A 56,294-nucleotide genomic window follows, 5' to 3' on the forward strand; every position below is an offset into this window, starting at 1 on the left:
TCCGCCGCCACCGCCGCGAACCGCCCCGGCGACCAGCGCTTGGCCGCGATCTTCGCGCCGGGGTGGACCACCGTCACCCCGACCGGCACCCGGTGCGGGCTGGGCCGGCTCAGGGCCAGGTCGGTCGGGTCGGCGGGGATGTCGTACCAGTCGAGCAGCCGGCACCAGCGGTCCACCTCGTGCTCGTCGGCCGACCACGGCGGACCGTCGGTGTGGTGCGCCTCCGGGTTGTGGAACGCGCACAGCCGCTCCGGCCCGGCGGCCTGGAGGACCCGGTGCGACCGGGGCCCGCGCCCGTGCAGGTTCACCGCCCAGTGCGGCGCCGGTCCCGGCCAGTCGACCCCGTCCAGACCGTCGGTGGGCACCAGCCGGTCGACCCCGCCGACCAGGTCGACCAGGGGCGCCAGCCAGGCCGGCGCGGCCAGGGCGAGGGTCCGGTCCGGGAACGCGGCGCGCAGGCCGCGCAGCGCCGGGACCGCGGTCGCGAGGTCACCCACGCCGAGCGCCCGCAGGACCAGGATCACGGGTACGACGTCTCTTGCTCGGCGCAGACCACGAGTTCACGGATCGCGCAGCCGGCCGGCTGGCTGAGCGCGAACAGGACGGCGGAGGCCACACTCGCCGGATCGTTGAGCACCGCGTCGGCACCCGGCCGGTACTGCTCCGTACGCTCGTCGAAGAAGGCCGTACGCATCCCGCCCGGCACCAGCAGGGTGACCCCGACCGAGCCCGCCAGCTCGGCGGCGAGCGCCCGGGTGAAGCCGACCACCCCGAACTTGGCCGCGCAGTACGCGGTCGCGTCGCTGACCGCCTTCACGCCCAGCGTCGAGGCGACGGTGACCACCGTCCCGTGCGTACGTTCCAGGTACGGCAACGCCGCCCGGACCACCGCCACGGTGGCCAGCAGGTCGACCGTGACCACCTTCTCCCAGGTTTCGGCGGGCAGGTCGACCAGCCGGCCGGGCACGTCCATGCCGGCGGCGGTGACCAGCCCGTCGAGCCCACCGGCCTGCTCGGCGAGCTGTCGGGTGGCCTGCTCGGCGGCGCGGGTGTCGGCCAGGTCGCACTCCACCCACGGCACCCCGTCGGCGGGCGCCTGCCGGTCCAGCACGTACGGCCGGCCGCCGGACTTGGCCACGGCGGTGACCACCGCCGCGCCCAGCCCGCTGGACCCCCCGCTGATCAGTACGGCCGGACCGGCGCCCGGCATGGTTGCGGTCATCGCGCTCCTCCCGTCAGGCGTCGCGCGGCCGTACGGGCCAGCGCGATCATGCCGGTGGTGGACCGTCCGTCCAGGTACGGCACCACCACCGTGTGCCCACCCCACCGGTGGACGATCCCGGCCTCGGGCAGGTCCGGTTCGTCGCCGCCGCCGGTGCCGTAGTCGCCACCCTTGACCCAGATGTCCGGGCGCAGCCAGGACAGGGCCGCGTGCGGGGTGGACTCGTCGAAGATCACCACGGCGTCGACGCAGCCGAGCGCGGCCAACAGCCGGCTGCGGTCGTACTGCGGCACCAGGGGGCGGTCGGGGCCCTTCAGGTCGGCCACGCTCGCGTCGGAGTTGAGGCAGACGATCAGGCAGTCGCCGAGCCGGCGGGCCGCCTCCAGGGTGGCCACGTGGCCGGCGTGCAGCAGGTCGAAACAGCCACCGGTGGCGACCACGGTCCCACCGGCGGCGCGCACCTCGGCGACCAGTGCACCGGCCGCCGCGGCACCGATCCGTTGTTCCCCTCCGGCGACCGAGACCGAGACCGGCTCGGGCACCGGGGCCGGTACGGCAGCCGCCACACCCCCGCCGGCCACGTACGCGGACGCCTCGGCAACCGCCTGCTGCACCGCCTCGGAGACCAGTGCGCCCCGGGCCAGTGCCACGGTCGCGGCGGCGGCGAACCGGTCCCCGGCCCCGCAGGTGTCCCCGTCCGCGCTGGTCGGCGACGGCACCACCAGCGGCGTCGAGCCGGCGTGGCAGAGCAGCGCACCGTCCCCGCCCAGGGTCACCGCGACCGCGCCGACCCGCCACCGCTGGCGCAGCCCGTTCGCTCCCCGGGAGGCGGTGATCAGGCGGGACGCGCCGGGCGTACCGCCGGCCAGTTCGCGTACCTCGACCTCGTTCGGGCAGGCCAGGTTGACGCCGGGCACCGCCGCCGGGCCGCGCGGGTGCGGGTCCCAGACCACCGGTGCGGTCGCGGTGGCCAGGGCGGCGCGCAACCCGGGCTGGGCCGCCACCCCACGCCCGTAGTCGCTCACCAGGATCCCGGCCGCCCCGGCGAGCAGGTCCAGGATCGCCTCGCTCGGTTCGCCGGGCGGACCGGCGGCACCGCCCCGGTCGAGTCGCAGCAGCACCCGGCCACGGGTCCGCAACCGGATCTTCTCCGGCGTGGCGCCGGGCAGCGGCAGCGCGTAGACCTGCACCCCGGCGGCGGTCAGCAGGCTGCTCAACCGGGCCCCACCGGCGTCGTCGGCGAGCGCGGTGACCAGGGCGACCTCGAAGCCCTGCCCGACCGCGAACAGGGCAGCCAGACCCGCGCCACCGGGCCGGTCGACGTGGGTGCTCTCGTCCAGCACCGGCACCGGGGAATCCGGGCAGAGCCGGTTGACCACACCCTCCACGTCCCGGTCGAGCAGGGTGTCGCCGATGACCACCAACTGCCCGGTCACGGCCCGGCTCCACGGCCGTTCGGCCCCCGGCTGTGCGTACGCCGCGAGCGGACCGGCCGGTGTTCCCCCGGCTGCCACTCCCCCGGCTCCCGCTCCACCAGTGGCGGATCCACCACCCCCGGCACCACCAGGTCGGAGTCGACCAGCGGCGGATCGACCACCTGCGGCTCGGTGGTCCCGAAGGGGTCGTCGGCTCCTCCGCTCCCGTCCGGTGTCGGGTCGACGAGCGGCAGTGCGGCGTACCCGGCCGGTACGCCGAGCGCGGTGGGCAGGGCCAGTTCGACGTACTCGCAGAGCAGGTGGGCCGAGACGAGGTGGAGTTCCTGCACCACCTGCGGGTCCGGTGACGGTACGGCGAGCACCTCCGCGCAGACCTCGGCCAGCGGGTTCGGCACCGGCCCGGTGAACGCCCAGCACCGCAGCCCGGCCTCCCGTCCGGCGCGGGCGGCCCGGATCAGGTTGGCGCTGCGCCCGCTGGTCGACAGCAGCAGGAGGATGTCGTCGCGGCGGCCGTGTGCGCGTACCTGCCGGGCGAAGACCTCCTCGAAGCCGTAGTCGTTGCCGATCGCGGTCAGCGAGGAGGTCTCCGCGCTGAGCGCGATCGCGGACAGCGGCGCCCGGTCCGCCCGCAGCTTGCCGACCAGTTCGGCGGCGAGGTGCTGGGCCTCGGCGGCGCTGCCCCCGTTGCCGGCGACCAGCAGCCGCCCGCCCCGGGCGAGCCGGTCGGCCAGTTCGTCGCCCCACCGGGCGAGGTCGCCCGCCACCCGCCGGTACGGCAGCAGTGCCGAGGCCAGACCGGCGAGGTGCGCGTCGATCACCTCGGTGGAGTGCGTCATCAGGCCACCACCCCGCTCGGCCGCCGCACCTCGCTGACCGCCGTGTACACCCCGCCCAGTTCGGCTGCGGCGCGCCGCCACGAGTACTGCTGCCGGGCCCGGTCCAGGGCCGCCTGGGCGTAACCGAACCGGCGGGTCCGGTCGGCCAGCAGGCCGGCGATGGCGGCGCCGAGCGCGCTCGGGTCGCGCGGCGGCACCAGGTCACCGGTCCGGCCGTCCACCACCGTGTCGATGAGCCCGCCGACCCGGGTGCCGATCACCGGTACGCCGCAGGCCATCGCCTCCAACGGGGTCAGCCCGAACGGTTCGTACCAGGGGGCGGCGACCAGGACGTCCGCCGACCGGTACCACTGGGGCATCTCCTCGCGGGGTACCGCACCGACCAGGCGTACCCGGTCGGCGAGGCCGCACGAGCGGGCCAGCGCCCGCAGCCGGCGCGCCTGCGGGTCCTCGCCGAGCAGTTCCTCCGGCGGCCCGCCGACGATCACACACTCGGCGTCCGGTACCGCGCGCATCGCCCGGATCACGTCCTGGAAGCCCTTGCGTTCCACCAGCCTGCCCACGGTCAACACCCGGGGTCGGCCGGTCTCCCGGGCGGCGACGGGTCCGGCCGGGGAGAAGTTCTCCACGTTGACCCCGGACGGCACCACCACCATCCGGTCCTGCGGCACGCCCATCCGGACGAGTTCGCGTACCTCGTCCTGGCTCTGCGCGATGACCCGGTCCATGGCCCGCCCCAGGGCGCGTTCGTAACCGATCCGGCGGGCCGGGCTGGTGTCCGCCGCCCCCTGGTGCCTCCGCTTGACCGTGCCCAGCGCGTGGTAGGTCTGCACCACCGGCACGCCGGTCTGCCGGCCGGCGGTGATCGCCGCGAGGCCGCTCATCCAGAAGTGCGCGTGCGCGACGTCCGGGACCCAGTCGTCGCGCCGCCACGCCGCGACCAGCCAGCGGCTGAACTCCTTCATGTACGGCAGCAGCGCGTCCTTCACGATCGGCTCGGGTGGACCGGCCGGTACGTGCACCACCGCCACCCCGTCGAGCATCCGTACGAGTTCGGGCAGGTCGGCACTGTCCCGCCGGGTGTAGACCCGTACGTCGTGTCCGGCCGCGGCCAGCGCGGCGGAGAGCTCGGCGACGTGCGTGTTCTGCCCACCGGCATCCTCCCCGCCCAGCGTGGCGAGCGGACTGGCGTGCTCCGAGATCATCGCGATCCGCATAGCTCCTCCTCCAGCAACCGGTCCCAGTCGGTGAGGAAGCGGTCCAGGCCGTACCGGGTCCGGGCGGTCTCCCGGGCCCGGGCGCCGAGCCGGTGTGCCGCCGCTGGCTGGTCGATCAGGTGCGCGGCGGCGGCCAGCAGGGTGTCGACCCGGGTGGACAGCACGCCCGCTTCCGGTGGCACCGCCGCCACCGCCTCGGTCGCCGCGAGTACGACCACCGGCATGCCGATGGCCATCGCCTCGATCAGGCTCAGCCCGAGCGAGGTCCACCGGCACAGGTGCAGGTACGCCCGGCGCCGGCCGAGTTCGGCCTGCATCCGGCTCTGCGGGAGATCGTCGTGGGTGGTCAGCCGCTCGGGCGGCAGGCCGAGGTGGTCACCGAGACCGGCCACGCCCAGCCCGAAGACGTCGAGTGGAGCGACCTCGGCGAAGCGCGGCAGCAGGTCGGTGCCGGTGACCCGGCCTCGGCGTACCGGTTCGTTGATCACGACGGCGAGGCGGTCGAGTTCGCCGGTGTAGCTCGCCACCGGGTCGACGATGCCGTGTTCGACGACCGTGGTCCGGGTGCCGCCGGTGTCCCAGAACAGCGAGTTGAAGTGGGTGACGTGGGCGATCAGCAGGTCGTCCCGGTCGGCCATCGGGTGCCGGCTGTTCGGCACCGCGCCCTCCTTGGGCGTGTTGTGCTCGACGAAGATCGCCGGCAACGAGCCCCCGATCGGGCGGCGCAGCCACTGCCCGGCCAGCTCGAACTCCTCCGGCCGTTGCAGGATCACCAGATCCACGTCGGCGTCGGCCAGTTGCTCCGGGGTCACCTCCTCGGCCGTGTCCGGCCAGGGGTACGTGCGGGCCCGGCCCAACCCGTACGGGCCCCGGTCGGGGGTGACCGGCACCAGGTAACGGTGCTTGCCGTGCACGAAGGACGTGGTCCATGAGCCGTGCACGTGCCAGAGCAGGATGTTCATGCGGTGCCGCCGGGGACCCGGACCGTGACGCCGGCAAGCGACCCGTCGGTGGCGCCGGCGAGCAGTCGGTCGGCGGTGCCGACGAGGGGTCGGTCGGTGGTGTCGACGAGGGGTCGGTCGGTGGTGCCGGCCGGCAATCGGTCGGTGGCGAGGAGCCGGACCGCCTCGACGACGCTGTCCGGCGCGACCCGGGACAGGCACGGGTGACCGGGCACCGGGCAACGGGTGGCCCGGGTGTGCCGGCAGCCGGCGGCGGCGTCGCCGAGTCGGACCGTGGGCACCCGGTACGGACCCCACTGTCCGAACGAGACGGTCGGTGCGAAGAGGCTGATCACCGGCGTACCCAGGGCTGCGGCGAGGTGCGCGGGCCCGGTGTTTCCGACGACCAGGCACCCGGCGCGGGCGATGATCGCGGCGAGTCCGGTCAGCGAGGTCTGGCCGCCGAGGTCGACGCCGGACCGGCCGGCGACCCGGGCGCTGAGCGCCCCCTCGCCCGGTCCCCCGGTGACCACCACCCGGTGTCCGGCAGCGGCGAGCGCGGTCACGATCCGGGCACAGAGGTCGGGCGGGCAGGCGCGGGCGGCCACCGACGAACCGGGGTGGACCACGACGTAACCGGGTTCGGCGAGCGCGCCGTCGGTCGGTCCGCTCTCCAGGCACTCGGCCCGTAACCGCAGCGCCGGATCGTCCCCCTCGGGAAGCGGGAATCCGGCGGCGGCGGCGAGCGAGAGCGCGCGTTCGGTCTCCGGGATGCCCAACGGCACCCGGTGCCGTACGTCCAGCAGGGAGCCCGGGTAGTCGTCGCTGATCGCCGAGATCCGGCCGACCCCGGCCATCCGGAGCACCAGGGCGAGCGGCAGCGCGGACTGGTGGAAGGAGGTGAACAGGACCGCCTCGTCGGCGCCGACCTCGGCGAGCCGGCGGGTCAGCCGGTCCACCTCGGACCGGTCGACCGGGGTCGGTTGCGGGTCGATCCACGGCAGCGGCCACTCGATCAGCTCGTCGATGCCGGGCAGCAGTTCGGCGGCGGCCCGACCCCGGGGTCCGCAGAGCATCACCACCCGGTCGGCACCGGCCGCCACCGCCCGGATCGCCGGCCCGGTGACCAGCACGTCTCCGGCCGAGTCCGGCCGGGCCACCAGGACGCAGCGCGGCCGGCGCGGGGATCCGGCGGCGACCGGGTTCGGCTCGGTCGCGAGCCGGTCGGCGCCGGTGGACACGCTGTCACGGGCGGGCGAGACGAGTCGTTGGCGGCGCAGGATGAGGTCGACCGCGCCCGGCAGGTCACCGGCGACAGCCGGGGCGGCGGCGATCTCCTCCATCCGGGTCTGCGGGGTCGGCACCAGGATTCCGGCCGCTCCGGCGGCCCCTGCGGCGATCATGTCCGCACCGATGTCTCCGACCAGGACGCAACGGTCGGGTGTGGTGCCGAGGGCGCGGGCGGCGTCGGAGACCATGCCGGGTGACGGCTTGCGGCAGCGGCAGCCGGAGACACCCGGGCCCGGTTCGCCGTGCGGGCAGATCTGCCAGGTGTCGAACGGACCGAGCAGTTCCTCCACCCGTGCGTTGACCCGCTCCAGGTCACGATGGCTGAACCGGCCCCTGGCGAGGCCGGACTGGTTGGTGACCACGCCGAGGCGCAAACCGGCCGCGCGCAGCCGGTCGAGTGCCTCCCGGGCACCCGGCACCGGCTCGACCAGCATCGGGTCCCCGTTGTACGGCACGTCGTGCACCAGGGTGCCGTCCCGGTCGAAGAGCACCGCGTCGAACAGCGGGGGGCGGATCAGCCCCTCCCGCTCCGGCTCGTCGCGGTTCCGTCCCGGTTCAGGTCGGCCCTGCGCGGGGCCGGCGATCGTGCCGCCTGACCTGCGCTGATGCGGGTCGACCTGATCGTTTCGCACGGGGGGCGGGTTCCCTCGGGTAGGAGGAGTAAACCTGGGTTCCGCCCGCTCGCCGGGCCGCCCAGCCCGCCCCCGGCGGCTGCTGCGGCCACTGTGCGCCCTGCTTCTCGCCCACTACGCGCTCCGCACCGGTACCCGCGTCGGCGCCCGGCTAACCGGAATGCCCGGACCGACCGCCGTAGCGTTCCTGCCGGGTCGCGGTGACCCGCGCTTGCGTTGGGTAGTGTTCGACAACGCCGTGCGTGACCGGACGCAGCGCCGTTTGTAGCGTTGCGATAACGGTGCGACACTCCCGACAACCCGCTCGAACGGCCCGTAGGAACGCCCTCCCGCACGTGGTACGGCATATGGCCGCCCCGCGCAATGGTGGTAAACAGGATGTACGCGGATGGCCCGGTGGTCGCGCCGGGTTACCCACGCAACTACCCTCTCCCCTGACCGCTGTCGGCAGAACGAGGATGTCCGTAATGATCGAACCCGTGCAGTTGCCATCCCCGTGGCGGGATGAGCGGCTCACCGTCGTCGTCCCCACCTACAACGAGGCGGGCAATCTGCCCTTGTTGGTCGACCGACTGCTGGCTCTGCCCCTGACAGGGCTGAGCGTCCTGATCGCCGACGACAACTCCCCGGACGGAACCGGCGAGGTGGCGGACAAACTCGCCGCCGAGCACCCCGACCGGGTACGGGTCGTGCACCGGCCCGGCAAGGAGGGGCTGGGGCGGGCGTACGTCGACGGGATCAGTCGGGCGCTCGACGGCGGCGCGGACTTCGTGGCCCAGATGGACGCGGACCTGTCCCACCCGCCGGAGGCGCTGCCGGGCATGCTCGGCGCACTGCTGTCCACCCAGGCCGGCGTGGTGATCGGTTCACGCTACGTGCCCGGCGGGCAGCTCGACGAGGCATGGCCGCTCTACCGTCGCGCCCTGAGCGGCTGGGCCAACCTCTACGTGCACACCCTGCTCCAGGTACGGATCCGCGACCTGACCGCCGGCTTCAAGATCTGGCGGGCGGACTCGCTGCGCGCGATCGGGCTGGACCGGGTGCAGTCCAACGGCTACAGCTTCCAGGTCGAGATGCACTACCTGGCGACGAAGCTCGGGCACACCATCCTCGAGGTGCCGATCAGGTTCGAGGAGCGCCGGGAGGGTGCCTCGAAGATGACCACCGCGACGAAGATCGAGAGTGCGCTGATGCCGTTCAAGCTGCGTACGCGGCATCGCAACATCACCTCGTAGTGGCCGGGCAACCCGGCGAAACGGCGTTTGTCAGCGCCAGACCGGGGCATCCAGCGCGCCATGTACGAGGTGCAGCAGCTCATCGACGGGGTGTGGAGCGCGGCCGGCGAGACCGGTGACCTGCTGGTCATCGATCCGGCCGACAACACCGAGGTGACCCGGGTTCCGGAGGCCACCGAGGCGCACGTGGCGGCGGCGGTGAAGGCGAGTCGGGTCGCCGCCGCCGGTTGGGCCGCCACTCCGGCGGCGGCACGGGGTGCCGCCCTGCACCGGGTGGCGGATCTGCTGGAGTCCTCCGCCGATCAACTCGCGGAGGCACAGACCGCCGAAATGGGACGTCCGATCGGGCTGTCCCGGGGCGGGGTGGAGGCCGGTGTCGGCACCCTGCGCCAGTACGCCGAACTCGGCCCGATCCACCGTGGTCAGGCGCTCGCCGGCAACCCCGAGGCGATCGACCTGATGGCGGTGCAGCCCCGGGGCGTGGTGGCGGCGCTGACGCCGTGGAACGACCCGGTGGCGGTCTCCTGCGGCCTGCTCGGGGCCGCCCTGGTCACCGGCAACACGGTGGTCTTCAAGCCGAGTGAACGCAGCCCGGTGAGCGGCTGGTTACTGGCCCGACTCTTCGCCGCACACCTGCCCGCGGGCGTCCTGTCCCTGCTCACCGGGGGTGCCCGGGTCGGTGCCTCGCTGGCCGCCCAGGAGGTCGACGTGGTCGCCCACGTCGGTTCCACCGCCACCGGGCGGTCGATCGCCGCGACCTGTGCCGGCACCGGGGCGAAGGCGCTGCTGGAGAACGGCGGGAGCGACCCGCTCATCGTGGACGACAACGTCGACCCGCGCTGGGCCGCCGAGCAGGCCGCCCTGGGCGCGTTCACCAACTCGGGTCAGCTCTGCGTCGCGGTCGAGCGGATCTACGTACTGCGGGGGGTCGCGGACGCGTTCGTCGACGCGCTGGTGGCGCGGGCGGAGGCGCTGCGGGTCGGACCTGGACGCGATCCGGGTACGGAGGTCGGTCCGCTGGTCGACCGCCGGCAGCGGGCCACGGTCGACGCCCAGGTGCGGGCGGCGGTCGCGGACGGGGCCCGGGTACGCACCGGCGGAAGTGTGCCGGACGGGCCGGGGGCGTTCTACCCGCCCACCGTGCTGGTCGACTGCACCGACGAGATGGCGGTTATGCGGGAGGAGACCTTCGGCCCGGTCGCCCCGGTACTGGTGGTGAACTCGTTCGACGAGGCCCTGTCGCGAGCCGCGCACTCGCCGTACGGGTTGTCGGCGAGCGTGCTGACCGGGTCGATGACCCACGCGCAGCAGGCCTGGCGGGAGCTTCCGGTCGGCACCGTGAAGATCAACAATGTGTTCGGTGGGGCACCCGGCGGCGCCGCCCACCCCCGCCGGGGCAGCGGCCAGGGCTTCGGGTACGGCCCTGAGCTGCTCGACGAGCTGACCGTGACGAAGGTGGTGCACATCGCCGCGCCGGGCGGACCCGCCGGGCGCTGGTGACCCGACCGGACCGCCGCCCGCACGCCCACCCGCTACTTTTTCCGGGCCCGTGCGGTCTCCCGGTTGTTCGCCTTCTGGATCGCGCCCACCAGCTCGGACTTGTTCATCCGGGCCCGGCCCCGCACGTCGAGTTTCTTCGCCACCTCCAGCAGGTGGTCCTTCGTGGCGTTCGCGTCGACACCACCCGCGGTGGGTGCCCGACGGGCCGGTCCACCACCGGCGGCCTGCTCGTCGCTCGGGCCCCGGTGCCCGTTCTCCTTCTGCTCCCAGTGGTCGCCGACCTTCTCGAACGAGTGCTTCACCGCCGCGTACGCGGTCCGGTGTGCCCGTTCGCCCTCGCCGTACGTCTCCACCGCCGAATCGTGGGTTTTCACCCACGTGTCCTGGGCCTTGTCCGGCGAGCGTTGCAACGTACTCGGAAGCACCTCACGTCCCGGCATGTCATCCTCCTGGAGTCCCGGACCGGTCCGTACCGGCCCTGACTGTCGTCGGCCAACCCTCACTCTTCCCGGCACCACCGCCCCCAAACGCGTTCGCCCAGTTCAGGGGCGACCGACCGGCGATTCGGTTTACCGGGTGGGCCTCGGGGTAGCGCATAGGACATGGACCGGGGCAACAGCAAACACGGACCGCGGCTCGACGACGAGATGAGCCGGGAGGTCGCCAGCACGGTGAACAACACCGCCGGCTCCCGAGCCGAGGAGTGGCGTGAGCCGGAGCCCGCTGGCGAGGACCAGCCGGGCTCGACCAGGGCGCCGAGTGCCGACACCCGCTCCGGGGCGCCCGCGGGCATGACCTCGGTCGAGGTCGAGGAGCGCAGCCGGCTGGGCCGTTTCATCAGCCTGTCCGCGCTGCCCGGTGACCGGGACGCGTTGCGCCGCAGCGCGGAGAACAACGAGGCGCCGGACGAGATACTCGCCCAGTTGGACCAACTGCCCCCGGACACCGAGTTCCGTACGGTCTCCGAGGTCTGGGCGGTGCTCGGGCATCCGAACGAGACACAGCGCTGGTGACCCGTCCCCGCGTACACGCGGGATGCGGTGGGTTTCCGGCAGACGAGGAAGGAAGTCAGTCAGATGAGTGCGGTAACCGAATCCGTGGACGTGGCCGTCCCCGTACGGACCGCGTACGACCAGTGGACCCAGTTCGAGGACTTCCCCCGTTTCATGGAGGGAGTCGAGGAGGTCCGCCAGGTCTCCGACACGATGACCCACTGGAAGGTCGGGATCGTCGGGGTGGAACGTGAGTTCGACGCCCGGATCACCGAGCAGCTACCCGACGAGCGGGTGGCATGGACCTCCACGAACGGCACCAACCAGGCCGGCGTGGTGACCTTCCACCGGCTCGACGACGGGCACACCCGGGTCACCCTCCAGCTCGACTTCGAGCCGCAGGGCATGACCGAGAAGGCCGGCGACAAGCTCGGCATGGTGGACCGCCGGATCAAGGGCGACATGCAGCGGTTCAAGAACTTCATCGAGGCTCGCGGCGGTGTCGAGACCGGCGCCTGGCGTGGCCAGGTGGACCGGCCGCAGCCGTAGGAACCCTCGAAATCGACCGGTGCCCGTCGGGATCTCCCGGCGGGCACCACCGGTTTGCCGGTCCGGTCGCCGGGTACGGCCAGAGCATGACCGACAACGACAGCTCCGTCTGGCGCGACGACGAACGCCTACCCCTGCGGGACCTGGAGCGCGCGATGGGCGCGTCGACGGGTGACGGCCAGGTGGACGACATGACCGGCAACGAGGCGGGCGCGGAGGCGACGTTCGGCAACGGAGCCGAGGCGGACGACGTACTGCCGAGCGACGAGGCCGCCCGGGAGGAGATGACCGACCCGGAGCGCGCCTACCGGCCGTCGACCACCGGTCGCAACGGCCCGTCCTGACCTGGGCTCTGGTCAGGCGGACTGCGCAGGCGTTGGTCAGGCCGGGACGGTCCGGGTGCGTGCCCGGCGGGTGGAGGCGAGGTAGAGACCGAGCAGGATCAGCGAGAGCACCAGTAGGGACGGCCCGAGCGTCTCGACGCCGAGCCGGCTGAGCAGGACCCCGATTCCGGCCGGGAGCAGGGCGCCGCCGAGACCGGCGGCGCCGATCTGCAGGCCGATCGTCCGGTCCGCGTGCGCGACGCCGACCCGGTCGGCCGTGGTCAGGGTGAGCAGCGGGAAAACCGGGGCCGCGGCGAAGCCGATGATGGCGAGCCCGGTCACCGCCAGTGCGCCCGGCCCCGGTACGGCGACCAGCGCCGCACCCACGGCCATCCCGATCAGGCTGCCCCGGAGCACCGCGACGCTGCCCAACCGTTCGGCGACCAGCCCCTGCACGACTCGCCCGACGAACAGGCTGCCCCAGTAGATCGAGACGCAGATGCCGGCGACCGTCGCGCTGACGTGACGTCCCTCGGTGAGCAACAGGAAGGCCCAGAGTCCGGCGCCCACCTCGACGCCGACGTAGACGGCGAACGCCAGGGCCCCGGTCCAGACCGCCGGCAGGGCGAGGGTGGCGGCGATCGGTAGCCGGGTCGGTCCGGCTGCGTGCTCCGACGTCCCGTCCGGCGTCACCGTGCGGCGGTCCCAGGCCCGTACGGTGAGCACGAACGCGAGGGCGAGCAGGACCTGAGCGCTGGCGACGATGCCGTACCCCCAGCGCCAGGAGAGTCCGGCACTGATCGCACTCGTCATGATCAACGGGCCGAGGGCCACCCCGAGGCCGAAGAACGCGTGCAGCCAGTTCATGTGTCGGGGCCCGAAGGCGCTCGCCGCGTACGCGTTGAGCCCGGAGTCGACCGCACCGGAGCCGAGCCCCAGCACCAGCGCGCTGACGATCATGACGGTCAGTACGGGCGCCAGCGCGTACCCGGTCAGGGCGATGCTGGCCAGCGCGGTGCTGCCGGCCAGTAGCCACCCGACCCCGACCCGGGCGAGGGTGAAACCGGCCGCGACGCTCGACGTCAGGTAACCGATCGTGCCGGCGGTGAGCAGGAGCCCGACGGCTTCGGTCGGCACCCCGAAGGCGGCGCGGATCGACGGCCAGCCGACGCCGAGCAGGCCGTCGGGCAGGCCGAGGCTGACGAAGGCCAGGTAGGCCAGGATGAGCAGGGCGGGGCGGGGGCGGTTTGGCACGTCTCGCGATCTTTCCGGATCCCCGGCCGCCGCCGCTACCCGGAATATTCAGCAACCGGAGTATTGCCGCTTCCGGTACGGCGGGCCCCGGAGCCATCTAATCCGGACAGCTCCCCCAGAATCGGCCGATCGGACGACGGGCGAACGGGAAAACACCCGGCAGAATTCTTGAGATGCATGAACGCTCCGGTCTGCTCTCCGCGCGTCAACGCCGCCTGGCCTGGGTCGGCTTCCTGCTGACCGCGCTCCAGGCCCCCGTTGCCGCCCAGGTCCTGCCCGACGCCTCCTGGCTGTTCAGCATCGTGGTGGCGCTGATGGTGGCGACAACGATCCTCGCCGACGACGCGATGCGCCGCCGGCCGGCGGAGGCCACACCGGCCGAGTAGTCCGGCCCGACCCCACACCGGAACCCTCGGCCGGACGCGGGACCCGGACCTACCGGGACGCCTCGTCGGCGCCGCCGGTGGGCCGCTCGGGGGCCGGCGTCAGCAGGTCGGACGGGTGGCTGGCGGCACCTTCCGTGAGCGGGTTCGGCTGGTAGGCGGGCACGCCGTCCGTTGACGGTGCCACCGAGGCCAGCCCCTCCGGCGCCACCTCGTACCCGGCCGCCAGCACGTCCGGCAACGGCTCGTACGCGGTCGAGATCCCGTCCGGCAACGGCTCGTACGCGGTCGAAATCCCGTCCGGCAACGGCTCGTAGCCGGCCGTGAGCGTGTCCGGAAGCGGCTCGTACGGGGTCGAGATCCCGTCCGACAGCGGCTCGTAGGCGTTCAGCCCGTCCGTCGCGGGGTCGTACCCGCCGGTCGGACCGGACGAGGCCGGCTCGTACGAGCCCAGCAGGCCGTCCGGGGCCGGCGAGGTCGGCACGTCGGCCAGGGTGGGATCGGCCAGGGTGGGGACGGCCGAGGTGGCTCCGGTCAGTGGCGGGACCGACGCACGGGCGGTGACCGCCGGCTCGGCGTACGGCGAACCGGGGTCCGTGCCGCGCGGGTACGCCTCGGCACGTGCCCGACGCTGCCGGGCCTCGTCGGCCACCCGCCGCAGCCACTCCTCCCAGCGCACCCGCATCGGGCCGACCAGACCCCCGCCGACACCGACGATCAGGATGCCGGCCACGGTGGCGAGCAGGGTGACGAGGACCGGCACGGTGACCACCCGGGCCACCCCGGTCTGCACGAACGCGGCGATCACCCCTAGTGCGATGACCAGGAGCGACACCACGTCGGCCAGGAGCCGGCCGTAGGAGACCCGGCCCAGCGCGTCGGTGATCAGGTCGTGCACCGCGTTGGCGATGACCACGGAGACCGCCACCACCACGAGCGCGACGAAGGCCTGCGGCAGCCAGCCGACCACGGCTTCGACCAGGTCGTGTGCCGGGTTGGGACCCCAGATCGCGAACGCCAGCCGCAGGGTGAACAGCAGCAACAGGTAGTACGCCACCCGGGCGAGGACGGTGGCCGGCCGGTACCGGGTACGGGCCACCAGCCGCCCCAGCCCGCCACGCTGGACGACCTGGTCGAAGCCGAACCGGTCGAGCAGCCTGATCGCCATCCGCAGGACGAACCGGGCCAGCAGCCAGCCGAGCATCAGGATGCCCGCGCACCCGATCAGTCGGGGCACGAACAGCAGCACCGAATTCCAGATCTCGGTCAGCTCGGTGGCGACTTCGACCTGCCGTACCGCGAGGATTCCCGGCATTGGCGTCCCTCCCGTCACTGGACCACCGCCGCCCGCGTACCCGGCTGGCCCTGGTTCATTCCGGACCCGGCGGCGGCGTACGGCGGCTCGCGTACCGCGGTGTCCCCGATCCGGTGGAAACGCCGGAACCGTCCCGCGGCCCGTTGATCGACGGCGGGTTCGTGCCGGCCGGTTAGGCTGCTGTCATGCCAGGCTCGGTCGGGCGGGTTCCCGCTCCCCCCTCCCGGCGGACCGGTCTGTCCCCGACGCCCGAATCATCCCGGGAGCCCGACGCGGGGATCCGATGGGCGGACACGCCCCTGGGGCCAGCCGACCGGTGGGACCCGGCCCTGCGTGCGGTGGTCGACCTGGTGCTCTCCGCGTCCGTGCCGATGACCCTCGCGTACGGCGACGACCTCACGCTGATCTACAACGACGGCTACGCGCAACTCATCGGTGGCAAGCACCCGGGCGCGTTCGGCCGTCCCGCCGCCGAGGTCTTCCGCGAGATATGGCACCTGCCCGGCGTGGGTGACGAGATCGAACGGGTCTACCGCACCGGCACGAGCTACCTGGAGAAGGAAGGCCAGCTACCGGCGGAGCCCGGCGAGCCGGACCACGCCGACCAGGTGGTCTTCACCCGGGGTTACTCGCCGGTCCGGGACGGCGAGGGACGGATCATCGGCACCCTGGTCATCGCCGTCGAGAGCACCCAGGTCACCCGGCGGCTACAGAGCCTCAGCGAGCTGGCCAGCGCGCTGTCGGGCACCCTCACCCTGGACGATGTGGCCCGGGCAGCCCTGCGGTACGCCCTGGAGTCGTTCGACGCCGACCAGGTCGCGTTCGGTGTGGACGACGGGGTCGACTGGCGCGGCGTACGGCGGGTCCGGGGCGAACTGCTCGACGAGGCCGACGAACGCCTCCCCCCGCTGTGGCGTACGTACCCGCCGGAGTCCCCCGCCCCGCTGATCGGCACCGCCATCGCCGGGACCCCGCGCTACTGGAACAACGGTCAGCCGCTGCTGCCGACCGCCACCGACCGGCACGACGAGAAGATCCAGGCGCTGGCCGCGCTGCCGCTGCGTACCGTGTCGCTGCGCGGGGCGCTGACGGTCGGCTACCGCAGCCCCCATCCGTGGTCACCGGCGGAGCGGGCACTGCTGACCGCCGCGGCGGAACTGGTGGCCCAGGCCGCCGAGCGGGCCCGCCGGTTCGAGAACCAGCACGGCACCGCCCAACTGCTGCAACGCAGCATGCTGCCGGAGAACCTGCCCGACCTGCCGAGGCTGCGGCTGGCCGCCCGGTACGACACCGGGGTCGACGGCAACGCCGCCGGTGGCGACTTCTACGACGCCTTCCGGCTCAGCGGGGGCAGGTTGGCGGTGGTCCTCGGCGACGTGGCCGGGCACGACGTGCACGCCGCCGCGATGATGGGCCAGGTACGGGCCGCGCTGCGCGCCCTGGCGCTCAGCGACCCGGACCCGGCGGCAGTCCTGTCCGGCCTGGACCGGCTGGTGGAGAGCCTGGGCACCGACGCCCGGCGGGACGAGCTGTTCGTCACCGTGGTGTACGGGGTGATCGAACCCGCCACCGGGCTGATGACCCTGGCCAGTGCCGGTCACCCGGCCCCGCTGCTGCGCCGCGCCCCGGCCGGCGGGCCGGTCACCGCCGAGTATCTCGAGGTGCATCCGGGGGTGCCGCTGGGACTGGGCGGTCATCGCCCGACCAGCACCCTGCCCTTCCTGCCCGGTGACACGCTGCTGCTGTTCAGCGACGGGGTGGTGGAGCGGCGGCAGCAGAGCCTGACCGACGGGTTCACCGCCCTCGCCACCGCCGTCGCCTCGGCCGCCGTCAGCGACCCCCGTACGCTCTGCGCGGTTGCCAGTGGGGCGGTGCCGGGGTCGAGCGAGGACGACGCCGCGGTGCTGGCGGTCGAGCACGCGCTGACCCCGAGCCGCTCGGCGGCGTTCGAGGTGCCGGCCGAGCCGACCGCACCGGGGCGGGTCCGGCAGTGGCTGACCACCCAGCTCACCACCTGGCAGGTGGCCGAGTCGGTGATCGGTGCGGCGGTCCTCTGCACCAGCGAGCTGACCACCAACGCGCTGCTGCACGCCGGGACGGCGGCGCGGGTGGAGATCGATCTGAGCCCGGAGCGGCTGCTGGTGTCCGTGGCCGACCAGGGCACCCGGGGGACCGTGACCCGGGCCCGTACCGACACCCTGAGCAGTCGGGGGCGGGGACTCGGGCTGATCGAGCAGCTCAGCGACGCGTGGGGGACCGACCCGACCGTACGCGGTTCGACCGTCTGGTTCGAGATACTGACAGCGGAGGGTGATCCCGACGTACACAGGTAGGTGGCATGGAGATCGACAAACCCGCAGGGGTGTTGTTCGACGTTGACGGCACGCTCGTCGACACCGCCTATCTGCACACCGTGAGCTGGTGGGAGGCACTGCGCCAGGCCGACCAGGAGATCCCGATGGCGGCCATCCACCGCGCCCTCGGTATGGGCTCCGAGCGGTTGCTGCAACACCTGCTCGGCCCGGAACGCGACCGGGACGCCGACGAGCGGATCCGGTACGGCCACGACAGCCTCTTCGCCGAGTTCTGGGACCGGCTGCGTCCCCTGCCCGGTGCGGCGGAGCTCCTCCGGGCCTGTTCCGCGCGTGGGCTACGGGTGGTGCTGGCCACCTCGGCGACCGAACGTGAGCTGGCCGCGCTCCGCGCCGCCCTGCTCGCCGACGACGTGATCGACGGCATCACCTCGGTCACCGACCCCGACGTGCGGGGGTCGGGTCCCGATCTGTTGGCGGCGGCCCTGGATCGGGCCGGGCTGGACCGCAGCCGGGTGGTCTTCGTCGGCGACTCGGTCTGGGACGTCGCCGCCGCCGGTGACCTCGACATCCCGTGCATCGCGTTGACCTGCGGCGGGACCGGGCGCAGCGAACTCGCCGGGGCCGGCGCGGCGGCCATCTTCGACGACCCGGCGGCCCTGCTGGCGGGCCTGTCCGACTCGCCGGTCGCCGCCCTCGGCTAGGACGTCGGTGGGACACCGACGCCCGGTCACCAGTTCATGTGCAGGCGTACGGTGGTCGACTCGTCGGTGGTGTGCACGTGGACCAGGTCGCAGAGGTGGTTGACCAGCAGCAGGCCCCGCCCCTGTTCGCTGGTGGGCGCCGCGGGCAGGAGACCGGCGAGCCGGTTGGTCAGCACGCTGGTGCCGATGACCTCGCAGACCATGCCGGTCGGCTCGGCCCAGACCCGCAGGACCGCCGGTTCACCGCCGTGCACGACCGCGTTGGTGGCGATCTCGTTCGTGGCGAGCCGCAGGTCGGCGACCCGGTCCGGGGCGAGACCGGCCTCACCGGCGAGCGCGGCGACCAGGGCCCGCATCCCGGCCATCCCGGCCCGGTCGAACAGCAGGGTCGACGGGGTCAGCGGCGGCTCGGACAACGGCCGGTTGAACGCGTCGACCACCGCCTCGGGGCTGCCGTAACCGGCGCTGCCCTGGGGTACACCGGCCCGGATCAGCACCGGATGGGTGCTGGCCGCGTCCGCGATCACGTCGGCGTTCAGCGCGACCGCGTCGTACGGGCACAGGATGCTGGCCGGCTCGTCGCCCAGGGCCAGGTTCACCAGCGCCTCGTGCTGCACACAGCGGGGGTACGCGACCGCTGCCCGGCCCGGCCAGATCGGCTCGACGACGATCCGTACCCGGGTGGTCGGGTGCTCGGCGAGGAAGGCGTGCAGGATGCCGGGGATGATCCAGCCCGGATTGCGCCCGGCGGTGGCCATGTCGACGTACCGCACCTCGGGCTTGTCGCCGTCGCCCGCCTCGCGCGGCACCTCGACCGCGTGGCGCGGGACAGCGATCGCCTCGACCGCCCGGCGCAGCGCCTCGTGTCGGGGTTCCGGAACGACGACCAGGACCGGCTCGGCCGAGGCCAGCCCGGCCTCGACGAACGTCCGTACGCCGGTGACGTAGTCGTCGTCGTCGCGGTAGAAGAGGGCTTCGTGGCGCAGGGCACCGGATCGGGACACGGCGCGCGGCACAATGGTCATCTGTCGTACCACCGGCCCACGCGCACCCCCGTTGTCCGCACCTCCGGTTGGCACCCTACGCGCGGCCGTTCGGCTTCCGCACGCGGAGATCGGATAGCCGTCTCTCGGCCGAAGGAGTGATCGTGCCCAGAACATCGCACCGCTACCCGCTGACGCTCACCTGGACCGGGGACCGGGGCAGCGGCACCGCCGACTACCGCGCGTACGGCCGGTCCCACGAGGTGACCGGGCCGGGTCTGCCGCCGCTGCTCGGTTCGGCCGATCCGACCTTCCGTGGCGAGGCCGACCGGTGGAATCCCGAACAGTTGCTGGTCGCCGCGCTGTCCCAGTGCCACCTGCTGGCGTACCTGCACGTCTGTGCGGTGGCGGGGGTGGTGGTCACCGGTTACGTGGACCAGCCGGAGGGGGTCCTCACCCGTACCTCGGGTGGGGGTGGGCACTTTACCGAGGTGGTGCTCCGGCCCCGGGTCACGGTGGCCGCCGCCGACCAGGTCGACCGGGCGCGGGAGTTGCACCGGGAGGCCAACCGGCAGTGTTTCATCGCCAACTCCGTCAACTTCCCGGTACGCCACGAGCCGGTGATCCTGCTGTCCTGACGGTGCCGACCGCCCCGGTCGCGGGCGCCGGGCTGGTGTCCGTGTCCGTGGTTGACGGACACCAGCCCGGCTTGCTCGGGTGGTGGTTGCTCAGCCGGTCACGGCAGCGTCCAGCGCTGGGCGCCGGTGCCGTTGCAGTCGTAGATCTGCAACTGGACCCCGTTGGTGAGGCTGGAGCCGGGGATGTCCAGGCAGCGGCCGGACTGCGGGTTACGGAGGCTGCCGTCGGCCTGGACGGTCCACTGCTGGGCGCCGCTGCTGTTGCAGGTCCAGAGGTGGATCTTCGTCCCGTTGACCAGACCGCTGGCCTGTACGTCCAGGCACTTGCCGAGTCCCCGGATGGTGCCGTCGGTGCCGACCGTCCAGGTCTGGTTGGTCGCCCCGTTGCAGTCCCAGGTCTGGACCCGGGTCCCGTCGGCGGTGCCGCTGGCGTTGATGTCGATGCACTTGTTCAGCGCCCTGATCGCACCGGTCCGGGGACCGGTGGGTCCGCCGGTGCCGATGCCCGGTCCGACGAAGGTGTAGCTGTCGATGTCCAGGATCGCCCCACCGCCCCCGGTGAAGACCAGGAACAGGTCGTGGGTCCCGTCGTCGGGGCGGGTCACCGGGGCGGTGACCTCGGTGTAGTTGTCCCACCCGCCGGTGTTCGGCACCGTCACCCGAGCCACCTCGGTGCCGGTGGTGGAGTCGTACCGGAAGGAGATCGTGCCGGTCGCGCCGCTGCCGTTGCTGACCCGCGCCTTGACCGAGTTGATGCCCTTGAGGCTGACCGCGTGGTGCTTGACCCACTCGCCGTTCTGGATGTCACCGAGCCGCTTGCCGCCCTCGGCGGCGGCCTGGTCGATGATCTGCGGACCGCCCAGCTGTACGAAGTGCTCGGCCTGCCACTGCTTGGGCCAGAGCGTGATCGTCTGTTCCCCGGTCAGCGGCACCGAACCCGTCGCACCCTGGTCGGTGTAGGTGGCCCGGACCACGAAGAAGAGCACCGAGTCGGGGCCGGCGTGCACCGGGCCGGTGTTGAAGGTGGCACTGCAACCGGTCCCCTCACCCTCCTCGTGGGCGTGGTCCTGGTGGCCGAGGGCGACCCGGATGATGACCCGGGAACAGTCGATCGCCCCCTCCTGCGGGTCGGTGGCCGAGGCGGTGACGGTGAAGTTCTGTCCCCAGTCGAACATGCCACCGGCCGGGATCGCGTTGATGGTCACGCTCGGCCGGCTGTTGCCGACGACAATCGGGACCAGGGTGGTGGCGGACCGGCCGGTGCCGTCGCTGACCGTGAGCCGGGCCCGCTTGTCCCCGTTGGTGGTGTACGTGTACGACGGGTTCGCCGCGGTCGAGTCCGTGGTGCCGTTGTTGTCGAAGTCCCAGGCGTACGTGATCGGGTCGCCGTCCGGGTCGGAGCTGCCGGCGCTCGAGAAGGTGACCGCCAGCGGCGCCGGGCCGTTGTCCCGGTTCGCGCTCGCCTGGGCGATCGGTGACCGGCCGCCCTGGACGTAGTTGATTTTGACCAGGCCGGCGTCGGCGGCGCCGGAGAAGTAGCCGCTGCCGTATTCGAGCAGGTAGAGCGAGCCGTCGGGGCCGAACTCCATGTCGATGGGGTGCACCAGGTTCATCCCGGCGAGTACCGGCTCGATGATCGTCGGGGTGCCGGTCGACGGGTTCCCGTTGTTGAACTGGACCTCCTTGATCCAGTTGCGGCAGTACTCGGAGATGAGGAGCTTGTTGTCGTAGTACTGCGGCCACTTCACGTCCGAGACCAGGTTCGGGTCGTAGTGGTAGACCTCGGTGTGGTTGGGCGAGCCGCAGCCGCCCGGGTTGTCCAGCGCGGGCCATTCCCGGCTACCGCCGTGCTGTTCCCAGACCAGCGCCGGCTTGGTCGGCGGCAACTGCTGGATGCCGGTGTTGCGCGGCGAGTTGTTCACCGGTCCGGTGGTGCCGCCGCAGGGGAACCAGCCGCGTGGTGCGTTGGCCGCGAAGTCCCAGTCGTTGTACGCGACGTTCGGCCCACCGCAGTACGGCCAGCCGTAGTTGCCCGGCCCGGTGGCCCGGTTGAACTCGTCGTACGCGGCCGGTCCCCGGTTGGCGAGGGTGGCACCGGCGTCCGGGCCGACCTCGCCCCAGTAGAGGGTGTTGCCGGCGCGCTTGTCGACCCAGATCCGGTACGGGTTCCGGGTGCCCATGATGTACACCTCGGGGCGGGTCCCGGCGGTCCCGGCGGGGAAGAGGTTCCCGCTCGGGACGGTGTAGGTGCCGTTGTTCTCCGGGTGGATCCGGTTGATCTTCCCGCGCAGGTCGTTGGCGTTGCCGGAGGTGCGCTGGGCGTCGTACTGGGCGTTGCGGGAGGTGCGTTCGTCGATCGGGGCCATCCCGGCGCTGTCGCCGCCGGAGTTGGTGTTGTCACCGACGGCGAAGTACAGGTTCCCGTTGCTGTCCCAGCTCATCGATCCGGCGGAGTGGCAGCAGAGTTCCCGCTCGGTCGGCCACTCGATGAGCATGTCCTCGCTGGCCGGGTCGAGAACGTTGGTGGTGGTGTTGAAGGTGAACCGGGAGATCCGGTTGACCAGCGGGGTCACCTTCGGCGAGTAGAACAGGTAGACCCACCGGTTGGTGGCGAAGCTCGGGTGCAGGGTGATCCCGATCAGGCCGTCCTCGAACCGGGCGTCGAGTTGCACGGTGAGCGCGACGGTGGTGACCCGGGTGGTGGGGTTGTAGAGGCGTACCTGGCCGCCGCCGGCGGTGGTGCCCCGGTTGATGTAGAGCACCTTGCCGTCGGGGAGCACGGACAGTTCGATCGGCTCACCCATGGACAGGCCACCGTCGAGCTTGACCTTCTCGAACCCGGTGGTCGGCGGCGGTGCGGCGGCGACCACCGGGGCCGCCTGCGCGACAGCGTTCACCGCCGGTTGGATCGCCGCCTGTGGCGCGGATGCCGCGACCGGCGTCGCGCCGGCCGGAGCAGCCCAACCGCCCAGACCGAGCACTGTGGACAGAGCGATGGCGCCGACCAGTGGCCGGCGAGGAATGCGTAGCACGAGACCTCCACGTACGTCAGGACGATCTCGGTGCCGCTCCCGCCGACCGGAGGAGACACCGCGGTGAGCAGACATTAGCGTCTTTCACTGCGATAGCCCAGAAGTTTCCGCCCTGTAACCAAAAGTTGGCGCGCCATCGACAGAAGTCGAACAACCAGGGGCGATCCGGACGCGGGGAAGACGGGCAGAACATCCACCAATGTCGTTGTGTTCGGACACGGGGTCTTCACATGGGTGTTACACCGCCGGTACGGTGGTCGATATCCGTGGGAGCGCTTCCATCCACGGCTCTCGATTTCATTCGCTACCGGAAAGGAACCCGCATGCGCAGACGATCAGCGCTCACCGCGGCCGGGGCCAGCACCACCGCCGCGCTGACGCTCGCCGTCGCCACCGTGGTCGGCCTCGACCTGATGCACCCCGGCACCGCCGCCGCGGCCGACTCCGTCTTCTATGTCGACCCGGCCACCAGCGCCGCCGTCTGGACCGCCGCCAACCCCGGCGACTCGCGCGCCGCCGTCATCCGCGACCGGATCGCCAGCGTGCCGCAGGGTCGCTGGTTCGCCACCTACAACCCGACCACCGTACGCGGACAGGTGGACTCGTTCGTCGGTGCCGCCGCTGCCGCCGGCAAGATCCCGATCCTGGTCGTCTACAACATCCCGAACCGGGACTGCAGTGGAGCCAGCAGCGGCGGAGCCCCCAACCACACCGCCTACCGGCAGTGGGTGGACCAGGTCGCGCTCGGTCTGGCCGGGCGCCCGGCCAGCATCATCCTGGAGCCGGACGTGCTCGCCCAGATGAGCAGCTGCCAGAACGCCGCCCAGCAGGCCGAGACCAGGGCCTCCATGGCGTACGCCGGCAAGCAGCTCAAGGCGGCCTCGGCCCAGGCGAAGGTCTACTTCGACGCGGCCCACTCGGCCTGGCTCGCCCCCGCCGAGATGGCCAACCGGCTGGTCGGCGCGGACATCGCCAACAGCGCCGACGGCATCTCGATCAACGTCTCCAACTACCGCACCACCGCCGAATCCGTCGCGTACGGCAAGAACGTCATCGCGGCCACCGGGATCTCCCGGTTGAAGATCGTGGTGGACACCAGCCGCAACGGCAACGGACCGGCCGGCGGTGAGTGGTGCGACCCGCCCGGACGGGCGATCGGCACCGCCAGCACCAACAGCACCGGTGACGCGGCGGTCGACGCCCTACTGTGGATCAAACTGCCGGGCGAGGCGGACGGCTGCATCGCCGGCGCCGGACAGTTCGTCCCGCAGCGGGCGTACGACCTGGCGATCGCGGCCGGGCCGGTTCCGACCACCCCGCCCACCACCCGCCCGCCGACCACCCCACCGGCAACCACCCCACCGCCCACCACCCCGCCCGCGACCACGCCGCCGGCCACCACTCCCCCGGCGACCACCCCGCCACCCACCACCCCGCCGGCCGGCGGCTGCCAGGTCGCCTACGTGCCCAACGTGTGGAGCGGCGGGTTCACCGCCGACGTCCGGCTGACCAACGGCAGCACCGCGGTCAACGGCTGGACACTCACCTTCACCGTCGGCTCCACCGTCCGACTCAGCAACGGGTGGAACGGCACCTGGAGCCAGTCGGGCAGCCAACTCACCGTCCGCAACGCGGCCTGGAACGGCAGCCTGCCGGCCGGTGGCACCGCCAGCGTCGGCTTCCAGGGCACCTACACCGGCACCCTGCCCGCACCGACCGCCTTCAACCTCAACGGCACCGCCTGCACCAGCTGACCCCCACCCAGCTGGAACGGAGCCCTGCGCCGCGTAATCGGGCGCAGGGCTCCCACGTGTGGTGACGGGACGCCAGGAACGGGACGACCGTCGGGGCCGCCCCATCGGCCGGCCGCTACGCGTTAGCGCCGTACCGGGGCGGGAAACCGTGGCGTTGACGAAGGAGGCAGCTGATGACCACACCCATGTCCTCTAGTGGGCGGGCAGCGATACCGGGCCTGCTCGGTGGTGGCTCCAACCTGCCACCCGGTCCGGCCGGCGGAGTGGGGATGCCGGGCGCCGGCGGTGCCGACAACCTCCGCCCGAGCGTGACCATGGCGTCGTATCCCGACTACTCCGGGGCGCAACAGGCGGTCGACTTTCTGGCCGACAACCGGTTCCCGGTGGAACGTACCGCCATCATCGGCACCAACCTCGCGTTGGTGGAAACGGTGCTGGGGCGGTTGACCACCGCACGGGCCGCCCTGGCCGGTCTGGCCACCGGTGCGTGGTTCGGGCTCTTCATCGGGCTGTTGTTCGGCATCTTCACCGTCGGCAACTGGTGGGCCGTGATCGTCGCCGGCCTGCTGATCGGTGCCGCCTGGGGAGCGATCTTCGGCGCCATCGCGCACGCGAGCACCGGTGGACGCCGCGACTTCACCTCGGCGGCCACCCTCCGGGCCCGCGAGTACGCGGTCACCGTCGACGCGGACCTCGCCGACCAGGCCCGTCAGGTGCTGAGCCGGATGAACTGGCAACCCGCTCCCGGCTGATACGTCGGACCGAGGGCCCCTCGCCACCTCCGGAAGCGGTGGCCGGGGGTCCTTCGGCGTTACCGGTACTTCAGCTCGCCCGCGTTGATCGGGGCGGTCACCCGGTTCTCGATCGGGGCCAGCGGGCAGGCCCAGCGGTCGTCGTAGGCACAGCTCGGGTTGTACGCGTAGTTGAAGTCGAGACGGACCCGGTCCTCGGCCAGCACGGTGACTCCACGGCCGAAGGTGCCCTTGACCGTGTCGGTCAGGTAGCGGCCACCGCCGTACGACTCCGGGCCGCAGGTGCCGTCGCGGAAGGGCAGGAACAGGCCGCCGCCGTACGCCTCGATCCACCAGAGGGTCAGCGGACCCCACGGCGTCTGCGCGACCCCGACCCGGCGGTACTGCACGACCCCGTCGGGCCCGCCGGTGTCGATCCGCAGGGTGCCCTCCGCCGGCCGGACCGCGACCTCGACCACGGCCTCGGGATTCTCCGGGAAGTACCGCACGCCGGTGAACGCCGGCCGCTCGTCGGCCGGAACGGGCGACTGCGGGTGCCGGGCGAACAGTTCGTCGCGAGCGGCACGGAAGCCGGCCAGGTCCAGGTCGGAGAGGTAGAGCCGGGCCACCCGCTCGCGCCAGTCGCTGAGATCAAGTTCGTCCACCCGGCCCACGGTAGCCCGCCATCGGCGCCGTGGTCAGCCGTCCGTGGCCAACCGGCCGTGGATGTGTTCGTCGTAACGTTGCCGGTCGCCGTACCGGTACGACTCGCGCAGGGTCCCCTCCAGCGGGTAGCCGGCCTTCTCGGCCACCCGGCAGGAAGCGGTGTTCGCCACCGCGTGGCACAGCTCGATCCGGTGCAGCCCGAGTTGCTGGAACGCCCAACCGGTCACCGTGCCGACCGCCAGGGCCGCCAGACCCCGTCCCCGGACCGGGGCGAGCGTCCAGTAGCCGATCGAGCCGTCCCCGTCGTGGATCCGGTGCAGCGAGACCGAGCCGACCAGCGCCCCGGACGCCGGATCCGCCACCGCGAACGAGGCGTGGTCCCCGCTGGACCAGTCGGCCCGGCGCCGGACCCACTCCCGGGCGCCCTCGAGGCCCGCCGCCGCGCTCGGCGCGGCGTTCCACTGGGCGATCGCCGGCTCGCGCATGGCCGCCAGGACCTCGGGCGCGTCCTCCGACTCCCAGGGGCGCAGCAACAGACCGGGTACGGATATCTGCACAGGTTCCACGGTCGTGCAGTCTCGCATCCCGGGCCGGGCGGCGCCCCCGATTTCCCTCCCGAACGCGCCGACGGAGGCGTTCCCTTCAAACCCGTAGGACATGTCTTCCCGAGCTGAACGTGCCGATCGTCACCCGAGCAGCAGGTTTGTTTCTAATTTGAAAGAGTGCTACGGTTCCGTACGTGACACAGAGTTTGAACAGCGCTCAGCTCGCCTGCTGGCGCGCGTACATCGAGTCGAGCCAGCGGTTGTTCAACCAGCTCGAGGACGAGTTGCGCGCGACGAGCGAGCTGAGCCTCGCCGACTACCAGGTGCTGGTCCTGCTCTCCGAGACGCCCGGCCAGCGCCTGCGGATGGGTGAGCTGGCCGGGCAACTGGTCTTCTCGCCCAGCCGGCTGACGTACCAGGTCTCGAACATGGAAAAGCGCGGCCTGGTCACCCGGCAGCCGTGTCCCGCCGACCGGCGCGGCAGCGAGGCGGTCCTGACGGCCGCCGGCCTGCTCACCCTCCAGCAGGCCGCCCCGCAGCACGCGGCATCGGTACGCCAGCACCTGATGGACGACCTGAGCGAGGACGAGCTGACCGTCCTGACCCGGGTGTTCGAGCGGCTCGGCGAGCGCCTGGCCCCCACCCGTCCCTCCTCCACCGACTCCCCCACCAGCTCCGACCTCACCACCAGCTAGGAGACGACGATGCCCGCGATCACCGTGGAAAACGTGCTGGTCCTGCCGCGGCTGCCGCGACTCGACGAACAGACCACCGAATACCGGAAGGTGCGCCGGGTGATCACCGCACCGAGCGGCTTCGAGGGCGAGGGCTTCCCGGTCCGGCGCGCGTTCGCCGGTGTGCCGATGCCCGAACTCGACCCGTTCATCCACCTGGACCAGATGGGCGAGGTCGACTACGCGCCGGGTGAGCCGAAGGGCACCCCGTGGCACCCGCACCGGGGGTTCGAGACGGTCACGTACATCATCGACGGGATCTTCGACCACCAGGACTCCAACGGTGGCGGCGGCACCATCACCGACGGGGACACCCAGTGGATGACGGCCGGGAGCGGGCTGCTGCACATCGAGGCACCGCCGGAGCACCTGGTGATGAGCGGCGGCCTCTTCCACGGCCTCCAGCTCTGGGTCAACCTGCCCCGGGCGGCCAAGATGAACCCGCCGCGCTACCAGGACATCCGGGGCAAGGAGTCGGCCCTGCTGACCACCCCGGACGGCGGCGCGCTGCTGCGGGTCATCGCCGGTGAGATCGACGGCCACCAGGGACCGGGGTCGACCTTCACCCCGATCACCATCACCCACGTGACCGTCCAGCCCGGCGCCTCGGTCGACCTGCCCTGGCGTTCGGACTTCAACGCCCTGGTGTACGTGCTGGGCGGCCGGGGCACCGTCGGCACCGAGCGCAGGCCGGTGCACACCGGTCAGCTCGCGGTCCACGGGCCGGGTGAGGCGCTGCGGTTCGCCGCCGACGAGCAGCAGGACTCGAACACCCCGGTGCTCGACCTCTACATCATGGGCGGCCTCCCGATCCGGGAACCGGTCGCGCAGTACGGCCCGTTCGTGATGAACACCCGCGACGAACTGGTCAAGGCGTTCGAGGACTACCAGGCCGGACGCCTGGGTGTCATCCCCGCCGCACGGGTCCCGCACACCGACGGCCGTACCCCGCGCCCGTAACCCCCGGTGCCCGACGCCCCCGTACCGCACCGGTACGGGGGCGTCCGGGCTGCTGGGACCGCTTCGGGACCCCCGCCCGGAGCGGCAACGCGAAAATGTCGTACATCAAAGACGATGTACGTACCCGGCTGGGTATGTAGAGGGAAACAGCACGGTCACTTTCGGCGGGACTACGCGCTGTCACTGCCCCGTGAGGCCCTGGCCTCGGGCAGCGTCAGGGCCGCAGGTGGTCGTTCGCCCACTCCTCGAACGTGGTGAGTGGGATGCCGAGGGCCCGTGCGTACTCGGGGCGGGCGGGTTGTCCGGTCACGTTGATGCGCCCGTGCGAGACGCTGGCCCACGCCGGCATTCCTGCGGCGAGCGCCTCCTCCTCGGTCATGTCGGGCACGGCCACCTCGGTGCCCAGGGCACCGGAGAGGACCTTCGCGATCTCCGTCATGGTCAGGTAGTCGCTCGCCAGCTCCAGTTCGACCTCGTTGAACCGTTCGGGTTCGGCGATGGCCGCGGCGGCTGCCCTGCCGATGTCCCGGACCGCGACGAGGGAGAGCCGGGTCTGGGGCTTGAGGACGGTAGCCAGGCCGCCCTCGACACCACGGGGGAACAGGTACGCGACCGACGGCAGGAAGTTCTCCATGAACCAGCCCGGCTTGATGAGCGTCCAGTGTGCAAAGCCCGCGTCGCGTACCCGGTCCTGGATGCCGGCCTTGGTGGCGTAGTAGGACGCCAGGGACGCCCATCGGCCCTCGTCCCAGCCGGCGGTCTCGGTGTGCTGCCCGGCGCCGGAGACGGACGTGTGCACGAACTGCGGCACACCGGCGGCAAGCGCGGCCCCGATCAGGTTGGCGGCCTGGGTCAGCTCGCCGTCGAAGTCGAGACCGTCCTCCGTCATCCGGGGCATCTGCACGGAGAAGACGGCTCGGGCTCCCTGTGCGGCCCGGACCAGGGAGTCACGGTCGTCGAGGTCGCCGGTGGCCAGTTCGACGCCGAGAGCTTCGACGGCCCTCGCTCGCTCCGTTGCCGGGTCGCGGACCAGGGCCCGGACGGGTACGCCCGCCGCGAGCAGGGCACGGGTGGTGGCGCCACCCTGTTGTCCGGTGGCGCCGGCGACCAGGACGGGGGCGGATTCGGTAGCCATGAGGCTCCTCCTGAAGTGCGCGTTCACGAAACGGCGGGGTCCGCCGTTTACGCTTGGCTACGATACGGAGGACCCCGCCACTTAGCAACCCCGAGGTGAAGCCATGCCCGTCCAGCGCGCGGACGCCCGGCGCAACTACGCGCGCCTGCTCGCGGTGGCCGAGGAGGAGATCGCCGCGTACGGCGCGGACGCGTCCCTGGAGCAGATCGCCCGCCTGGCGGGAGTCGGCTCGGCCACCGTCCGCCGGCACTTCCCCACTCGGCACGCACTGCTCGAGGCGGTCTTCCGCGAACGGATCGAGCTCCTGTGCACCCAGGCCCGCGACCTGGCCGGCGCGGCCGACGCCCGAGCCGCGCTGCTGGAGTGGCTGGGCGCCGTCACCGCGTACGCGGCCACCATCCGGGGGCTGGCCGTGGCACTGACCCGCGACCGGGTGGCCGAAGCCGGGGTGGAGCACGAGCACTGCGCCACGGCGCAGCTCACCGAGGCGGGGAGACCACTGGTGCGCCGCGCCGTCGAGGATGGGGCGGTGGCACCCGGCGTGACCATCACCGACCTGCTCGCGCTCATCACCGGCATCGCCCTGGCCACGGAGAACCACCCCGACCCGGCCACCGAGGCGGGCCGGCTGCTCGACCTGACCGTGGTGGGAGTCAGCCCCGTCAGGGGCGGGTGAAGGAAAGAGGCATACCCACTCCTTCCACTCCTAACCTATACCGCACCCCGGGTCTTGCGGCAAGACCCCGGGTCTGCCGCAGAATCGCTGGCTGAGTCAGTACCTGCGGAAATGGGGATGCCGTGAACCTGGTGACCGAGAGCGTCTTCGACCTTCCGGACCGGCTGTCCGCCAAGGCGGACCCGACGCTGATCGCCCGCGACGAGCGGCACTTCGCGGCCATCACGGAGAGCCTCGACCGGACGATCACCGACCTGACCGAACGCCTCGACGCCGAACGCAGGGCGCCCGGCGGTGTCGGGCAGGCCGCGATGGACCGGGACCAGGAGATCCACCGGCTGACGGCCCGGCTGCGTACCCTGCGCCGCTACGGCTCGGACCTGTGCCTCGGACACATGGTCGACGCGGACGATCCCGAGCCCGTGTACGTCGGACGACTCGCCCTCACCGACAGCGCGGGTCGGCGACTGCTCCTGGACTGGCGCTCCCCGGCCGCCGAGCCGTTCTTCGGCGCGACCCACGCCAACCCGATGGGTTTGACGAGTCGCCGCCGGTACCGCTGGACCCGGGGCCGGATCACCGACTACTGGGACGAGGTGTTCACCCCCGACGGGTGGGAGGGGCACGCCGCGCTCGACGACCAGTCCGCGTTCATCGCCAGCCTGGGCAGCAACCGGTCAGCCAGGATGCGGGACGTGCTCGGCACGATCCAGGCCGACCAGGACGCCATCATCCGGGCGGGATCGCGGGGCGCCCTGGTGGTCGACGGCGGTCCGGGTACGGGCAAGACGGTCGTCGCGCTGCACCGGACCGCGTACCTGCTCTACTCCGACCCCCGGCTCGGTCACCGGCGCGGTGGCGTGCTGTTCGTCGGTCCGCACCAGCCGTACCTGGCCTACGTCGCCGACGTACTGCCCAGCCTCGGCGAGGACGACGTGCAGACCTGCACCCTGCGGGACTTCGTCGCCGAGGGGGCCACGGCGGTGATCGAGGCCGACCCGGACGTGGCCCGGCTGAAGTCGTCCGCGAACCTGGTACGGGCGATCGAGGCGGCGGTGAGGTTCTACGAGGAGCCGCCGACGAAACCGATCACGGTCACGACCGAGTGGTCCGACCTCCGGTTGGACGCCGACGACTGGGCCGAGGCGTTCGAAACCCCCGATCCCGGTACGCCGCACAACGAGGCGCGGGACCAGATCTGGGAGAAGCTGCTGGAGATCCTGGTCGACAGGTACGACGGCGACGAACCGGAGGCCCTGCTCGTCCGGTCGCTGCGGAGCAACCGGGACCTGCTCGCCACCTTTAACCGCGCGTGGCCGCTGCTCGAGGCGGCCGACCTGGTCGGGGACCTGTGGTCGGTACCCGCGTACCTGCGCAAATGTGCGCCCTGGCTCGGCGCCGACGACATCCGGAAGCTCCGGCGCGCGGAGGCTCAGGCGTGGACGGTGTCCGACCTGCCACTGCTGGACGCGGCACGCCAGCGCCTCGGCGACCCGGAGGCGTCACGGCGTCAGCGTCGACACACCGCCGCTCTCGCCGCCAAACGCGAGCAGGTGGAACGGGTCGTCGAGGAGCTACTGGAGGCCGAGGACGACAACGAGGGCGCAATGATCATGCTGCACGGGCGGGACCTGCAGGACGCCCTGGTCGAGGAGCCCGCACTCGCCGACACCGACCCGGACCTGCTCGCCGGGCCGTTCGCGCACATCGTCGTGGACGAGGCCCAGGAGCTGACCGACGCGCAGTGGCAGATGCTGCTGCTGCGGTGCCCGTCCCGAAGCTTCACCATCGTCGGGGACCGCGCCCAGGCCAGGCACGGGTTCCCGGAGTCGTGGCAGGAACGCCTCGAACGGGTGGGGATCGACCGGATCAGCCTCGCCTCCCTGAGCATCAACTACCGGACGCCGAAAGAGGTGATGGCGGAGGCCGAGCCGGTCATCCGTGCCGTACTGCCGGACGCCAACGTGCCGACGTCGATCCGCGGCAACAACATCCCCGTCGTACACGGAGCGGTTTCCGATCTGGGTTCGATCCTCGACGGGTGGCTCGCCGAGCACGGCGAAGGGACCGCGTGCGTGATCGGCGATCCCACGTTCCGGGCGACGCCCCGGGTACGGTCGCTGACCCCGGAACTGTCCAAGGGGCTGGAGTTCGACCTGGTTGTCCTCGTCGACCCGGAGGGGTTCGGCACGGGGATCGAGGGCGCGGTGGACCGCTACGTGGCGATGACCCGCGCGACCCGGCAACTCGTCGTCCTCACCGGTTCCTGACAACGCCGCTGGTGTCCTCCGTCGCGGCGGAGGACACCAGCGATTCGCGATCAGGCGGAGACCGCGAAGATCCCCACCACACCGAGCACCACCATCACCAACACCGCGACCAGGGCGCCCCGTTCGCCTTCGACCGCCTGATCGGGCTGCTCCGGTGTGCTGTCTACAACCTCGCTGGCCATGTGCTGTCCCTCCCCTGTCCCTGCTCGAAACGGACGGTGTGGGCACGCCGACGTACCGGGCCCCGCCACGTCCTGGTGAACGCGTTGGTCACGCCCGTCGCTGGGAAGGGGGCCCTCCGCGACGCGCCGAACGTGCCAACCTGGCATCCGATTAGCCAATCCGAGGGCACGGAAACCGGTCCGGGGCAGCAATTTCGCGGTTCTCCGGACGGGACCGTCGAGGTGTGCAGGGCGAATCCGGTCCGTCCCGGTTGTCGCCGTACTGTCCGGTCGGATGTAACCCGATGGTGCCGGGCGACCCGAGCGGGTAGCGTGCCGGCTCGTGTCCCGTACGGTCACCCTTGTCCTGGTCGACGCAGACGGCGTACCCCTGGGGGTGTTGCCGGCGTACGACGTACCGGCGCCCTGGTGGCAGGAGGTCGCGGACGTCGTGGCCGGTGCCCGGTCCACCCACGGGGTGGAGGTCACCGTGCTCCGGTTGTTGCACACCGAGCGGCCGGTGCCGCACGGCGGGGCGGTCGGTTACCTGGCCCAACTCGCCCCGAGTGCACCGAAACTGGCCGAGCTGAGCGCCCTCGACCCGGCCGTACTGACGTCGATCCGGACGCCGGAGCCGTTGCGGGCCGCGTGGGCGCAACCGGGTGGCCCGGCGCGAAGCCTCCGGTGGGCGGCCGACGAACTGACCCGGCTCGGTCGGGGCGGCTTCACCGGCAGCCAGCAGCGGGCCTGGAACCTCTCCACCATCTGGCGCCTGGACCCGGAAGAGCCGGCAGGGAGCGGTACGCCGGTCTGGCTCAAGCAGGTGCCACCGTTCTTCCGGCACGAGGCGACGGTGCTGCGCTGGCTCGGCCGGGAGGCGCCCGACCTCGCCCCGGCACTGCTCGCCGCCGACGACCACAACGGGAGGATGTTGCTCGACCACGTGCCGGGTGACGACTGGTACGGGGTGGACGTCACCGGACGCGACACGATCGCGGCCGACCAGCACCGGATCCAACTCGCCTCGGTCCCGTACGCGCAATCGCTGGTCGACCGGGGTGTACCCGACCGGCGGGGAGCCCTACTGACCCGGACGGTGGTCGACACGCTGGTGGCGAGCGGGGTGGACCTGAGCGGCGTACGACGGCTCCTGGACGACCTCGACCACCGGCTCGCGGCAATCGCCGGGTGCGGCCTGCCGGACACCCTCGTCCACGGTGACCTGCACCCCGGCAACGTCCGGTACGACGACGGCCGGCGGGTCCTGATCGACTGGGGGGACGCCTTCGTAGGCCATCCCGCCTTCGACATCCTGCGCCTGAGCGAGGGCCTGACGCCGGACGAGTCGACGGCCCTGGTCCGCTCCTGGGCGGAGCGGTGGCGGTCGAGCCGGCCGGGCTCCGATCCGGAATCCGCGGTACGGCTGCTGCGTCCGCTGGCCGCCCTGCGCAACGCGGCGGTGTACGCGGACTTCGTCAACCGGATCGAGCCGAGCGAACGGGTGTTCCACCGGGCCGACGTACCGCATTATCTGGACGAGGCGGCGCGACTGGCCGGGTAGTCCCACTGTCGCCTATCCGTCGTTGCCCTCCATTGTGGACAAGCCGTAGCGTCGCGACTACCCATGGTTTGCCGCGGCCGTACACGATGCGTCGCGGCCGAGCCGGTTCACAGTACGGAGGCTCCCGGTGACCGATCACGTCGCGCCCGCAATCGTCGCACCACAGCTCGTCGTCAACAGCCGGATGATCTACTTCGGCTGGCTGCCGGCGGACCCCGACGCGGTCGCGGCGCTGGTGCCCAAGGGGCTCGAACCGATGGCCAACCGCCAGGTCTTCATGAACCAGTACGTGGTCGACGACGAGGGCCAGACCTCGGGTTTCGGCGCCTACTCGCTCACCTACCTCGGGCCGGACCTGGACGGGCTGGACGCCCCCGACGGGGTGACCCCCGGCCGCTGGTGGACCCACTACCTCAACTCCAGCCCCGTGGTCCGGGAGTACGCCGCCGCCCGTGGCGCACCGGCGAGCGTGGGCCGGACCACGATCGAGGTCAGGGGCCGGCGGCTGGTCGCCACCACCGAGGCGGACGGCGTGCCGGTCATCAGGACCACGGCCCGGGTCGGCCGGACCGGCGAGGCGATCAACCGTGGACAGTTGCGGTACCTCACCGACGTCGACGGCCGGCGGACGAGCGGCATCTACCCGTTCATCGCCGAGCCGGTCGACCCGTTCGAGATCGAGTCCCTGGAATTCCTGGAACCCGACCATTCCACCTGGGCCCTACGCCCCGCGAACCCCCTGGAAATCACCTGGGGCTTCTACTCCCCGCGTTCCTCCTTCGCCTACCCCGGCGGCGAATCCCCCCTCCCCTGACCCCCCTTCGAGATCAGCCCTCTTGTAGAGAAAGAGGGGCAATCGTCCGCCGGATAGCGCCTCTTTCTCTACAGGAGGGCTATCGGTGTGTCGAAGGGGGCGGTGGGAAGGAGCGGCGCCAGGGGGTGTCGGCGGTCGGGGCGGCGGAGCGGTCGAGCTGGTGTTGGTGGGTGGGGGGTAGGGAGTCCCACCAGCGTTGGCGTAGGTTCGCCAGGTCGTCGGGGGCGATCCGGCCGGGCAGGCGCAGTCTCGCCATCCCGCCGTCGGGGTACACGTCCAGCCGGACGTCGGTTGCCGTACGGGCGTCGGGCAGCGGGAACCGGTGCCGGGTGTCGGGTTGCAGGCGTACTCGGGGCAGCAGGTCGAACCAGGACCGGTCGTCGGCCGGGTCGGCGTACCTGGTGTCGATCCCGCGCAACGACGCGGCGCCCGGGGCGTTGCCCTTGAAGTGGCTGGTGTCCAGCTCCGCCATCCGGATCCGGCCGGGGGCGACGAGCCGGACGCGTACCCAGTCGTTGCCGTCGTCGCGGCGCCGCGCGGTCTCCCAGCCCTCCCCCATCACCCGGGCCAGGCCGGGCGCGACGAGCTGGTCCGGCGAACCGTAGAAGCGGTTGCTGCAGTCGGTGACCCGACCGCCGTACTCCAGGGCCGCGAGGTCGACCTGACCGTCCGGGAAGAGCCGGGGATCCGGTACGACCGTCCCGTGCACCCGCAGCCGGGCCACCCCGCCGTCCGGGAAGATGTTCAGCCGCACGTGGGTGAACCGGTGCGGGTCCGTCACCGCGAAGGCGTTCGCGGTGTCGCCCTGCACCGCCGAGCGGGGCACGATCGTCAACCAGTCGGCGGCGGCCAACTCGGCCGGGCTCGGATAACCCTCCAGGCCGCACGCCTGCACCGAGACGAACGGCGGGAAGTTACCGGTGAAGAAGGCGGTGTCGACCACCACCCCGGAGATCACACCGGGCGCGCCGAGCCGGACGGTCGCGTGGTCGTGGCCGGGTTCCCGGCGGCGGCGGGTCTCCCAACCGTCGTACACCTGGCCCTTTGCCCCGAAGGTCTGCGGGGTGAACGTCGGCGCACCGGTGTTGACCAGGTTGTCCCGGGCGGCGAAGAACTCGTCGTTGGCGTCGACCACCGAACCGCCGAGCAACCGGGAGGCGAGGTCGGGCAGCTCGGTGAAGTCGGCCATCAGGCCCCCCGGCGCAGGAACCGGCCGCGCGGCGGCTCGTCCGGCCGGACCTGGTCGCCGCGCAGCCAGGTCGCCCGGACCTCGCCGAACAACTTCCGACCGGCGTACGGGGTGATCGGGTGGCGGTGCCGGAGCAGGGCCGGTTCGACCGTGAACCGCCCGTCGGGGGCGAACGCGACCAGGTCGGCGTCGGCACCGGGTTCGATCCGCCCCTTGGCGGGCAGCCCGGCGATCTCGGCCGGGCGACGCGCCATCCAACGGACCACGTCGGCGAGGCTGTGTCCGCGCTGACGGGCCTGGGTCCAGATCACCGGCAGGCCGAGCTGCAGCGACGCGATGCCGCCCCAGGCGGAGGCGAAGTCGCCCCGGTCGAAGTTCTTCAGCGCCGGTGGGCAGGGCGAGTGGTCGGAGACGACGCAGTCGATCAACCCGGCGGCCAGCCCCGCCCAGAGCGCGTCGCGGTTGTCGGCCGACCGGATCGGCGGGCAGCACTTGAACTCGGTCGCCCCGTCGGGCACCTCCTCCGCGGTCAACGCCAGGTAGTGCGGGCAGGTCTCGGCGGTCACCCGTACGCCGTCGCGGCGGGCCTCGGAGATCAGTGGCAGCGCCTCGGCGGCGCTGAGGTGCAGGATGTGCACCCGCGCACCGGTGGCCCGTGCCGCGGCGAGCACGGTGGCGACCGCCTTCGACTCGGCCAGCGGTGGGCGGGTGGCGACGAAGTCGGCGTACCGGCCGGTCTCCGGGGTGGGCAGGATCTCGGCCGGGTCCTCGGCGTGCAGGACGAACAGGGCGTCCACCGCCTCCAGGGCCCGCCACAGCCCGGCCGGGTCGAGCGGCGGGAACTCCGGCACCCCGGAGTCGACCAGGAACGCCTTGAAGCCGAGCACCCCGGCGGCGTGCAGGGCGGGCAGGTCGGCGAGGTTGCCCGGTACCGCCCCGCCCCAGAACCCGACGTCGACGTGGCACCGGCCGGCGGCGGCCCGCCGCTTGATCCGTAGCGCGTCGGCGGTCACCGTCGGCGGCAGCGAGTTCAGCGGCATGTCCACGATGGTGGTCACCCCGCCGGCCAGGGCCGCCCGGGTGGCGGTCGGGAAGCCCTCCCACTCGGTCCGCCCCGGCTCGTTGACGTGCACGTGGGTGTCCACCAGACCGGGCAGCAACGCCAGTTCGCCGAGGTCCTCGCCGGCCACCGCGTGGTAGTCCTCGATCGCGGCGATCCGCCCGTCGCGCAGGCAGACCGCCGCCGGGCGCTCCCCCTGCGGTGTCACCACCCGACGCGAACGCAACACCAGGTCGTAGTCGCCGTTGTTCTCCTCGCCGCTCATGCCCACCGCCCTTTGCTGGATGTCGCCGATCGGTCCGGGTTCCGGTGGCGGGTCACAGCGCCGCCAGCTCGGCCCGGTCGAATCCGGCCTCGTCGGGGTCGTACGCGCCACAGTCCAGGCCGCGCAGCAGGAACCCGGCCAGCGCCCGCGCCGTCGCCGGCTCGTCGAGCACCCCGCTCGCCTGCCGCTCGAGGTACGCCCGCAGCCGCCGCTGCGCCGCCACCCGCCCGTCGCGGAAGAAGGCGTACGTGGCGGCGAACCGGGTCGGCAACTGCGCCGGGTGCATGTCCCAGCCCTGGTAGAGCCCCTGTTCGAGGGAGCGTCGGACCAGCCCGGCGTGCAGGTGCCAGGCGGCCCGTACGTCGGCTTCGGAGCCGACCGGGAGCACGTTGGTCGAGCCGTCGGAGAGGCGTACGCCGGTGCCGGCGGCGACCACCTGCATCACCGCCTTGGCGAAGTCGGCGACCGGGTGCGCCATGCTCTGTTGCGCCGCGGCGACGCCGAGTGCCGCGCTGTAGTCGTAGGTGCCGTAGTGCAGGGCGGTGCACCGGCCCCTCGCCGCACCGATCATCCGGGCGACGGTGGCGGTGCCGTCCGAGCCGAGTACGGCCGGCGGCGTCTCCACCTGCACCTCGAACCGCAACGTCCGTACGGGCAGCCCGTGTGCCGCCTCCAGCCGCTCGCAGAGCACGACCATCGCCTCGACCTGTGCGGGTGCGCTGACCTTCGGCAGGGTCACCACGAACCCGTCCGGTGGTGGCCCGTCCAGCGCCTCCAGGAAGATGTCCAGGGTGCGTACGGCCCGGTGCCGGCTCGGCCCCTCCAGGCTCTTGATCCGCAGCCCGCTGAACGGCAGTGGTCCGGCCGCCCGCAGGGCCTTGGCGGCGTTTCGGGCCGCCGCGTCCTCGACCCCGTCGGCGGGTACGCCGTACCCGTCCTCGAAGTCGATCCGCAGGTCCTCGATCGGTTCCCGGTCGAGCTTGCCGACCACCCGCTCGTGCAGCTCCGTGGCGTACGGCGGCGGTGGAAACCCGGCCAGTACGGCGAGCGCCGCCGACCCCCACTCCGACACCACGCCGGGATGCATCCGGTCGGCGGGCAGGTAGACGGTGTGCACCGGTTGCCGCCCCTGGGCCGGTCCGGGATAGGTACGGAGCAGGTCGGCGTCGACCGGGCCGAGCAGGGCGTCGAGTTCGGCGTAGACGGACGGGTCAAGTTTGTTCCACTGTGGAGTGTGGTCGGCCATGGTCGATGTCCCCCGTCCCGGAGTCACCCTTTGCAGTGGATCCTGCTAGCACCGTAGCCGCTCCGGCCCCGACAGTCAGCACTCAAGACCATCACCCATGCACACCTATTGATGTATCGAGGTGCAGCTCCTAGGCTGACGTGCGGCATCGACTGCACGAAGGCCGCCGGGACCCCGACCACGGGTCGGAGCCACCCGGCTCGGCGACGTAGGGGGATGGCGCTGGGCGGAGACCTCCCTGCCGAAGGACGACCCGGCCTCCTCGGCCGGACAGAGCTGCTGGCCGGCATCGAACGGCGGCTCGCCGCGGGCGGCGGGGTGGTGCTCGCCGGCCCCGACGGCATCGGCAAGTCCGCGCTGCTGGACGCGGTCGCCGCCACGGCGGCCGGGCGCGGGGAACTCGTACTGCGACTCAGCCCGGCCGAACCCGAACGGTCGCTGCTCTACTCCGGCCTGGTCGACCTGTTCACCCAACTGCCGCCGAGTGCGGTGGACCCGCTGCCGTCGCCGTACCGGGCCGCGGTCGAGGCGGTCCTGTCCGGCACCATCGGCACCGGTGGCCCGGACTGGTCGTACAACGGCGATCCCGCGTTCGAGCTGGCCTGCCGGCGGGCGCTGCGCCGGGTGCTGGAAACGGTGGCCGCCCGGCAGCCGGTCCTGCTGGTGCTCGACGACACCCAGTGGCTCGACGCCGCCTCGGCCGGCATGCTCGGTTACGTCGTACGCCGCATCGGCGACCAGCCGATCCGTACGGTGGCCGCCCGGCGGCTGGTCGAGCCCGGCTCGGACCACTGGGCCAGCCGGCTCTGCCCACCGCCGGTGCTGGAGCTGACCGTACCGCCGCTGGCCGCCGACGACCTGGCCGCGCTGTTGGAGGCGCACGGGCTGCCGTGTCGGGCGGCGAGCCGGCTGCACGCGGACAGCGGTGGCAATCCGTACCTGGCGCTGGCGCTCGGCGGCGCCTTCGGACCCGACCCCGAACCGGCCTGGCGCCCGGTGCCGCTGCCCGAACCCGTACGGGCCCGGCTGCGCCAGCGGATCGACGCGCTGCCGGCCGGGGTGGCCGACACGCTTTTGGTGGCCGCGCTCGCCACCCGCCCGACGGTGGCGCAGCTCTGCCTGGCCGGGCGCCCGGACGCCGAACGGGAGATCCGGCTCGCCGGCTCGGCGGGGCTGGTCCGGCTCGACGGCCCGGTGGTGCGCTTCACCCCGACCGGGGTGGCGACCGTGCTGGTCGACGAGGCGGAGTCACCGCGCCGGGCGGCCATCCACGCCGCGCTGGCCGGGGTGGCGACCGACCGGGCCGAGGACGCCCGGCACCGGGCGCTGGCCGGCGCGGGGCCGGCAGCCGAGGTGACCCGGTCCCTGGTCGCGGCGGCCGAGGCCGCGCTGCGCCGGGGTGCGCGGGGGCTGGTCGCCGAGCTGTACCTGCTCGCCGCCGACCGCACCCCACCCGGCTGGCCCCGGCAGGAGTGGCTGGTCAGCGCCGCGGAGGCGGCGGCAGCGGCCGGGCAACCCGACCTCGCCGGCCGGGCCGCCGAGGCGGTGCTCGCCGGGGACGCGACGGCGGCGCACCGGGTCCGGGCCCGGATGGCGCTGATCGACCTGGCCGGTCAGGCGCTCGGCGAGATGGACCAGGCGTTCGCCGCGGCGCTCGCCGACGCCGAGAGCGAGGTCGCCCTGCTCGCGCCGCTGCGGCTGCGGCTGGCCTGGCGGGCGCTGGTCGCCGGCACACCGGACCGGGCGGTGGCCGAGATCGACGGGGCGATCGCCGCCGCGCGGGCCGCGGGCGACCGGACCACCGAGGCGATGGCCCTCGGCGTACGGGCCCAGGTGCAGCGGGTACGCGGCCACCCGGACTACGTCGACACCCTGGCCCGGGCGCTCGCGCTGCCGGTGCCGGAGCAGACCGGCTGGCTGCACCTGACCCCGCGTTACCTGTCCGCCCGGTTCGCCCTCGCCGACGACCGGCTCGACGCCGCCCGCGCCGAACTGCTCACCATGCTCGCCACCGCCGAGCGGGGCGGGGGTGAGGAGCTGATCGGGGTGCTGCGCAGCCTGGCCGAGGTCTCGGCCCGCGCCGGCCGGTGCCGGGAGGCGTTGCAGCACGCGCAGCGGGCGATGCGCGTCTGCGAGCAGACCCGACTCAGCCCCGGCCCCTGCTGGTACACCCTCGCCGTGGCGGAACTGGCCGGCGGCAGCGTGGCCCGCGCCCTCGCGTACGCCGAACGCGGGGTGCGCGCCTCCGAGCAGGAACGGGACAACATCTTCCTCTGCCGCAACCTGCACGTGCTCGGCCAGGCGCGGCTGCGCGCGGGGCAGCACCGGGCCGGGGTGGAGGCGCTGCGCCGGTTGCGGGACCTGGAGGCCGCACAGGGCGTCGCCGACCCGTCGATGCTGCGCTGGCACGGTGACCTGGCCGCCGGCCTGGCCGCGCTGGGTGCGTACGACGAGGCGACCGAGACCATCGCGCAGGGGCGACGGGCGGCGTTGCGGCTCGGCCACTGCACCGGTGTGCTGGCCCAGCTCGACCGGGCGGCGGCCCTGGTCCTGGCCGAGCGGGGCGATCCGGGTTCGGCGGTCGACCTGTCCGCCGCCGCCGCGGAGTGCTTCGCCACCCTGCACCAGCCGATCGAACGCGGGCACGCGCTGCTCGTCCAGGGCGGTGCCGAACGCCGTCGCCGCCGGTACGCCGCCGCCCGGGTCGCGGTCGGCGCCGCGCTGACCATCTTCCTCCAGGTGGAGGCGAAGCCGTGGGTGGAGCAGACCACCCGGACCCTGGCCCGGGCCGAGGGCGTCTCGACCGGCCCGTACGCACCCGACGGGATCGCCCGTACGACCGACCGGCCTCGTCCGGTGGCCGGTGCGACCGGGCCCGGCAACGGGGACGGGCAGGTGAACGACAGGCCCGGCTCCACCGAGGGGCTCACCTCGACCGAGGCGCACATCGCCGGGCTGGTCCGGCAGGGGGCGAGCAACCGGGAGATCGCCACCCGGCTGTTCATCAGCGTGAAGACCGTCGAGGCGACCCTGACCAGGGTCTACCGCAAGCTCGGTGTCCGGTCCCGCACCCAGCTCAGCTCGCGACTCAACGAACGCTGAGCGCTGACCCGGCAAACGCCGTCGAGGCCGGGCCGGGCGCCGGCAAGGGATTTCCCTGATTCGGTGACAGGCGTCGATGCCTAGCGTGTCATCGCACGTCATCGTTCGCTCCACTGTCGACCCACTGTCGACCCGGTCCGCCGTCACCCACCGGTGCGGCCGGCCAACCCCGGCTGACCCGCCCCATCGGGCGGAAGAAGGAGTACCCAGGTGAGACGCAAGGTTCTCAGCCACAGCCTGGTGGCGCTCGCCACCGGCACGGCACTGACGCTGACCGCGACACCCGGTGTCGCGGCACCCGCACCCGTGCCGGCCGCCCCGAGCGCCGCCCCCGCCCAGCTGGCCGCCACCGCAGCCGACCAGCTCGTCGACAGCGCCGCCCCCGCGCTGCACCGCTCCGCCGGTGACACCCTGCGTCGTACGGGGGTGCAGGTCGGCAACAGCGGGCTGCACTACGTCACGTACGAGCGCAGCTACCGGGGTCTGCCGGTGGTCGGCGGCGACGTTGTCGTCACCACCGACTCGACCGGTGCGGTACGCGGCACCGCCGTCGCGCAGGAGTCGGCCATCGCGGTCGACACCGCACCGGCGGTCAGCACCGACCGGGCTGCCGCCACCGCCACCGCGCAGCTCACCAAGGCCACCGAGACCACCACCCCTCGCCTGGTGGTGCTCGCCTGGGGCGCACCCCGACTCACCTGGGAAACGGTTGTCACCGGCTCGATCGGCAACACGCCGAGCAAGCTGCACGTCTTCGTCGACGCCGTCACCGGCGCGGTCGCCGACTCGTACGACGAGGTCCGCGCCGGCACCGGTAACAGCTACTACAACGGCACGGTCAGCATCAACACCTCGGGCTCGGGATCGTCGTACTCGATGACCGACACGACCCGGTCCGGGCTGCGCTGCGGCGGGCAGACCGGCACCGCGTACACCGGCACGGACGACACCTGGGGCAACGGCTCGGGGACCAACCTGGAGACCGCCTGCGTCGATGCCCTGTACGCCGCGCAGCGGGAGTGGGACCTGCTCGGCTCCTGGTTCGGCCGCAACGGCATCACCGGCAGCGGTGGCAGCCCGCCGATCCGGGTCGGCCTCAACGACGTGAACGCCTACTGGAACGGCAGCTACGTCAACTTCGGCCACAACCAGGCCAACACCCGCCAGGCCACCCCGATCGACGTGGTCGCGCACGAGCTGGGTCACGCGGTCTTCCAGTACACCCCTGGCGGCGCGGGCAGCGGCAACGAGAACGGCGGCATCAACGAGTCGACCGGCGACATCTTCGGCGCGCTGACCGAGGCGTTCGCCAACAACGCCAACGACCCGCCGGACTACCAGGTCGGCGAGGAGGTGGACCTGGTCGGTGACGGCCCGATCCGCTACATGTACAACCCGTCCCTGGCCGGCGACCCGAACTGCTGGTCCACCTCGATCCCGAACACCGAGGTGCACGCCGCCGCGGGTCCGCTGAACCACTGGTTCTACCTGACCGCCGAGGGTTCCAACCCGGGCAGCGGCAAGCCGGCGAGCCCGACCTGCAACAGCTCCACGGTCACCGGCATCAGCATCCGCAAGGCCGGCGAGATCTACTACAACGCGTTGCTGGCCAAGACGTCGAGCTGGCGTTACGCCAACATCCGGGTCGCCACCCTGAACGCGGCGAAGAACCTCTACCCGGGTAGCTGCACCGAGTTCAACACGGTCAAGGCGGCCTGGAACGCGATCAGCGTCCCGGCCCAGTCGAGCGAGCCGACCTGCGGCACCGCGTCGAACGACTTCTCCATCTCGGCGTCGCCGACCGCCGGCAGCGTCGCGCCGGGTGCGGTCGCGACGACCACGATCAGCACCGCGGTGACCGCCGGGTCCGCGCAGACGGTCGCGCTCTCCGCCACCGGCCTGCCCTCGGGTACGACCGCCGCGTTCACCCCGACGTCGGTGACCGCCGGCGGGTCGTCCACCCTTCGGCTGACCACCTCGACGTCGACCCCGGCCGGGACGTACACCGTGACGGTCACGGGGACCGGGAGCGTGTCGCACTCGACGTCGTACGCGCTGACCGTGACCGGTGGCGGGGGTGGCGGTTGCTCCGGCACGAACGGCACCGACGTCGCCATCCCGGACAACGGTGCGGCGGTGACCAGCAGCATCACCATCGCCGGCTGCAACCGCAACGCCGGGACCGGCTCGACGATCGCGGTCAACATCGTCCACACCTACCGTGGTGACCTGGTCATCGACCTGGTCGCGCCGGACAACAGCGCGTACCGGCTGAAGAACAGCTCCAGCGACAGCGCCGACAACGTGAACACCACGTACACGGCGAACCTGTCCAGCGAGGCGGCGAACGGCACCTGGCGGCTGCGGGTGCAGGACGTCGGCCCGATCGACACCGGCTACATCAACACCTGGACGCTCACCCTCTGATCCACGCGAACCCCGCCGGCCGCCGCCCGTACGCCGGGCGGCGGTCGGTGCGTTCCGATCCGTTCGAGGCGGTAAACGGGCGTCCGGAACGGGCCGGATGCGCGACGATAGCGGAATGTCGAAGACGAACGATGCCGGCGGCACCTACGTGAATCCCGGCGGCGAATTCACCCGCGACCAGCGTTACATCGCCACCCGGATCACCGCCGACGGGCGGGACGGGTATCCGGTGGAACCCGGCCGGTACCGGCTGGTGGCCAGCCGGGCCTGCCCGTGGGCGAGCCGGATGGTGATCATCCGTCGGCTGCTGGGACTGGAGGACGTCCTGTCGCTGGGACTGGCCGGGCCGACGCACGACAAGCGGAGCTGGACGTTCGACCTCGATCCGGGCGGGCGTGACCCGGTGCTCGGCATCGAACGCCTCCAGGAGGCATACTTCGCCCGCTTCCCCGGTTACGAGCGCGGCATCACCGTCCCGGCGATCGTCGACGTACCGACCGGGCAGGTGGTGACCAACGACTACGCGCGGATGTCGCTCGACCTCTCCACCGAGTGGACCGCCTACCACCGGCCGGACGCGCCGAGGCTCTACCCGGAGGAGCTGCGGGAGGAGATCGACGAGGTGAACCGGGTGGTGTTCACCGACGTGAACAACGGCGTGTACCGGTGCGGCTTCGCCGGCTCCCAGGAGGCGTACGCACGGGCGTACAAGCGGCTGTTCGACCGGCTCGACTGGCTCTCCGCCCGGCTCGAGGGGCAGCGTTACCTGGTCGGTGACTCGATCACCGAGGCCGACGTCCGGCTGTTCACCACCCTGGTCCGCTTCGATCCGGTCTACCACGGGCACTTCAAGTGCAACCGGCAGAAGCTCACCGAGATGCCGGTGCTGTGGGCGTACGCCCGTGACCTGTTCCAGACCCCCGGATTCGGGGACACGGTCGACTTCGAGCAGATCAAGGAGCACTACTACGTGGTGCACCGGGACATCAACCCGACCGGAATCGTGCCGATCGGTCCGGACCTTTCCGGCTGGCTGGACCCGCACGGGCGGGAGTCGCTGGGCGGGCGCCCGTTCGGCAACGGGGCCCCGCCGGGACCGGTCTCGGCCGGCGAGACGGTCCCGGTGGAGCACACTCCGTACGCCGCGATCTAGAGCCCGTGCGGCCCGGCCGGTCAGGCGGTCGCGGCCCGGTCGAGGTCGGCGCGGGTGAGCAGCGACCGGAGGGCGATCCCGTCGGCGGCCAGCGCCTCGGCGCCGCCCTCCTGGCGGTCGATCACGCAGAGCGCGTGTTCGATCTTCGCCCCCAGCTCGCGGAGCTGGCCGGTGGAGATGGCGATCTGGCCGCCGGAGGTGACCACGTCCTCGACGATCAGGACCCGCGCGCCACCGACGTCGGCGCCCTCGGCCAGCCTGGCGGTGCCGTACGACTTGGCGACCTTGCGGACGAACGCGCACGGCAGCCCGGTGTGCCGGCCCAGCGCGGTCACCACCGGGATGCCGCCGAGTTCCAGCCCGGCGAGGACCTCGGTCTCCGGCGGTACGAGCGCGGCCATCTCGGCGGCGAGGGCGTCGAGCAGCACCGGATCGGCCTCGAAGCGGTACTTGTCGAAGTACTCGTCGGCGACACGGCCGGAACGGAGCACGAACCGGCCGGACAGGCGGGCGACGGTGTTCACCTGGTGAGCGAGATCAACGAGAGTCACGAGGCACCATCTTGGCAGATGCCGGACGGGCGCCCGAAACGTCGCTCCACGGTGGATGGCCCGGTCGCGGCAGCACCCGGGGCCCGGGTGGCGAGCGGGCGGGCATCGGACGACCCGGTCAGAGCGGGTGCAGGGTGACGGCGTCCAGTCGCCCGCCGGTGACCTCGGCGGTGAGGTAGCTGGCGTACGGCTGCCGGCGCCGGTCGGTGGGGGAGCCTGGGTTCAGCAGCCGCAGCCCGCCGGGTGCCTCGCTGTCCCAGGGGATGTGCGAGTGGCCGAAGATCAGCACATCGGTGTCCGGGAACCGGGCAGCGGCCCGGTGTTCCCGCCCGCCGGCCGGACCGGTCTCGTGGACGACCGCGATCCGGAGCCCGTCCAGGTCCGTCCGGGCTACCTCGGGCAACCGTGCCCGCAGCTCGGGCCCGTCGTTGTTGCCGTACACCCCGATCAGCCGGGCGCTGCGTGCGGTCAGGGCGTCGAGCAGTGCCTCGTTGACCCAGTCACCGGCGTGTACGACCACGTCGGCGGTGTCGACCGCGGTCCACAGCGCGGCCGGCAGGTCACGGGCCCGCTTCGGCAGGTGGGTGTCCGCCATGATCACGAGACGCACCCGACCAGCCTATCGAGCCCCGGTCGACCGGGTGCTATCTTAGGACCCCTAAGTTTCCTCTTAGCCTAAGAAAGGTTCGGTATGCCACGGCAGGGTTTGACCACGGAGCGGGTCTCGGCCGCCGCTGCCGAGTTGGCGGACGAGGTCGGGTTGTCGCGGTTGACCGTGGCGGCGGTCGCCCGACGCTTCGGGGTCTCGGACGCCGCCCTCTACGTGCACGTCCGCAGCCGCGACACGCTGATCGAGCAGGTCGCGGTCCGGGCGGCGGCCACGTTCAGCGACCGGCTCGCGCTCGCCGTGGCCGGTCGTGCCGGTGAGCAGGCCCTCGTCGGATACGCCGACGCGTACCGCGCGTTCGCGGTGGCGCACCCCGGGCAGTACGCGGCGACCCAGCTCCCGCTGCCGCCCGAGGTCGGCACCACCTCGGCAGGACACCTGCGCCTCATCGAGCTGAGCTACGCGATGCTGCGCGGATACGGGCTCGACGAACCCGCGCTGACCGACGCCATGCGTTTCGTACGCAGCACCTTCCACGGGTTCGCGAGCCTCGAAACCGTGGACGGATTCGGACATCCCCGCGACCTCGACGCGTCGTGGAGCGGCATCCTCGACGCGGTCCACACCACCCTGAGCAACTGGCCGACCATAACGAAGGAACGGCGATGAACACCCACGACACCCACGACCGGTACGTCAGCTCGGCCGACGGCACCCGCCTGGTGGTCCGGCGCCTGGGTTCGGGCGACCCGGTCGTCCTCGTGCACGGCTCGGGCGGCGGTCTGCACTCCTGGGCCACGGTCGCCGAGCAACTCGCCGACGGCTACCAGGTGTGGCTGCCGGCCCGGCGCGGGTACGCCCCCAGCGACGTCCCGGCCACACCCAAGTCGTTCGAGCACGAGACCGCCGACCTGATCGCGGTTATCGAGGCGGTACGCGGGTTCTCGGGCCGGCCCGTACATCTCGTCGGAGCCTCGTACGGAGCGACCCTGTCGCTGCACACCGCCGCGGCGGATCCGCGCGGACTTCGCTCCCTGGCCGTCTTCGAGGCCCCGCTCTTCGCCGCCGGGCCGGAAATCGGGCCGTTGCTCGACCGGTACCGTTCCGCCTTCGAACGCGACGACGCCCCGGCGATGGCCGCAACTCTGAACGAGGTGACGCGGGTTCCGGCCGAGATCGTGGCGGCGTTCGCGGCCGCGGCCGGGGACAGAACGCCGGACCCGGTCGAGGCACGGCGCTCGGCGGTCGGCTGGCTGCACGATCTCGAAGCGCTCGCCGGGGACGGCACCGACATCGACCGGTGGTCCCGGATCGCCGTACCGACCCTGGTGATGCAGGGCGCCGACACCTGGGAGCCGATGCCGACCACGATGGACGCCCTGGCGAGCACCATTCCCGATGCACGGCAGATCGTCTGGCCGGGACAGTCGCACTTCGTCACGATGACCGCACCCACCCTGGTCGCCGACACCCTGCGCCGGTTCTTCGCCGAGGTGTCGGTGTCGGGGTAGCCGGACCGGGGTGACGCCGGGCGTCAGCTCTTGAGGAAGGCGAGCAGGTCCTCGTTGACCTTGTCCTGGAGGGTCGCGGTCATCCCGTGCGGCGCGCCGGGGTAGTAGATCTCCTGTGATCCCGGAATGAGCTGGGCCGACTTCGGCCCCGAGTCCTTGACCGGGACGATCTGGTCGTCCTCGCCGTGCATCACCAGGGTCGGGATGTCGAACTTCTTCAGGTCCTCGGTGAAGTCCGTCTCGGAGAAGGCCTCGATGCTGTCGTAGGCGTTCTTCACGCCCGACTGCATGCTCCAGAGCCAGAACTGGTCCAGGATGCCCTGCGAGACCTTCGCACCCGACCGGTTCGCGCCGTAGAACATCAGGGCGAGGTCCTTGTAGAACTGCGACCGGTCCTTGAAGAGCCCGGCACGCAGCTCGTCGAAGACGCTCTTCGGCAGCCCTTCGGGGTTGGCCTTCGTCTGCAGCATCAGCGGGGGCACCGCCGAGATGAGCACCGCCTTGGCGACCCGTCCGGTGCCGTGCCGACCGATGTAGCGGGCCACCTCGCCACCACCGGTGGAGTGGCCGACGAGGCTGGCACCGGTCAGGTCGAGCGCCTCGATGACGGCGGCGAGGTCGTCCGCGTACCCGTCCATGTTGTTGCCGGCGGAGGTCTGGCTCGATCGGCCATGACCGCGACGGTCGTGCGCGACCACCCGGAAGCCGTTCTGTACGAGGAAGAGCATCTGCCCGTCCCAGGCGTCCGCGCTCAACGGCCACCCGTGCGAGAACGTGACGACCGGACCCTCGCCCCAGTCCTTGTAGTAGATCTCGGTGCCGTCCTTGGTGGTGATCGTGCTCATCGTCGCCCTTCCTCTACGTCCGCAAGGCAGGCGGGCACTCGGCGCAGGTCGCACACCGGTCGAGCCGGCTCACATCCGACTCTAGACCGCCGTCATGGCCCTGAACTGGGCTTCCCTGGAACGCCCGAGGGGCCCCGGAGCAACGACAACCGAGGGGTGCCGGGTCACCCGGCACCCCTCGGGAACATCAGTCTCGCCAGTAGTAGTGGGCGTTGGTGTCGTCAAACCGCCCACCGGTACGGCAGCAGCGGCGGAAACCGCCGCCCGGAACCACATGGACAGGGGTCCCTGCCGCCGAGCTTCTCGACCAGCTCGGTGTCGACACCGACGACCCGGTGCCCCCGTTTCACCTGCGACTCGCTAGAGGGAACCCCCTGCGGCGCTTGCTGGTCGGCTCAAAAGGACGCCTCGGCGTCGTAGTCACGGCTCATCGTGATCGCCTCCTCGGTAGGGAACGCGGCGATCGAACCGTAGCGGTCCCGGGCAGGACCGGGCGACCCGTTTTTGTCACGGTCGCGCTGGCACCGGAAGACTTTCTGTACCGGTCAAGGAAATCCCTTGACCGGTACAGCCAACGGGCTTACTGTATCGGTACAGAAGAAAACTGGAGGTCATCATGGAAATGCCCGCCGCCTTTGTCATCGCCCTCAACGACGTCGAGTTCGAGTTCAACAGCGCCCGCCCCGACGCCCCCGTCGTCCCGTACGTCGAACGGGCGCGACGCACCCGGCTGGTCCGTACGAAGGTCGCCGAGGCCCTCGTCCGCGCCGCCCGCGTGATCGAGCCGACCCGACCGGCACCCTGCTAACCTCGATGGGCAAACCGGTGCCCGTGACGAGCCTGTCGGCGCCGAACCGGACCATCCGCCCCGGCGGCCACTCCCCCGGCCCCGGCGACGGACGCAGACCAGCAACTGGCGGTGACGTGGCGCCACGGGTGACGTTGCAGACGATCGCCGACCGCGTCGGCGTGAGCCGGATGACCGTGTCGAACGCGTTCTCCAAACCCGACCAGCTCTCCGCCGCGCTACGCGAACGGATCCTGGACGCCGCTCGGGAGGTCGGCTACGCCGGGCCCGATCCGGCGGGCCGGGCCCTGGCGAAAGGCACCACCGGAGCCGTCGGCATCGTGCTGACCTCCTCCCTGCGCTTCGCCTTCACCGACCTGGTCGCCACCAGCTTCCTCGGCGCGATCGCGGAACAGCTCGGCCCGACCGGTCTGGCCCTGACCCTGCTGACCTCGTCCGACGACGGCGACGTCATTCCGGCCCGGGACGTGGCGATGGACGGTGCACTGGTCTACTCCTGCGATCCGACGTCAACCGCGGTCCAGTACCTCACGCGTCGCCGGCTTCCCCTGGTCTACGTCGACCAGGACCCGGTCGAGGGCATCCCCGCCGCCAACGTGGACGACCGGTCCGGGGCCCGTGCCGCCGCCGCGCACCTCATCGACCTGGGACACCGGAGGATCGGACTGCTGATGTCCGGCATGCACGGCGTACACGGGCTGATCGATCCAGCGGATATCGAGGTCGACGGGCACGCGTCCAGGCAGCGGCTGCTCGGCTGGCGCGACGCCCTCGACGCCGCCGGGATCACGCCGTTGGTGGCCCGCCAGGACGGTTCCGTTCCGGAGCAGGCGAAGGCCGGTGCTCGGCTGCTGCTGGACCGCCCCGACCGCCCGACCGCGATCCTCTGCTTCTCCGACGCGGTCGCGTACGGCGCCCTCCAGGCCGCCGAGGAACTCGGGATCCGGGTGCCGGCGGAACTCTCGGTGGTCGGCTTCGACGACAGCCCGCTGGCCAGCCAGCTCCGGCCGGCTCTGACCACCGTCCGCCAGGACGTCGAGGCCAAGGGCCGGGTCGCCGCCGCCGCGCTCACCAGGGCGATCGCGGACACCCGGGCCGGGCGTACGGTCACCGCCGAACACGTCCTGCTCCCCACCGAACTGGTCGTCCGGGACAGCACCGCACCGCCGCCGGCCTGACGCGTCAGCCCCGCGCGGTCCCCGCCGCTACTGCGTCTCGTCCAGGTTGTCGGCGTAGTACCCGATCGCCCGGCGGTACCGCCGTACCCCCGCGTCCTCGCTGGTGGAGACGATCACCTTGAGCAGGCTCCGGACGGCCTCCCGGGCCTCGCCGACGTTGTAGAGCGCCATCGCCAGGAACGTACGCAGGGCCGGATCGTCCGGGAACTCGTCCAGGGCCCGACGCAGCGTCGCCAGCGACTCCTCGTACCGCCCCAGCACCCGGTACGTGCTGCCGAGTCCCAGGTACGCCCCGTGCCGATCCTCCGGGGACAGGCCCGTACCCCGTAGCGCCCGCTCGTAGAACGGGACCGCCTCCGCCTCCAGACCGGCGGTGTCGTGCGCCCACGCCGCCTGGTACGCGATCCCCGCGTCCTGCGGATGCCGGTCCGCGAGGTCCACCAGGCGCTCGCGCGCCTGCGCGTTGCCCTCCTCCCGCAGCCGTACCGCCTGCGACAACAACACCTCGTGCCGATCACCCATGCCGAGCCACGCTGCCACCCCACCACCGCCGACGGCAAACGCCGCCGGCCCGGCGCACGCAGGTCGGGCCCACGGTGCCCGAGTCGGCCCGTGAGAGGATTCACCCATGGCAAATCAGCAGGACGTCGACGGTTCCGACCGGCACGGCGGGTCGGACACCGCTCACCGCGACCTCGGCGGGAGCGTCGACGCTCGGCTTGCCCTCGCACAGGACCCCACCACGTCGCAGACGACGCTCTACGAGTTGGCCTCGGACGCATCGCCCGTGGTCCGCAAGGCGGTGGCGACCCGTACGGACGCGCCCGCGCAGGCCCTGCGACCACTGACCCGCGACCATGATCGCGACGTACGCGAGGCGGTGGCCCGGAACCCGTCGACCTCGGCGGGGAACCTGCTGCGGCTCGTCCGCGACGCCGACCGGTGGGTCCGGTGGGCGGTCGCCGGCAACCCGGGATGCGACGAGTCGGTTCGCCGGGCGATGGCACAGGCGCAGGACAAGGAACTCCGTGGCCTGCTCGCCGAGACCCGGGAACTCGAACCGGAGCTGGCCGCGATCCTGATCGACGACGTCTCACCCGAGGTACGCGAACGACTCGCCATCCACACCCACGACCCCGACGTGATCACCGCCCTGCTGGCCGACCGGACCGCACGCGTACGCAAGGGGTTGGCCCGCAACACCCGGACCTCCGCCGAGCAGCGCGGCACGCTGGCCCGGGACTCCGTGGTCGACGTCCGGGCCACGCTCGTACGCTCCCTCGAACTCGACGAGGAGGATCTGCACCGCCTGGTCGACGACCGTGCGGCGCAGGTCCGGCTGTCGATGGCGACGTCTCCCCTCGTACCGGCGCACATCCGGCGCGCCCTCGAGGACGACCCGGACGAGTCGGTTGCCGCCGCGGCACGGGACTTCGACCGGGCGTCCCAGAAGTCCGCCACGGTCCGTACGCCACGCGTCGGCGCCCGCCGTCCGAGCACCGGTCCGGCCCGTCGCCGCGAGGGCCCGCGCTAGTTCCCCTTCGCGAGCCGGGCCGCCCGCAACGTCAGGTAGTGCTGTTCGGGCAGGCTGGTCGTCCGGCTGGCCGCCGCCCGGTAGTTCTCCACCGCGGCCGGCCGGTCGTCGAGCATCTCGTACAGGTGCGCCCTGGCGGCGTACAGGCGGTGGTGTCCGGCCATCCTCGGGTCGGTGTCCAGGGCGGCGAGGGCGTCGAGGCCGACGGCCGGACCGTGCACCATCGCGGTCGCCACGGCCCGGTTCAGCGACACCACGGGATTGGCGGAGTGCCGTTCCAGCACCCGGTACAGGGCGAGGATCTGTGGCCAGTCGGTCTTCTCCGCGCTCGGCGCCTCGTCGTGCAGCGCGGCGATGGCCGCCTGGAGCTGGTACGGACCGACCGGACCACGGGGCAGCGCGGCGGTGATCAGCGCGACGCCCTCGGCGATGGCGGCGGCGTCCCACCGACCGCGGTCCTGGTCGGCCAGGGAGATCAACGCGCCGCCGGGTCCGGTGCGAGCCGGGCTGCGGGCCTCGGTGAGCAGCATCAACGCCAGCAGTCCGGCGACCTCGCTGTTCGTCGGCAGCAGGGCGTGCACGGCTCGGGCCAGCCGGATCGCCTCGCTGGACAGCTCGACCCGGCGCAGGTCCGGGCCGGCGCTGCTGGTGTGGCCCTCGTTGAAGATCAGGTAGAGCACGTGCAGCACCGCGTCCAGTCGACGGGCCCGGTCCTCGCGGTCCGGCATCGAGAACGGCACACCGGAGGCCTTGATCCGCTGCTTGGCCCGGCTGATCCGCTGCGCCATGGTCGCCTCGGGCACCATGAACGCGCGGGCGATCTCCGCCGTGGACAGGCCGCCGACCGCCCGCAGGGTGAGCGAGATCGCCGACGCCGGGGACAGCGCCGGGTGGCAGCACATCAGGAGCAGGACCAGCGTGTCGTCCCGGTCCGCGGTCGCCTCCAGGTCGGCCGCCGGTGCGGCGAGCAGGTCGTACGGCTCACGCCGGGCCGCGAGATCCTCCCGGTTGCGCCGGGCCTGCTCGCTGCGTACGACCTCGATCATCCTGCGGTACCCGACCTGGATCAGCCAGCCCCGAGGGTTGTCCGGCACCCCCTCCTGCGGCCAATGGGTCGCGGCGGCCAACAGCGCCTCCTGCACCGCGTCCTCGGCGGTGGTGAAGTCACCGAACCGGCGGGTGAGCACGCCGACGACCTGCGGCGCCAGCTCGCGCAGCAGGTCCTCGACGTGTGGGTTCCCGTTCAGCGCTCAGATCTCCTGCGGCGGCGCGGACATGACCGGGCGTACCTCGATCGGCATGTTCAGCGGGCGACCGCCGGGGCCGGGAGCGGCAGACAGTTCCGCGGCGATCTCGACCGCCCGCTCGGGGGTGTCGGTGTCCACGATCCAGTAGCCGGCCAGGAACTCCTTCGTCTCGGCGAACGGCCCCTCGGTCACCACGGCCGCCCCGCCGTTCCCACCCCGTACGATCTTCGCCTGGTCCGCCCCGGCCAGGCCCTGCCCGTCGACCAGCTCCCCGGCGGCGGTCAGCTTGCCGTTCGAGTCGCCCATGAACCCGATGTGCGCCCGGATCTCCTCGGGGGTCCAGGTGTCGATCGAGGGGAAGTCGGCGTTCGCCAAGCTGAACTGCATCAGCAACATGTACTTCACGTTGTGCTCCTCAAGCCTGCGCGCCCGTGTGCGGCGCTCTCACGGTCAGGTAGAAGCAGGCGCCGCCGTCTCGACATCCTCGACCGGAAATCCTCGAAAAAAGTTCGCCGGGCCGATTTTCCTCACCCTAACCGCGCCGACCCGCCCGATGGCGACCGCCCACGCGAGATCTGCCCGGTCCGTCGATACCGTCGAAACTGATCCGATGGCGGACGAACGCCACCCGTGCGTCGTACCGTCCACCCGATGAGTACTTCGAAGGGGCGCAGATGGACACCGACAGCTCGGCGTACGCCGCTGCGATGGACCACGACGCCGACGCGGTGACCCGCCAGGCTCGCGAACTCGACCACCTCGACCTCCGTACGCTGGCCGAGGTGCTGGGTGAGATCGCCGCCATCGATCCGTCCCGGTACGAACACACCGGCCCGGAGACCTCGGAGGTCATCGCCCGGTACACGCGGCGCAACCGGCTGGTCTGGTCCGCGCTGGTCCTGGCACACGAGGCCGGTGTGCCGGCCGGTGTCGGTGTCGATCCTGCCGATCCGGTGCACCCGGTCGTCGTCTACATCGAGCTACCCGGCATCGGACAGCTCTGCTGGCACCTGCCGGCCCACCAGGTCGAGTGGGACGGCCACAGCACCGCCGTCAAGTACCAGCGGATCGACGCCTTTCGGAGGGACAACGACGGCGCGCGGGATCCGTGGGACGGAACCTAGTCGACGAGGTGCTCGGGGCGTACGGGGACGGTGGTGAGGGCCCGACCGGTGGCGGCACGGATCGCGGCGACCACGGCCGGGGTGGACGAGATGGTCGGCGGCTCCCCCACCCCGCGCAGCCCGTACGGGGCGTGCGGGTCGGCCATCTCCAGCACGTCCACCAGCATCGGCGGCGAGTCGAGGATGGTCGGGATCAGGTAGTCGGTGAAGGACGGGTTGCGGATCAGCCCGTCGACGACCCGGATCTCCTCCATCACCGCCAGCCCGAGCCCCTGGATGGTGCCGCCGTGGATCTGCCCCAGCACCGCCTGCGGGTTGACCGCCTTGCCGACGTCCTGTGCGGTGGCGATTTCGACCACCCGGACCAGGCCGAGTTCGGTGTCCACGTCCACTGTCGCCCGGTGGGCGGCGAAGGCGTACTGGACGTGGGCGTTGCCCTGGCCGGTGAGCGGGTGCAGCGACTCCGTCGGCCGGTGCCGCCACTGGACGGTCTCCTCCAGCGGCTCGTCGCCGAGCAGTTCGACCAGGTCGGCGACGGTCTCACCCGCCCCGTCGACCACCCGCCCGTCGACCAACCGCGCTGCCGGGTCGGCGGTGGCGAGGCGGGCCAGCAGCTTCGTCCGTACCGCCTGGCAGGCCGCCCGGACCGCGCCCCCGGTCATGTACGTCTGCCGGGACGCCGACGACGACCCGGCGCTGCCCACCCCGGTGTCGGCGGTCGCCACGGTGACCCGGGCGACGCCGAGTTCGGTACGGGCGATCTGCGCCTGCACGGTGACCAGGCCCTGGCCGACCTCGGCGGCGGCGGTGTGTACGAGCACCGCCGGCTCACCGTTGATCAGTTCCAGCCGTACCCGGGCGGTGGAGTAGTCGTCGAACCCCTCGGAGAAGCAGACGTTCTTGATCCCGATGGCGTAGCCGACCCCGCGCACGACCCCCTCGCCTCGGGTGGTGTTGGCCACCCCGCCGGGTCGTTCCCGTGGGTCGTCGGCTGCCGGTGGGGCCGCCGGTCGGTTCCGGACCAGGGCCAGCAGTTCGGCCACCGGCGCCGGCCCGTCGACCACCTGCCCGGTCGGCATCACCGCACCCTCGACCGACGCATTACGAGTGCGCAGGTCGACCGGATCCAGTCCGAGCGCGTCGGCGAGCTTGTCCATCTGCGACTCGTACGCGAAGCAGGCCTGGACCGCGCCGAAGCCGCGCATCGCACCGCACGGCGGGTTGTTGGTCCGCACCCCGTAGGCGTCCATGGTCACGTTCGGCACCTGGTACGGGCCGATGCCGAGGGTGGCGGCGTTGGCCACCACCGCCGGGGTGCTGGAGGTGTAGGCACCACCGTCGAGCAGGATCCGGGCCCTGACGTAGACGAGTCTGCCGTCGCGGGTGGCACCGTGTTCGTAGCGCAACGTCGCCGGGTGCCGGTGGACGTGCCCGAAGAACGACTCCTCGCGGGAGTAGACCATCTTCACCGGTCGCCGGGTGTGCAGTGCCAGCAGGCTGGCGTGGACCTGCATGGAGAGGTCCTCCCGGGCACCGAACGCGCCCCCGACCCCGGCCAGGGTGAGCCGGACCAGTTCCGGGGGCAGGCCGAGGCAGGCGGCCACCTGCGCCTGGTCGACGTGCAGCCACTGGGTGGCGATGAACAG

54 protein-coding genes (2 of these 54 running past the window's edge) are annotated in these 56,294 nt (G+C 72.2%); 27 read left to right on the forward strand and 27 right to left on the reverse strand.

The annotated features are described in order from the left end of the window. The 7 genes in view from OIE47_RS01060 to OIE47_RS01090 are tightly spaced (each overlapping or abutting the next) and all read right to left on the reverse strand, a layout consistent with a single transcriptional unit that may run on beyond the window. A protein-coding gene (locus tag OIE47_RS01060; protein ID WP_326559573.1) for a glycosyltransferase family 9 protein crosses the window boundary here: on the reverse strand, positions 1-524 show its 5' portion. The gene continues 490 nt to the left of window position 1, outside the view; only the first 524 of its 1,014 coding nucleotides appear in the window; it begins with the start codon at positions 522-524; its stop codon lies off the left edge, out of view. Further along, positions 521-1,222, reverse strand: coding sequence for an SDR family oxidoreductase (locus OIE47_RS01065; protein ID WP_326559574.1), 702 nt, complete (start codon positions 1,220-1,222; stop codon positions 521-523). The genes OIE47_RS01060 and OIE47_RS01065 overlap by 4 nt, the downstream gene beginning before the upstream one ends. Beyond that, the gene (locus tag OIE47_RS01070) at positions 1,219-2,658 is read right to left on the reverse strand and encodes a PfkB family carbohydrate kinase (protein ID WP_326559575.1); all 1,440 of its coding nucleotides are present in this window, start codon (positions 2,656-2,658) and stop codon (positions 1,219-1,221) included. Before OIE47_RS01070 ends, OIE47_RS01065 begins: the two co-directional genes overlap by 4 nt. Next, a complete protein-coding gene (locus tag OIE47_RS01075) occupies positions 2,655-3,494 on the reverse strand; it encodes a D-sedoheptulose-7-phosphate isomerase (RefSeq protein ID WP_442792035.1) in 840 nt (279 codons plus the stop codon). Before OIE47_RS01075 ends, OIE47_RS01070 begins: the two co-directional genes overlap by 4 nt. Next, a complete protein-coding gene (locus OIE47_RS01080) occupies positions 3,494-4,711 on the reverse strand; it encodes a glycosyltransferase (RefSeq protein ID WP_326559576.1) in 1,218 nt (405 codons plus the stop codon). The genes OIE47_RS01075 and OIE47_RS01080 overlap by 1 nt, the downstream gene beginning before the upstream one ends. Further along, positions 4,696-5,673, reverse strand: coding sequence for a glycosyltransferase (locus OIE47_RS01085; protein WP_326559577.1), 978 nt, complete (start codon positions 5,671-5,673; stop codon positions 4,696-4,698). The genes OIE47_RS01080 and OIE47_RS01085 overlap by 16 nt, the downstream gene beginning before the upstream one ends. Continuing rightward, complete coding sequence (locus OIE47_RS01090) at positions 5,670-7,574, reverse strand: HAD-IIIA family hydrolase (RefSeq protein ID WP_442792036.1); 1,905 nt, start codon at positions 7,572-7,574, stop codon at positions 5,670-5,672. The genes OIE47_RS01085 and OIE47_RS01090 overlap by 4 nt, the downstream gene beginning before the upstream one ends. Before the next feature lie 467 nt (positions 7,575-8,041). Here OIE47_RS01090 and OIE47_RS01095 point away from each other — a divergent pair, with 467 nt between their 5' ends. Together OIE47_RS01095 and OIE47_RS01100 are read left to right on the forward strand one after the other, a co-directional pair. Next, a complete protein-coding gene (locus OIE47_RS01095; protein ID WP_326559578.1) occupies positions 8,042-8,809 on the forward strand; it encodes a polyprenol monophosphomannose synthase in 768 nt (255 codons plus the stop codon). Positions 8,810-8,869: 60 nt separating this feature from the next. Continuing rightward, on the forward strand, positions 8,870-10,309 hold the full coding sequence (locus tag OIE47_RS01100) for an aldehyde dehydrogenase family protein (protein WP_326559579.1): 1,440 nt from the start codon (positions 8,870-8,872) through the stop codon (positions 10,307-10,309). Positions 10,310-10,341: 32 nt separating this feature from the next. Here OIE47_RS01100 and OIE47_RS01105 read toward each other — a convergent pair whose 3' ends face one another. Then, on the reverse strand, positions 10,342-10,749 hold the full coding sequence (locus OIE47_RS01105; protein ID WP_326559580.1) for a ChaB family protein: 408 nt from the start codon (positions 10,747-10,749) through the stop codon (positions 10,342-10,344). A 162-nt stretch (positions 10,750-10,911) separates the two neighbouring features. Between OIE47_RS01105 and OIE47_RS01110 the strand changes: the two genes are divergently transcribed. The 3 genes from OIE47_RS01110 to OIE47_RS01120 all read left to right on the forward strand — a co-directional run bounded on the left by OIE47_RS01110 (position 10,912) and on the right by OIE47_RS01120 (position 12,194). Continuing rightward, a complete protein-coding gene (locus tag OIE47_RS01110) occupies positions 10,912-11,322 on the forward strand; it encodes a DUF2795 domain-containing protein (RefSeq protein WP_326559581.1) in 411 nt (136 codons plus the stop codon). A gap of 63 nt (positions 11,323-11,385) precedes the next feature. Beyond that, positions 11,386-11,850 carry an SRPBCC family protein gene (locus tag OIE47_RS01115; RefSeq protein ID WP_326559582.1) on the forward strand — a complete coding sequence of 155 codons (465 nt, stop codon included), beginning with the start codon at positions 11,386-11,388 and terminating at the stop codon, positions 11,848-11,850. Positions 11,851-11,936: 86 nt separating this feature from the next. After that, entirely contained in the window at positions 11,937-12,194 is a 258-nt protein-coding gene (locus tag OIE47_RS01120; RefSeq protein ID WP_326559583.1) for a hypothetical protein, read from the forward strand. Between the two features lie 36 nt (positions 12,195-12,230). Here the strand turns inward: OIE47_RS01120 and OIE47_RS01125 are convergent, their stop codons facing one another. After that, complete coding sequence (locus OIE47_RS01125) at positions 12,231-13,427, reverse strand: MFS transporter (RefSeq protein ID WP_326559584.1); 1,197 nt, start codon at positions 13,425-13,427, stop codon at positions 12,231-12,233. 173 nt (positions 13,428-13,600) lie between these two features. On the opposite strand from OIE47_RS01125, the gene OIE47_RS01130 reads away from it, so the two are divergent. Further along, positions 13,601-13,813, forward strand: coding sequence for a hypothetical protein (locus tag OIE47_RS01130; RefSeq protein WP_326559585.1), 213 nt, complete (start codon positions 13,601-13,603; stop codon positions 13,811-13,813). 49 nt (positions 13,814-13,862) lie between these two features. Here the strand turns inward: OIE47_RS01130 and OIE47_RS01135 are convergent, their stop codons facing one another. After that, complete coding sequence (locus tag OIE47_RS01135) at positions 13,863-15,125, reverse strand: mechanosensitive ion channel family protein (protein WP_326559586.1); 1,263 nt, start codon at positions 15,123-15,125, stop codon at positions 13,863-13,865. On the opposite strand from OIE47_RS01135, the gene OIE47_RS01140 reads away from it, so the two are divergent. Genes OIE47_RS01140 through OIE47_RS01150 form a run of 3 tightly spaced genes read left to right on the forward strand, consistent with a single transcriptional unit; the run spans position 15,125 to position 18,141 of the window. Then, positions 15,125-15,301 (forward strand): hypothetical protein, encoded by a 177-nt coding sequence (locus OIE47_RS01140; protein ID WP_326559587.1) that lies wholly within the window; start codon positions 15,125-15,127, stop codon positions 15,299-15,301. The genes OIE47_RS01135 and OIE47_RS01140 overlap by 1 nt on opposite strands. A gap of 9 nt (positions 15,302-15,310) precedes the next feature. Continuing rightward, a complete protein-coding gene (locus OIE47_RS01145; protein WP_326559588.1) occupies positions 15,311-17,458 on the forward strand; it encodes a SpoIIE family protein phosphatase in 2,148 nt (715 codons plus the stop codon). A 5-nt stretch (positions 17,459-17,463) separates the two neighbouring features. Beyond that, positions 17,464-18,141 carry an HAD family hydrolase gene (locus OIE47_RS01150; RefSeq protein ID WP_326559589.1) on the forward strand — a complete coding sequence of 226 codons (678 nt, stop codon included), beginning with the start codon at positions 17,464-17,466 and terminating at the stop codon, positions 18,139-18,141. A 26-nt stretch (positions 18,142-18,167) separates the two neighbouring features. Here the strand turns inward: OIE47_RS01150 and OIE47_RS01155 are convergent, their stop codons facing one another. After that, positions 18,168-19,166, reverse strand: a complete 999-nt coding sequence (locus OIE47_RS01155; RefSeq protein ID WP_326559590.1) for an anti-sigma factor RsbA family regulatory protein — start codon at positions 19,164-19,166, stop codon at positions 18,168-18,170. 122 nt (positions 19,167-19,288) lie between these two features. Between OIE47_RS01155 and OIE47_RS01160 the strand changes: the two genes are divergently transcribed. Next, positions 19,289-19,762, forward strand: coding sequence for an OsmC family protein (locus OIE47_RS01160; RefSeq protein ID WP_326559591.1), 474 nt, complete (start codon positions 19,289-19,291; stop codon positions 19,760-19,762). A 98-nt stretch (positions 19,763-19,860) separates the two neighbouring features. Here the strand turns inward: OIE47_RS01160 and OIE47_RS01165 are convergent, their stop codons facing one another. After that, positions 19,861-22,794, reverse strand: a complete 2,934-nt coding sequence (locus tag OIE47_RS01165) for a carbohydrate-binding protein (RefSeq protein WP_326559592.1) — start codon at positions 22,792-22,794, stop codon at positions 19,861-19,863. A 323-nt stretch (positions 22,795-23,117) separates the two neighbouring features. Here OIE47_RS01165 and OIE47_RS01170 point away from each other — a divergent pair, with 323 nt between their 5' ends. After that, the gene (locus tag OIE47_RS01170) at positions 23,118-24,548 is read left to right on the forward strand and encodes a glycoside hydrolase family 6 protein (protein ID WP_326559593.1); all 1,431 of its coding nucleotides are present in this window, start codon (positions 23,118-23,120) and stop codon (positions 24,546-24,548) included. A 173-nt stretch (positions 24,549-24,721) separates the two neighbouring features. Beyond that, positions 24,722-25,300, forward strand: a complete 579-nt coding sequence (locus OIE47_RS01175; RefSeq protein WP_326559594.1) for a general stress protein — start codon at positions 24,722-24,724, stop codon at positions 25,298-25,300. Between the two features lie 59 nt (positions 25,301-25,359). Here OIE47_RS01175 and OIE47_RS01180 read toward each other — a convergent pair whose 3' ends face one another. Then, positions 25,360-25,944 carry a DUF1684 domain-containing protein gene (locus OIE47_RS01180; protein WP_326559595.1) on the reverse strand — a complete coding sequence of 195 codons (585 nt, stop codon included), beginning with the start codon at positions 25,942-25,944 and terminating at the stop codon, positions 25,360-25,362. 33 nt (positions 25,945-25,977) lie between these two features. Then, the gene (locus OIE47_RS01185; RefSeq protein WP_326559596.1) at positions 25,978-26,502 is read right to left on the reverse strand and encodes a GNAT family N-acetyltransferase; all 525 of its coding nucleotides are present in this window, start codon (positions 26,500-26,502) and stop codon (positions 25,978-25,980) included. A 182-nt stretch (positions 26,503-26,684) separates the two neighbouring features. Between OIE47_RS01185 and OIE47_RS01190 the strand changes: the two genes are divergently transcribed. Then, the gene (locus OIE47_RS01190; RefSeq protein WP_326559597.1) at positions 26,685-27,185 is read left to right on the forward strand and encodes a MarR family winged helix-turn-helix transcriptional regulator; all 501 of its coding nucleotides are present in this window, start codon (positions 26,685-26,687) and stop codon (positions 27,183-27,185) included. Positions 27,186-27,194: 9 nt separating this feature from the next. Further along, positions 27,195-28,184, forward strand: a complete 990-nt coding sequence (locus OIE47_RS01195) for a pirin family protein (protein ID WP_326559598.1) — start codon at positions 27,195-27,197, stop codon at positions 28,182-28,184. Positions 28,185-28,398: 214 nt separating this feature from the next. Here the strand turns inward: OIE47_RS01195 and OIE47_RS01200 are convergent, their stop codons facing one another. Then, positions 28,399-29,319 carry an NmrA family NAD(P)-binding protein gene (locus OIE47_RS01200; protein ID WP_326559599.1) on the reverse strand — a complete coding sequence of 307 codons (921 nt, stop codon included), beginning with the start codon at positions 29,317-29,319 and terminating at the stop codon, positions 28,399-28,401. Between the two features lie 103 nt (positions 29,320-29,422). On the opposite strand from OIE47_RS01200, the gene OIE47_RS01205 reads away from it, so the two are divergent. Both OIE47_RS01205 and helR read left to right on the forward strand, forming a co-directional pair. After that, positions 29,423-29,995 carry a TetR/AcrR family transcriptional regulator gene (locus tag OIE47_RS01205; RefSeq protein WP_326559600.1) on the forward strand — a complete coding sequence of 191 codons (573 nt, stop codon included), beginning with the start codon at positions 29,423-29,425 and terminating at the stop codon, positions 29,993-29,995. A gap of 131 nt (positions 29,996-30,126) precedes the next feature. After that, a complete protein-coding gene (helR, locus tag OIE47_RS01210) occupies positions 30,127-32,265 on the forward strand; it encodes an RNA polymerase recycling motor ATPase HelR (protein WP_326562964.1) in 2,139 nt (712 codons plus the stop codon). 50 nt (positions 32,266-32,315) lie between these two features. Here helR and OIE47_RS01215 read toward each other — a convergent pair whose 3' ends face one another. After that, entirely contained in the window at positions 32,316-32,447 is a 132-nt protein-coding gene (locus OIE47_RS01215; protein WP_326559601.1) for a hypothetical protein, read from the reverse strand. A 322-nt stretch (positions 32,448-32,769) separates the two neighbouring features. Here OIE47_RS01215 and OIE47_RS01220 point away from each other — a divergent pair, with 322 nt between their 5' ends. Both OIE47_RS01220 and OIE47_RS01225 read left to right on the forward strand, forming a co-directional pair. After that, on the forward strand, positions 32,770-33,987 hold the full coding sequence (locus tag OIE47_RS01220; RefSeq protein WP_326559602.1) for an aminoglycoside phosphotransferase family protein: 1,218 nt from the start codon (positions 32,770-32,772) through the stop codon (positions 33,985-33,987). Positions 33,988-34,114: 127 nt separating this feature from the next. Continuing rightward, positions 34,115-34,801 (forward strand): hypothetical protein, encoded by a 687-nt coding sequence (locus OIE47_RS01225; protein WP_326559603.1) that lies wholly within the window; start codon positions 34,115-34,117, stop codon positions 34,799-34,801. A gap of 79 nt (positions 34,802-34,880) precedes the next feature. On the opposite strand, the gene alc is transcribed toward OIE47_RS01225, so the two are convergent. The 3 genes from alc to OIE47_RS01240 are packed head-to-tail and all read right to left on the reverse strand — an operon-like array spanning position 34,881 to position 38,561. Next, the gene (gene alc, locus OIE47_RS01230) at positions 34,881-35,990 is read right to left on the reverse strand and encodes an allantoicase (protein WP_326559604.1); all 1,110 of its coding nucleotides are present in this window, start codon (positions 35,988-35,990) and stop codon (positions 34,881-34,883) included. After that, entirely contained in the window at positions 35,990-37,315 is a 1,326-nt protein-coding gene (allB, locus tag OIE47_RS01235) for an allantoinase AllB (protein WP_326559605.1), read from the reverse strand. Before allB ends, alc begins: the two co-directional genes overlap by 1 nt. Positions 37,316-37,367: 52 nt before the next feature. Next, positions 37,368-38,561, reverse strand: a complete 1,194-nt coding sequence (locus tag OIE47_RS01240; RefSeq protein WP_326559606.1) for a DUF6986 family protein — start codon at positions 38,559-38,561, stop codon at positions 37,368-37,370. 216 nt (positions 38,562-38,777) lie between these two features. Here OIE47_RS01240 and OIE47_RS01245 point away from each other — a divergent pair, with 216 nt between their 5' ends. The 3 genes from OIE47_RS01245 to OIE47_RS01255 all read left to right on the forward strand — a co-directional run bounded on the left by OIE47_RS01245 (position 38,778) and on the right by OIE47_RS01255 (position 45,243). Further along, a complete protein-coding gene (locus tag OIE47_RS01245) occupies positions 38,778-41,663 on the forward strand; it encodes a helix-turn-helix transcriptional regulator (RefSeq protein ID WP_326559607.1) in 2,886 nt (961 codons plus the stop codon). A gap of 210 nt (positions 41,664-41,873) precedes the next feature. Further along, positions 41,874-44,090, forward strand: coding sequence for a M4 family metallopeptidase (locus tag OIE47_RS01250; protein ID WP_326559608.1), 2,217 nt, complete (start codon positions 41,874-41,876; stop codon positions 44,088-44,090). Between the two features lie 97 nt (positions 44,091-44,187). Continuing rightward, on the forward strand, positions 44,188-45,243 hold the full coding sequence (locus OIE47_RS01255; protein WP_326559609.1) for a glutathione S-transferase family protein: 1,056 nt from the start codon (positions 44,188-44,190) through the stop codon (positions 45,241-45,243). Positions 45,244-45,263: 20 nt separating this feature from the next. Here the strand turns inward: OIE47_RS01255 and pyrE are convergent, their stop codons facing one another. Together pyrE and OIE47_RS01265 are read right to left on the reverse strand one after the other, a co-directional pair. Beyond that, positions 45,264-45,794 (reverse strand): orotate phosphoribosyltransferase, encoded by a 531-nt coding sequence (pyrE, locus tag OIE47_RS01260; RefSeq protein ID WP_326559610.1) that lies wholly within the window; start codon positions 45,792-45,794, stop codon positions 45,264-45,266. A gap of 118 nt (positions 45,795-45,912) precedes the next feature. Continuing rightward, positions 45,913-46,404: a metallophosphoesterase family protein gene (locus OIE47_RS01265; RefSeq protein ID WP_326559611.1), complete on the reverse strand. Its 492-nt coding sequence runs from the start codon at positions 46,402-46,404 to the stop codon at positions 45,913-45,915. 81 nt (positions 46,405-46,485) lie between these two features. On the opposite strand from OIE47_RS01265, the gene OIE47_RS01270 reads away from it, so the two are divergent. Then, the gene (locus OIE47_RS01270; protein ID WP_326559612.1) at positions 46,486-47,070 is read left to right on the forward strand and encodes a TetR/AcrR family transcriptional regulator; all 585 of its coding nucleotides are present in this window, start codon (positions 46,486-46,488) and stop codon (positions 47,068-47,070) included. Continuing rightward, on the forward strand, positions 47,067-47,912 hold the full coding sequence (locus OIE47_RS01275; protein ID WP_326559613.1) for an alpha/beta fold hydrolase: 846 nt from the start codon (positions 47,067-47,069) through the stop codon (positions 47,910-47,912). Before OIE47_RS01270 ends, OIE47_RS01275 begins: the two co-directional genes overlap by 4 nt. 23 nt (positions 47,913-47,935) lie before the next feature. Here OIE47_RS01275 and OIE47_RS01280 read toward each other — a convergent pair whose 3' ends face one another. Together OIE47_RS01280 and OIE47_RS37975 are read right to left on the reverse strand one after the other, a co-directional pair. Continuing rightward, positions 47,936-48,757, reverse strand: a complete 822-nt coding sequence (locus OIE47_RS01280) for an alpha/beta fold hydrolase (protein ID WP_326559614.1) — start codon at positions 48,755-48,757, stop codon at positions 47,936-47,938. Between the two features lie 221 nt (positions 48,758-48,978). Next, positions 48,979-49,107, reverse strand: coding sequence for an SEC-C metal-binding domain-containing protein (locus tag OIE47_RS37975; protein WP_442792037.1), 129 nt, complete (start codon positions 49,105-49,107; stop codon positions 48,979-48,981). Positions 49,108-49,373: 266 nt separating this feature from the next. Between OIE47_RS37975 and OIE47_RS01285 the strand changes: the two genes are divergently transcribed. Next, positions 49,374-49,565 carry a hypothetical protein gene (locus OIE47_RS01285; RefSeq protein ID WP_326559615.1) on the forward strand — a complete coding sequence of 64 codons (192 nt, stop codon included), beginning with the start codon at positions 49,374-49,376 and terminating at the stop codon, positions 49,563-49,565. A 5-nt stretch (positions 49,566-49,570) separates the two neighbouring features. Then, the gene (locus tag OIE47_RS01290) at positions 49,571-50,743 is read left to right on the forward strand and encodes a LacI family DNA-binding transcriptional regulator (protein WP_326559616.1); all 1,173 of its coding nucleotides are present in this window, start codon (positions 49,571-49,573) and stop codon (positions 50,741-50,743) included. Positions 50,744-50,770: 27 nt separating this feature from the next. Here the strand turns inward: OIE47_RS01290 and OIE47_RS01295 are convergent, their stop codons facing one another. Then, positions 50,771-51,265: a tetratricopeptide repeat protein gene (locus tag OIE47_RS01295; protein ID WP_326559617.1), complete on the reverse strand. Its 495-nt coding sequence runs from the start codon at positions 51,263-51,265 to the stop codon at positions 50,771-50,773. 106 nt (positions 51,266-51,371) lie between these two features. Between OIE47_RS01295 and OIE47_RS01300 the strand changes: the two genes are divergently transcribed. Then, the gene (locus OIE47_RS01300) at positions 51,372-52,277 is read left to right on the forward strand and encodes a hypothetical protein (RefSeq protein ID WP_326559618.1); all 906 of its coding nucleotides are present in this window, start codon (positions 51,372-51,374) and stop codon (positions 52,275-52,277) included. On the opposite strand, the gene OIE47_RS01305 is transcribed toward OIE47_RS01300, so the two are convergent. Together OIE47_RS01305 and OIE47_RS01310 are read right to left on the reverse strand one after the other, a co-directional pair. Next, complete coding sequence (locus OIE47_RS01305) at positions 52,274-53,524, reverse strand: RNA polymerase sigma factor (protein ID WP_326562965.1); 1,251 nt, start codon at positions 53,522-53,524, stop codon at positions 52,274-52,276. The two genes, OIE47_RS01300 and OIE47_RS01305, sit on opposite strands and share 4 nt — an antisense overlap. Before the next feature lie 3 nt (positions 53,525-53,527). Continuing rightward, positions 53,528-53,920, reverse strand: a complete 393-nt coding sequence (locus OIE47_RS01310) for a YciI family protein (protein WP_326562966.1) — start codon at positions 53,918-53,920, stop codon at positions 53,528-53,530. Between the two features lie 278 nt (positions 53,921-54,198). Between OIE47_RS01310 and OIE47_RS01315 the strand changes: the two genes are divergently transcribed. Further along, positions 54,199-54,648, forward strand: a complete 450-nt coding sequence (locus OIE47_RS01315) for a hypothetical protein (protein ID WP_326559619.1) — start codon at positions 54,199-54,201, stop codon at positions 54,646-54,648. Here the strand turns inward: OIE47_RS01315 and pucD are convergent. Continuing rightward, positions 54,645-56,294: the 3' portion of a xanthine dehydrogenase subunit D gene (gene pucD, locus OIE47_RS01320; protein ID WP_326559620.1), read on the reverse strand. 603 nt of this gene lie beyond the right edge of the window; the window shows 1,650 of its 2,253 coding nt (coding positions 604-2,253); the start codon falls outside the window, past its right edge; the stop codon is at positions 54,645-54,647. The two genes, OIE47_RS01315 and pucD, sit on opposite strands and share 4 nt — an antisense overlap.

This window comes from Micromonospora sp. NBC_01796, assembly GCF_035917455.1.
GTDB lineage: Bacteria > Actinomycetota > Actinomycetes > Mycobacteriales > Micromonosporaceae > Micromonospora_G.

Bases quoted from the DNA above. Each gene is read 5' to 3' on its own strand.
- OIE47_RS01080 (WP_326559576.1), bottom strand. From the start codon at position 4,711: ATGCGGATCGCGATGATCTCGGAGCACGCCAGTCCGCTCGCCACGCTG.
- OIE47_RS01195 (WP_326559598.1), top strand. From the start codon at position 27,195: ATGCCCGCGATCACCGTGGAAAACGTGCTGGTCCTGCCGCGGCTGCCG.
- OIE47_RS01135 (WP_326559586.1), bottom strand. From the start codon at position 15,125: ATGCCGGGAATCCTCGCGGTACGGCAGGTCGAAGTCGCCACCGAGCTG.
- OIE47_RS01110 (WP_326559581.1), top strand. From the start codon at position 10,912: ATGGACCGGGGCAACAGCAAACACGGACCGCGGCTCGACGACGAGATG.
- OIE47_RS01275 (WP_326559613.1), top strand. From the start codon at position 47,067: ATGAACACCCACGACACCCACGACCGGTACGTCAGCTCGGCCGACGGC.
- OIE47_RS01285 (WP_326559615.1), top strand. From the start codon at position 49,374: ATGGAAATGCCCGCCGCCTTTGTCATCGCCCTCAACGACGTCGAGTTC.
- OIE47_RS01150 (WP_326559589.1), top strand. From the start codon at position 17,464: ATGGAGATCGACAAACCCGCAGGGGTGTTGTTCGACGTTGACGGCACG.
- OIE47_RS01270 (WP_326559612.1), top strand. From the start codon at position 46,486: ATGCCACGGCAGGGTTTGACCACGGAGCGGGTCTCGGCCGCCGCTGCC.
- OIE47_RS01065 (WP_326559574.1), bottom strand. From the start codon at position 1,222: ATGACCGCAACCATGCCGGGCGCCGGTCCGGCCGTACTGATCAGCGGG.
- OIE47_RS01170 (WP_326559593.1), top strand. From the start codon at position 23,118: ATGCGCAGACGATCAGCGCTCACCGCGGCCGGGGCCAGCACCACCGCC.
- alc (WP_326559604.1), bottom strand. From the start codon at position 35,990: ATGGCCGACTTCACCGAGCTGCCCGACCTCGCCTCCCGGTTGCTCGGC.
- OIE47_RS01155 (WP_326559590.1), bottom strand. From the start codon at position 19,166: ATGACCATTGTGCCGCGCGCCGTGTCCCGATCCGGTGCCCTGCGCCAC.
- OIE47_RS01290 (WP_326559616.1), top strand. From the start codon at position 49,571: ATGGGCAAACCGGTGCCCGTGACGAGCCTGTCGGCGCCGAACCGGACC.
- OIE47_RS01280 (WP_326559614.1), bottom strand. From the start codon at position 48,757: ATGAGCACGATCACCACCAAGGACGGCACCGAGATCTACTACAAGGAC.
- OIE47_RS01240 (WP_326559606.1), bottom strand. From the start codon at position 38,561: ATGGCCGACCACACTCCACAGTGGAACAAACTTGACCCGTCCGTCTAC.
- OIE47_RS01310 (WP_326562966.1), bottom strand. From the start codon at position 53,920: ATGTTGCTGATGCAGTTCAGCTTGGCGAACGCCGACTTCCCCTCGATC.
- allB (WP_326559605.1), bottom strand. From the start codon at position 37,315: ATGAGCGGCGAGGAGAACAACGGCGACTACGACCTGGTGTTGCGTTCG.
- OIE47_RS01075 (WP_442792035.1), bottom strand. From the start codon at position 3,494: ATGACGCACTCCACCGAGGTGATCGACGCGCACCTCGCCGGTCTGGCC.
- OIE47_RS01115 (WP_326559582.1), top strand. From the start codon at position 11,386: ATGAGTGCGGTAACCGAATCCGTGGACGTGGCCGTCCCCGTACGGACC.
- OIE47_RS01100 (WP_326559579.1), top strand. From the start codon at position 8,870: ATGTACGAGGTGCAGCAGCTCATCGACGGGGTGTGGAGCGCGGCCGGC.
- OIE47_RS01095 (WP_326559578.1), top strand. From the start codon at position 8,042: ATGATCGAACCCGTGCAGTTGCCATCCCCGTGGCGGGATGAGCGGCTC.
- OIE47_RS01255 (WP_326559609.1), top strand. From the start codon at position 44,188: ATGCGCGACGATAGCGGAATGTCGAAGACGAACGATGCCGGCGGCACC.
- OIE47_RS01200 (WP_326559599.1), bottom strand. From the start codon at position 29,319: ATGGCTACCGAATCCGCCCCCGTCCTGGTCGCCGGCGCCACCGGACAA.
- OIE47_RS01145 (WP_326559588.1), top strand. From the start codon at position 15,311: ATGCCAGGCTCGGTCGGGCGGGTTCCCGCTCCCCCCTCCCGGCGGACC.
- OIE47_RS01315 (WP_326559619.1), top strand. From the start codon at position 54,199: ATGGACACCGACAGCTCGGCGTACGCCGCTGCGATGGACCACGACGCC.
- OIE47_RS01120 (WP_326559583.1), top strand. From the start codon at position 11,937: ATGACCGACAACGACAGCTCCGTCTGGCGCGACGACGAACGCCTACCC.
- OIE47_RS01245 (WP_326559607.1), top strand. From the start codon at position 38,778: ATGGCGCTGGGCGGAGACCTCCCTGCCGAAGGACGACCCGGCCTCCTC.
- OIE47_RS01205 (WP_326559600.1), top strand. From the start codon at position 29,423: ATGCCCGTCCAGCGCGCGGACGCCCGGCGCAACTACGCGCGCCTGCTC.
- OIE47_RS01215 (WP_326559601.1), bottom strand. From the start codon at position 32,447: ATGGCCAGCGAGGTTGTAGACAGCACACCGGAGCAGCCCGATCAGGCG.
- OIE47_RS01105 (WP_326559580.1), bottom strand. From the start codon at position 10,749: ATGCCGGGACGTGAGGTGCTTCCGAGTACGTTGCAACGCTCGCCGGAC.
- OIE47_RS01295 (WP_326559617.1), bottom strand. From the start codon at position 51,265: ATGGGTGATCGGCACGAGGTGTTGTTGTCGCAGGCGGTACGGCTGCGG.
- OIE47_RS01085 (WP_326559577.1), bottom strand. From the start codon at position 5,673: ATGAACATCCTGCTCTGGCACGTGCACGGCTCATGGACCACGTCCTTC.
- OIE47_RS01300 (WP_326559618.1), top strand. From the start codon at position 51,372: ATGGCAAATCAGCAGGACGTCGACGGTTCCGACCGGCACGGCGGGTCG.
- OIE47_RS01130 (WP_326559585.1), top strand. From the start codon at position 13,601: ATGCATGAACGCTCCGGTCTGCTCTCCGCGCGTCAACGCCGCCTGGCC.
- OIE47_RS01175 (WP_326559594.1), top strand. From the start codon at position 24,722: ATGACCACACCCATGTCCTCTAGTGGGCGGGCAGCGATACCGGGCCTG.